Source organism: Candidatus Amarolinea dominans (genome assembly GCA_016719785.1).
GTDB lineage: Bacteria > Chloroflexota > Anaerolineae > SSC4 > Amarolineaceae > Amarolinea > Amarolinea dominans.
Genome location: JADJYJ010000001.1, coordinates 57,672 through 115,342 on the forward strand (window position 1 = coordinate 57,672; position 57,671 = coordinate 115,342).

At 61.9% G+C, this 57,671-nt stretch carries 50 protein-coding genes and 3 pseudogenes (2 of these 53 cut by a window edge); 24 read left to right on the forward strand and 29 right to left on the reverse strand.

The genetic code is table 11. The annotated features are described in order from the left end of the window. The 10 genes from IPM84_00275 to IPM84_00320 form a co-directional block, all read left to right on the forward strand. Positions 1-1,290, forward strand: the 3' portion of a protein-coding gene (locus IPM84_00275; protein ID MBK9091233.1) for a CehA/McbA family metallohydrolase. The gene continues 732 nt to the left of window position 1, outside the view; only the last 1,290 of its 2,022 coding nucleotides appear in the window; the start codon falls outside the window, past its left edge; it ends in the stop codon at positions 1,288-1,290. 100 nt (positions 1,291-1,390) lie between these two features. Next, entirely contained in the window at positions 1,391-2,521 is a 1,131-nt protein-coding gene (locus IPM84_00280; protein ID MBK9091234.1) for a glycosyltransferase, read from the forward strand. A 48-nt stretch (positions 2,522-2,569) separates the two neighbouring features. After that, entirely contained in the window at positions 2,570-3,985 is a 1,416-nt protein-coding gene (locus IPM84_00285; protein MBK9091235.1) for a sugar transferase, read from the forward strand. A gap of 128 nt (positions 3,986-4,113) precedes the next feature. Beyond that, the gene (locus IPM84_00290) at positions 4,114-5,592 is read left to right on the forward strand and encodes a hypothetical protein (protein ID MBK9091236.1); all 1,479 of its coding nucleotides are present in this window, start codon (positions 4,114-4,116) and stop codon (positions 5,590-5,592) included. 187 nt (positions 5,593-5,779) lie between these two features. After that, positions 5,780-6,115, forward strand: coding sequence for an STAS domain-containing protein (locus tag IPM84_00295; protein MBK9091237.1), 336 nt, complete (start codon positions 5,780-5,782; stop codon positions 6,113-6,115). A gap of 78 nt (positions 6,116-6,193) precedes the next feature. After that, positions 6,194-6,637: an ATP-binding protein gene (locus IPM84_00300; protein ID MBK9091238.1), complete on the forward strand. Its 444-nt coding sequence runs from the start codon at positions 6,194-6,196 to the stop codon at positions 6,635-6,637. 3 nt (positions 6,638-6,640) lie between these two features. Continuing rightward, the gene (locus IPM84_00305; GenBank protein MBK9091239.1) at positions 6,641-8,986 is read left to right on the forward strand and encodes a SpoIIE family protein phosphatase; all 2,346 of its coding nucleotides are present in this window, start codon (positions 6,641-6,643) and stop codon (positions 8,984-8,986) included. Positions 8,987-9,015: 29 nt separating this feature from the next. Then, complete coding sequence (locus IPM84_00310) at positions 9,016-9,465, forward strand: DUF2231 domain-containing protein (protein ID MBK9091240.1); 450 nt, start codon at positions 9,016-9,018, stop codon at positions 9,463-9,465. Positions 9,466-9,487: 22 nt separating this feature from the next. Next, positions 9,488-10,069: a cob(I)yrinic acid a,c-diamide adenosyltransferase gene (locus IPM84_00315; protein ID MBK9091241.1), complete on the forward strand. Its 582-nt coding sequence runs from the start codon at positions 9,488-9,490 to the stop codon at positions 10,067-10,069. A gap of 56 nt (positions 10,070-10,125) precedes the next feature. After that, positions 10,126-10,980, forward strand: coding sequence for a deoxyribonuclease IV (locus tag IPM84_00320; protein ID MBK9091242.1), 855 nt, complete (start codon positions 10,126-10,128; stop codon positions 10,978-10,980). 21 nt (positions 10,981-11,001) lie between these two features. On the opposite strand, the gene IPM84_00325 is transcribed toward IPM84_00320, so the two are convergent. Together IPM84_00325 and IPM84_00330 are read right to left on the reverse strand one after the other, a co-directional pair. Next, the gene (locus IPM84_00325; GenBank protein MBK9091243.1) at positions 11,002-11,790 is read right to left on the reverse strand and encodes a hypothetical protein; all 789 of its coding nucleotides are present in this window, start codon (positions 11,788-11,790) and stop codon (positions 11,002-11,004) included. Positions 11,791-11,895: 105 nt separating this feature from the next. Further along, positions 11,896-12,921, reverse strand: coding sequence for a DUF2270 domain-containing protein (locus tag IPM84_00330; GenBank protein ID MBK9091244.1), 1,026 nt, complete (start codon positions 12,919-12,921; stop codon positions 11,896-11,898). Between the two features lie 264 nt (positions 12,922-13,185). Here IPM84_00330 and IPM84_00335 point away from each other — a divergent pair, with 264 nt between their 5' ends. From IPM84_00335 to IPM84_00350, 4 genes are read left to right on the forward strand one after another with little or no spacing between them, the layout of a single operon-like run. Further along, positions 13,186-13,794: a plasmid pRiA4b ORF-3 family protein gene (locus IPM84_00335; GenBank protein MBK9091245.1), complete on the forward strand. Its 609-nt coding sequence runs from the start codon at positions 13,186-13,188 to the stop codon at positions 13,792-13,794. A gap of 23 nt (positions 13,795-13,817) precedes the next feature. Then, positions 13,818-15,566 (forward strand): DUF3459 domain-containing protein, encoded by a 1,749-nt coding sequence (locus IPM84_00340; GenBank protein MBK9091246.1) that lies wholly within the window; start codon positions 13,818-13,820, stop codon positions 15,564-15,566. A 4-nt stretch (positions 15,567-15,570) separates the two neighbouring features. Then, positions 15,571-18,663, forward strand: a complete 3,093-nt coding sequence (locus tag IPM84_00345; GenBank protein ID MBK9091247.1) for an MBL fold metallo-hydrolase — start codon at positions 15,571-15,573, stop codon at positions 18,661-18,663. 41 nt (positions 18,664-18,704) lie between these two features. Then, complete coding sequence (locus tag IPM84_00350) at positions 18,705-20,093, forward strand: glycerate kinase (protein ID MBK9091248.1); 1,389 nt, start codon at positions 18,705-18,707, stop codon at positions 20,091-20,093. Positions 20,094-20,134: 41 nt separating this feature from the next. Here IPM84_00350 and IPM84_00355 read toward each other — a convergent pair whose 3' ends face one another. Further along, positions 20,135-20,722, reverse strand: coding sequence for a nitroreductase family deazaflavin-dependent oxidoreductase (locus IPM84_00355; protein ID MBK9091249.1), 588 nt, complete (start codon positions 20,720-20,722; stop codon positions 20,135-20,137). Then, positions 20,719-22,497 (reverse strand): glycerol-3-phosphate dehydrogenase/oxidase, encoded by a 1,779-nt coding sequence (locus tag IPM84_00360; GenBank protein MBK9091250.1) that lies wholly within the window; start codon positions 22,495-22,497, stop codon positions 20,719-20,721. The genes IPM84_00355 and IPM84_00360 overlap by 4 nt, the downstream gene beginning before the upstream one ends. A 315-nt stretch (positions 22,498-22,812) precedes the next feature. Between IPM84_00360 and IPM84_00365 the strand changes: the two genes are divergently transcribed. Next, positions 22,813-23,343 (forward strand): dihydrofolate reductase, encoded by a 531-nt coding sequence (locus IPM84_00365; protein ID MBK9091251.1) that lies wholly within the window; start codon positions 22,813-22,815, stop codon positions 23,341-23,343. A gap of 236 nt (positions 23,344-23,579) precedes the next feature. Here IPM84_00365 and IPM84_00370 read toward each other — a convergent pair whose 3' ends face one another. Next, positions 23,580-24,602 carry a hypothetical protein gene (locus tag IPM84_00370; protein ID MBK9091252.1) on the reverse strand — a complete coding sequence of 341 codons (1,023 nt, stop codon included), beginning with the start codon at positions 24,600-24,602 and terminating at the stop codon, positions 23,580-23,582. A gap of 101 nt (positions 24,603-24,703) precedes the next feature. Between IPM84_00370 and IPM84_00375 the strand changes: the two genes are divergently transcribed. After that, on the forward strand, positions 24,704-25,288 hold the full coding sequence (locus tag IPM84_00375; protein MBK9091253.1) for a cytochrome c oxidase subunit 3: 585 nt from the start codon (positions 24,704-24,706) through the stop codon (positions 25,286-25,288). On the opposite strand, the gene IPM84_00380 is transcribed toward IPM84_00375, so the two are convergent. The 10 genes and pseudogenes from IPM84_00380 to IPM84_00425 form a co-directional block, all read right to left on the reverse strand. Then, the gene (locus tag IPM84_00380) at positions 25,276-26,160 is read right to left on the reverse strand and encodes an NAD(P)-dependent oxidoreductase (protein ID MBK9091254.1); all 885 of its coding nucleotides are present in this window, start codon (positions 26,158-26,160) and stop codon (positions 25,276-25,278) included. The two genes, IPM84_00375 and IPM84_00380, sit on opposite strands and share 13 nt — an antisense overlap. A gap of 54 nt (positions 26,161-26,214) precedes the next feature. Continuing rightward, positions 26,215-26,946 (reverse strand): ribonuclease III, encoded by a 732-nt coding sequence (rnc, locus tag IPM84_00385; GenBank protein MBK9091255.1) that lies wholly within the window; start codon positions 26,944-26,946, stop codon positions 26,215-26,217. 211 nt (positions 26,947-27,157) lie between these two features. After that, a pseudogene (locus IPM84_00390) lies at positions 27,158-28,430 on the reverse strand (AAA family ATPase). A 188-nt stretch (positions 28,431-28,618) separates the two neighbouring features. Then, positions 28,619-28,846, reverse strand: coding sequence for a hypothetical protein (locus tag IPM84_00395; protein MBK9091256.1), 228 nt, complete (start codon positions 28,844-28,846; stop codon positions 28,619-28,621). A gap of 40 nt (positions 28,847-28,886) precedes the next feature. After that, complete coding sequence (locus IPM84_00400; protein MBK9091257.1) at positions 28,887-29,138, reverse strand: hypothetical protein; 252 nt, start codon at positions 29,136-29,138, stop codon at positions 28,887-28,889. Then, positions 29,128-29,469: a nucleotidyltransferase domain-containing protein gene (locus IPM84_00405; protein ID MBK9091258.1), complete on the reverse strand. Its 342-nt coding sequence runs from the start codon at positions 29,467-29,469 to the stop codon at positions 29,128-29,130. The genes IPM84_00400 and IPM84_00405 overlap by 11 nt, the downstream gene beginning before the upstream one ends. A gap of 166 nt (positions 29,470-29,635) precedes the next feature. After that, positions 29,636-29,809: a hypothetical protein gene (locus tag IPM84_00410; protein MBK9091259.1), complete on the reverse strand. Its 174-nt coding sequence runs from the start codon at positions 29,807-29,809 to the stop codon at positions 29,636-29,638. A 183-nt stretch (positions 29,810-29,992) separates the two neighbouring features. Beyond that, a complete protein-coding gene (locus tag IPM84_00415) occupies positions 29,993-30,706 on the reverse strand; it encodes an HNH endonuclease (GenBank protein ID MBK9091260.1) in 714 nt (237 codons plus the stop codon). Next, entirely contained in the window at positions 30,693-32,093 is a 1,401-nt protein-coding gene (locus IPM84_00420) for an AAA family ATPase (GenBank protein ID MBK9091261.1), read from the reverse strand. The genes IPM84_00415 and IPM84_00420 overlap by 14 nt, the downstream gene beginning before the upstream one ends. A gap of 58 nt (positions 32,094-32,151) precedes the next feature. Next, complete coding sequence (locus tag IPM84_00425) at positions 32,152-32,454, reverse strand: hypothetical protein (GenBank protein ID MBK9091262.1); 303 nt, start codon at positions 32,452-32,454, stop codon at positions 32,152-32,154. A gap of 244 nt (positions 32,455-32,698) precedes the next feature. On the opposite strand from IPM84_00425, the gene IPM84_00430 reads away from it, so the two are divergent. From IPM84_00430 to IPM84_00440, 3 genes are read left to right on the forward strand one after another with little or no spacing between them, the layout of a single operon-like run. Further along, entirely contained in the window at positions 32,699-33,442 is a 744-nt protein-coding gene (locus IPM84_00430; protein ID MBK9091263.1) for a TIGR04255 family protein, read from the forward strand. 60 nt (positions 33,443-33,502) lie between these two features. Beyond that, a complete protein-coding gene (locus tag IPM84_00435) occupies positions 33,503-34,012 on the forward strand; it encodes a hypothetical protein (GenBank protein ID MBK9091264.1) in 510 nt (169 codons plus the stop codon). Further along, entirely contained in the window at positions 34,009-34,389 is a 381-nt protein-coding gene (locus IPM84_00440) for a hypothetical protein (GenBank protein ID MBK9091265.1), read from the forward strand. Before IPM84_00435 ends, IPM84_00440 begins: the two co-directional genes overlap by 4 nt. A gap of 568 nt (positions 34,390-34,957) precedes the next feature. On the opposite strand, the gene IPM84_00445 is transcribed toward IPM84_00440, so the two are convergent. The 12 genes and pseudogenes from IPM84_00445 to IPM84_00500 form a co-directional block, all read right to left on the reverse strand. After that, positions 34,958-35,776 (reverse strand): HIT domain-containing protein, encoded by an 819-nt coding sequence (locus IPM84_00445; GenBank protein MBK9091266.1) that lies wholly within the window; start codon positions 35,774-35,776, stop codon positions 34,958-34,960. Further along, positions 35,773-36,897, reverse strand: coding sequence for an HNH endonuclease (locus IPM84_00450; GenBank protein MBK9091267.1), 1,125 nt, complete (start codon positions 36,895-36,897; stop codon positions 35,773-35,775). The genes IPM84_00445 and IPM84_00450 overlap by 4 nt, the downstream gene beginning before the upstream one ends. 324 nt (positions 36,898-37,221) lie before the next feature. After that, complete coding sequence (locus IPM84_00455; GenBank protein ID MBK9091268.1) at positions 37,222-40,194, reverse strand: DEAD/DEAH box helicase family protein; 2,973 nt, start codon at positions 40,192-40,194, stop codon at positions 37,222-37,224. 85 nt (positions 40,195-40,279) lie between these two features. After that, positions 40,280-41,029 (reverse strand): hypothetical protein, encoded by a 750-nt coding sequence (locus IPM84_00460; protein MBK9091269.1) that lies wholly within the window; start codon positions 41,027-41,029, stop codon positions 40,280-40,282. Between the two features lie 93 nt (positions 41,030-41,122). Next, entirely contained in the window at positions 41,123-43,000 is a 1,878-nt protein-coding gene (locus IPM84_00465) for a site-specific DNA-methyltransferase (protein MBK9091270.1), read from the reverse strand. A gap of 11 nt (positions 43,001-43,011) precedes the next feature. Then, positions 43,012-45,594, reverse strand: coding sequence for an ATP-binding protein (locus tag IPM84_00470; GenBank protein MBK9091271.1), 2,583 nt, complete (start codon positions 45,592-45,594; stop codon positions 43,012-43,014). Further along, positions 45,591-46,670, reverse strand: a complete 1,080-nt coding sequence (locus IPM84_00475) for an ATP-binding protein (protein MBK9091272.1) — start codon at positions 46,668-46,670, stop codon at positions 45,591-45,593. The genes IPM84_00470 and IPM84_00475 overlap by 4 nt, the downstream gene beginning before the upstream one ends. A gap of 11 nt (positions 46,671-46,681) precedes the next feature. Beyond that, entirely contained in the window at positions 46,682-47,494 is an 813-nt protein-coding gene (locus IPM84_00480; GenBank protein MBK9091273.1) for a PD-(D/E)XK nuclease family protein, read from the reverse strand. After that, positions 47,491-49,590 carry an ATP-dependent helicase gene (locus IPM84_00485; protein MBK9091274.1) on the reverse strand — a complete coding sequence of 700 codons (2,100 nt, stop codon included), beginning with the start codon at positions 49,588-49,590 and terminating at the stop codon, positions 47,491-47,493. Before IPM84_00485 ends, IPM84_00480 begins: the two co-directional genes overlap by 4 nt. Further along, the gene (locus IPM84_00490; protein MBK9091275.1) at positions 49,565-50,104 is read right to left on the reverse strand and encodes a UvrD-helicase domain-containing protein; all 540 of its coding nucleotides are present in this window, start codon (positions 50,102-50,104) and stop codon (positions 49,565-49,567) included. Before IPM84_00490 ends, IPM84_00485 begins: the two co-directional genes overlap by 26 nt. 613 nt (positions 50,105-50,717) lie before the next feature. After that, entirely contained in the window at positions 50,718-51,032 is a 315-nt protein-coding gene (locus tag IPM84_00495; GenBank protein ID MBK9091276.1) for a hypothetical protein, read from the reverse strand. 27 nt (positions 51,033-51,059) lie between these two features. Next, positions 51,060-51,230, reverse strand: a pseudogene (locus tag IPM84_00500) (ATP-binding protein). A 216-nt stretch (positions 51,231-51,446) separates the two neighbouring features. Between IPM84_00500 and ftsY the strand changes: the two are divergent. From ftsY to IPM84_00525, 5 genes and pseudogenes are all read left to right on the forward strand, one after another. Next, positions 51,447-52,395, forward strand: a pseudogene (gene ftsY / locus IPM84_00505) (signal recognition particle-docking protein FtsY). Positions 52,396-52,441: 46 nt separating this feature from the next. Next, a protein-coding gene (gene prfB, locus IPM84_00510) for a peptide chain release factor 2 (GenBank protein MBK9091277.1) occupies positions 52,442-53,546 on the forward strand; the annotation gives its coding sequence in 2 pieces (ribosomal slippage) (positions 52,442-52,507 and positions 52,509-53,546; 1,104 coding nt in all). 3 nt (positions 53,547-53,549) lie between these two features. Next, a complete protein-coding gene (locus tag IPM84_00515) occupies positions 53,550-54,911 on the forward strand; it encodes a bifunctional riboflavin kinase/FAD synthetase (GenBank protein ID MBK9091278.1) in 1,362 nt (453 codons plus the stop codon). Between the two features lie 25 nt (positions 54,912-54,936). Beyond that, a complete protein-coding gene (locus IPM84_00520; GenBank protein MBK9091279.1) occupies positions 54,937-56,346 on the forward strand; it encodes an AAA family ATPase in 1,410 nt (469 codons plus the stop codon). Beyond that, complete coding sequence (locus IPM84_00525) at positions 56,343-57,008, forward strand: DUF4276 family protein (protein ID MBK9091280.1); 666 nt, start codon at positions 56,343-56,345, stop codon at positions 57,006-57,008. Before IPM84_00520 ends, IPM84_00525 begins: the two co-directional genes overlap by 4 nt. Positions 57,009-57,089: 81 nt before the next feature. Here the strand turns inward: IPM84_00525 and thyX are convergent, their stop codons facing one another. Continuing rightward, the gene (gene thyX, locus IPM84_00530) at positions 57,090-57,641 is read right to left on the reverse strand and encodes an FAD-dependent thymidylate synthase (protein MBK9091281.1); all 552 of its coding nucleotides are present in this window, start codon (positions 57,639-57,641) and stop codon (positions 57,090-57,092) included. Then, a protein-coding gene (locus IPM84_00535; protein ID MBK9091282.1) for an FAD-dependent thymidylate synthase crosses the window boundary here: on the reverse strand, positions 57,638-57,671 show its 3' portion. Its footprint extends 431 nt past the window's final position; 34 of the gene's 465 nt are visible here — the last part of the coding sequence; its start codon lies beyond the right edge, outside the window — the gene reads right to left on this strand; it ends in the stop codon at positions 57,638-57,640. Before IPM84_00535 ends, thyX begins: the two co-directional genes overlap by 4 nt.

Sequence of the window (57,671 nt, forward strand, 5' to 3'; positions counted from 1 at the left end):
GTGCGCGTGGCCGTGCTCGATTTCTACAGGAACGCGGTCAGCGATTTTCAGGGCGCCATCAGGCTGCGCAGCCGCGGCCCGCAGGTTACGGCGCCGGCAACCATCACGCTGACGCCGGCGGATGGCGGCAGCAAGACCTTCAGCGTGACGCCGCGTCAGGCCGGCGTGCTTTCGTTCGACGCGCAAACGGCCGCGGCGCTCGCCGGCGCAGGCAATCCGACCCTGATACATGATGAGAAGCCGGCCTTCACCTTACTCTGGGGCGACATTCACGGCCACACCGCCCGCTCGGATGGCGGCGGCGTGCCGGCCGCTTATTATCGCTATGCGCGTGACGTAGCGGGCCTGGACTTCGCCGCCTTGACCGATCATGACGACATGCTGGACGATGCCGAATGGGCTGAGTCCAAGCGCGTGACCAACAGCTTCGATGAACCTGGGCGCTTTTCGACCTTGCTGGCCTACGAGTGGACGCACTGGGTTCATGGGCATCGCTGTGTCTACTTCGCGGGCGACGACGCGCCCATTTTTCGGCGCACCACACCACCAACGGACACCCCGGCCGGCCTGTGGGCGGCGCTGCGGCGCAGCGGCGCGGCCGTGATGACCATCGCCCATCATACGCGCGGCCTGCGCGGCGCCTTCAATGGCGGCCAGGCTGAGATTGACTGGCACGCGTTCCCGCCGCCGCCTGACCTGGAACGCCTGGTGGAGACCTATTCGATTCATGGGCACTGCGAAAATGAAGAACTGGCTGGCCCGGATTTCAACGGGCGCAAGGGTTTTGTCCAGGATGCCCTGCGCCAGGGCTTGCATCTCGGCCTGATGGCCTCTGGTGACGATCACAGCGGGCATCCGGGCTTTGGGCCTGGAGCGCATGGCGAGCCGGCCGGTCTGCTGGGCGTCCTGGCGCGGGCCAATACGCGCGCGGCGATCTGGGAAGCCTTGCAGTCGCGGCGGGTCATCGGCACGACCGGGCCGCGCATCGTGCTCGATTTTCAGGCCGACGGGCATGGGGTGGGCGAGGAATTCGACATCCTGGCTACAGCCCCGTCGCCGCGTTTCGTGGCCCGCGCCTGGGGTACGGCCCCATTGGCGCGTTTCGAACTGCTGCGCGACGCCGTCACCATCCATGAAGCCGCCGTGGAAGGCGCGCTGAGCGCCGTGCTGGAAGCAGCGCACGATGAACCGACGGGGAGCGCCCACTCCTATTATGTCCGGTTGACACAAATAGATGGTCATATGGCTTGGGCGGGGCCGATTTGGGTCAGGCGAGGTATCAGACTTTGACGAAGTGTCAAGCTAATGGCAAAATAGCGACGTCTGTGTTTTCACCCGTCCAACCGATTACCCGGCATCTGCTGCCGGACGAGAAAAAGGTGTTGTTGGCATGAAAATTGCTATGCTGGGCACGCGCGGCGTGCCGGCAAGCTACAGTGGCTTCGAGACGTGCGTCGAGCAACTTGGCAGTCGCCTGGTAGAACGGGGCCATGAGGTCACGGTCTACTGCCGCAGCCATCATGTGGCCTATGACCAGCCGACCTACAAGGGCATGCGTCTCGTCAAGTTGCCGACCGTCAAAAACAAATACCTGGACACGATCGTCCACTCCTTTCTTTCCAGCCTGCATGCGCTCGGACAGGGGTATGACATCGTGCTCTACTTCATTGCCGGCAACAGCCTGGTCTCCTGGATTCCACGCCTGGCCGGGCAGACCAGCATTCTCAACGTGGACGGCCTGGATTGGAAGCGCGCCAAATGGCCGCCGCTGGCCAAGCGCTATATCCAGTTTGCTGAGCGCATGGCCACCGTGCTGCCCAACGCCTTTCTGACCGATAGCCGGGTGGTGCAGCAGTTCTATCGCGACACCTATCACGCCGACTCGCCCTACATTGCTTATGGCGCAGAGCTGCCCATCCGGCCGGCCGGGGCGCAGTTGGCCCAGTGGGGTCTGGAGGCGCGGCGTTATGTGCTGTTCGTCGGCCGTCTGGTGCCAGAAAACTGCGCCGATCACCTGGTGCAGGCCTTCCAGGCCCTGAACACCGACATGAAGTGCGTCATCGTGGGCGATGCACCGTACGCCGCAGAGTACATTACGCGCCTCAAGGCGGTGCGTGACCCACGCATCATTTTCACCGGCTACTGCTTTGGTGAAGGCTACTGGGAACTGACGTCCAACGCCTACCTCTTTGTCGAGACCTCCGGCGTCGGCGGCACCCATCCGGCGTTGGTGGAGGCCATGGCCTTTGGCAACTGCGTCGTGGCCCACGACACCGCGGAAAACCAGGAGACGATAGACGAAGCCGGCTTCGTCTACGATGGAGCCAGCGGCGCGTCAGCGTTGGCGCCGCGCCTGCAACAACTGTTGGATGATCCGGCGTTGGTCGCAGTCTATCGGCAGAAAGCCGCCGCGCGGGCTGCGGCTTATTACAGTTGGGAAAAGGTGACAGACGACTACGAAGCCTTATTCAAGAGACTCCGGCCTGTGGTTGCGACCTCGGTCGCCGGTCGTCCTGAATAGCAATCGCTAAAAGGCTTTTCACAAATCCGTTTGTTACATGGAGACACTATGCGTAGATACTATCAATCGAACTATGTCCTGTTCCTCGCCGCTGCGGACCTGATTTTGACCTGCATTTCGTTGTTTCTTGCCAGCCAGGCTCGCCTGATTCTACCCTACGGGGTGCTCCTGACCGAAAAAATGGTCATGCTGCCTCTGTTGGTCTACGCGGCTGCCGTAATCATCTGGGGAATCAATTTTGTGCTGTTCTCTGTCTACGACCGGCGGCGTTTGCTGCGCTTCTTGGACGAGGCCCAGATGGTGACCGCGGCTGTCGCCATGTCGAACCTGGTGCTGGCCGGTCTGCTCTACCTCACCTATCGCGATGTGCCACGCCTGCTGTTTGTCTACTTTGTCGTACTCGACGTCTTCTTCCTGCTCATGTTGCGCATCACCTTACGCGTCGGTTTTCGCCTGGCCGGGGCGCGGCGCATGCAGGAAGTGCGCGTGCTGATCGTGGGCGCCGGCAAGGTGGGCTGCCAGGTGGCGCAAGAAATACAGGCTCAAAGCTGGACCGGCCTGACCCTCATCGGCTATCTCGATGACGACCCGGCCAAGCAGGTCAGCATGCGTGAGGGCGCGCCGGTGCTGGGGCCATTGACGGCCGCTAACCGCCTGGTGCAGAGTCAGCGCATTGATGAGGTCATCCTCGCGCTGCCGTTGCGCGCCCACGGCCCGTTGGAGGACCTGGTCCTGGCCCTGCAAACGCTGCCGGTGCGGGTGCGCGTGGTGCCCGATTTCTTCGACCTGGCGATTTTCCGCGCCACTATCGAGGACTTCGGCGGCATCCCGCTGATCGGTCTGCGCGACCCTGCCATTGACGGCTACAACCGCACGATCAAGCGTTTCTTCGACCTGCTGATCGCCACACTCGGCCTCCTGGTCATCTGGCCGTTCATGCTGCTGCTGGCGGTGGCTGTCAAGCTCGATTCACCTGGTCCGGTCTTCTTCAAGCAGTCGCGTGTCGGCGAAAATGCGCGTCTGTTCACCATGATTAAATTCCGCTCGATGGTCGTGGACGCTGAGAAACGCCAGGCCGAAGTGCTCAAAACCACGGACGCCGGAGCCGTCTTACACAAGACCGCCGATGATCCACGCATTACGCGTGTGGGCCACTTCATTCGCCGCACCAGCCTGGACGAGCTGCCCCAGTTGTTCAACGTGCTCAAGGGCGACATGAGCCTGGTAGGCCCGCGCCCCGAACTGCCCTTCCTGGTGGAGCGCTATGAACGTTGGCAGCGCCAGCGCTTCGCCGTCCCGCCGGGGATGACCGGCTGGTGGCAGATCAACGGCCGCAGCGACAAGCTGATGCACCTGCACACGGAGGACGACCTGTACTACATCCGCAACTACTCGCCATTGCTTGATTTGCAGATTCTCTGGCGTACCATTGGGGTTATTTTGCGCGGTCACGGCGCCTACTGAGGGGCTTGTGCCGCAGGACTACCCAAACGAAGTATTGCTATCCCCGACCGATTGTGTTATTTTGGACACTGTAAGCGCAAGACCTTTCACCATGTTGCGCACATAGTTGTCCTGGAGGAAAATAATCAATGAAACGCTCTCGATTGCTCATGTTCTTTAGCCTGATTCTGACCCTGGCCCTGGTGGCGACGCCAGCCTTTGCGGCCGATCCCAACCCCGGTTCGGGCAGCGCCGACGTCACCGTCATGAACGCCGACACTGCGGGCGGCGGTGCAGCCACCGTTCTGGCGCAGTATTACAGCCAGGCCGGCACCCTTTCCAACACGCGGCAGCAAAATGTCAATGCGCTCGGTTCCTATCAGTTCCGCGCCGCTGACTCTGGCTTGCCGGACAATTGGGTGGGCGCCATGGTTCTTTCGGCCAGCACCGAACTGGCCGCGACGGCCACCATTCAGTGGAGCGGTGGCTCCGCAGGTGACGGCGTCGAAGCCGATTCGTACTCCGGTTTTGCCAGCGGCTCCAACCGCATGAACGTGCCCTTTGCCGTCTATGCGCCGAACGCCCAATACACCGTCATCTCCGTGCAGAATACCGAAAGCGCGACGACGGCCAACATCACCATGAAGTACTACAACCGCGCCGGCAATCTCGATGCCACCATCACCGATTCGATTCCGCCCAACGGCCAGAAGATGTACGACCTGCACGTGCCCGGCGCCAAGGTTCCGGTGTGGGGCAATATCCCCTACTTCCAGACCAATGGCAACTGGACCGGCGCGCTCGTGATCGAAACAGCCAGCGCTGACCAGAAAATTGCAGCCGTGGCCAATAACTTCTGGCCCCGCTACAACGTGGCCTTCAATGCGGCCAGCCGCGGCGCCCGCAAGTTGTTCGTGCCCTCGGTCGAGCGCCGCTATACCAACCCGAACACTGATGCTGGTTGGCTGGGCTTCAGCGTGACCATCGTGCAGAACCTGGGATCCAGCAACACACAGGTCACACTCAAGTACATCAACAAAGATACCCAGAACATTGACCTGACCCTCGGCCCCATCACGCTCGGCCCTGGCGTTGCCGTTGGTTGTAACACCCGCTCCGGTGGCGCTGGTTGTACCGCAGCCGCCACTTACAACACCCTGGGCGCTGCCTGGGTCGGTTCGGTCATCGTCGAATCCACCACGCAGGACGTGGCGGCCATCTCCTACTCCATCCGCCCACGTGACAACGAAGCGGGCGCCTACACCGGCGCCGATGCGTCCAACGCCGGCAGCAACACCTTCCTGCCCGAAGTGTACCAGATTGGCGGCAGCGGCGATGCCCGCACCCTCTGGTCCCTGCTGCGTCTGCAGAACGTTTCTGGCAACAGCGCAACCGTGCAGGTTCGTTTCATCAACCGTGACGGCACCGTCGTCAACGCGGCTACGCAGAACATCAGCATCGCCGGTGAGAAGTCCTACAACTTCAACCTGCGCACCGACGCTCCCATCAACCTCGGTGGCAACTGGTCCGGCGGTGTGCATATCAGCTCCAACCAGCCGCTGGCCGTCGTGGTGGAAAACCTGTGGGGCCTGAGCAAGCTCGCTGCCTACAACGGCTACAGCCGCTAAGCCTGGATCCGAAGCCCCTGTTCCGTTGATTGAAAAAGAGCTGCCGATTGATCGGCAGCTCTTTCTTTTTTGCCTGCACGCCAAACAGATGTGACGCTCTCCGAACTGGTACTTTTGCGAACCCTGACCCTGTGGTATAATTTCCGCGTTCGATCCGTACTCATTTGCCACAGGAGGATGCGTATCCATGGAAATCACGTCATCAGAATTAAAGCGTTGTGTCCTTGTCAACATCAACGGCCGGATTGATGGTAGTTCGGCGCCTGAAATGGAACAGGCGTTGAAAGCGCTCATGGACTCAGGCCACTATCGTCTTGTGCTGGACATCGGCGGCGTCACCTTCTTGAGCAGCGCCGGCATCCGCGTCCTGGTCAGCACCTGGAAAACCGTGCGCCGTTTCAACCGCGGCGACCTGCGCCTGGCCAATGTGCCGCCCCGCATCAGCGAGGTGCTCGACCTGACTGGCCTGAACGATCACTTCGCCCAGTTCAGCAGCAACGTCGAAGCGGTTGGCAGCTTCTAATATGCCCACAGCCTGCTGTGCTGTGCGCCGCGCGCCATCGCGTTCGGCGCACGGACCTTTGCCGCAACGCTGATGCCCATGAACAATGACTGGCAATTGACGATTGCAAGCGACCTGCATAACCTGCCGCTGATCGCCCAGTTTGTGCGTAACGCTGGCCGCGCTGCCGGCCTGAACGATGACGCCCTCTTCGCCATCGAGTTGGCCTGCGACGAAGCGTGCAACAACGTGATCGAACATGCCTATCGCGACGCGGCCGGTCCTCTGCACATCGCCTGTTCCGTACGCCAGGCAGACTTCATCATCCAGATTCAAGACCAGGGACGCCCGTTCGAGCCTCCCATTGCGCGCCCCCTCCATCATCTACGCCGGCGGGCTAACACACCTGTCGGTGGCCTGGGTATCCACCTCATGCGCAAGCTCATGGATGTCGTCGAATACCGCTTCGATACGCAGTTTGGCAACCACCTGACGATGATCAAACGCCAGGTGGTACCGATTTCTGCGCCCGAGGACACCTAGCACATGGCCGACATGCCATCGGTCAACCGCGATGCTTTGCCGCCTGTGGGACGGGCGCCGCTCCATCTCGACGAATTGCGCGCCCTGGCCGAGGCCGGTCAAGCCATCGTGCAGGCGCGCATGGACGAAGACCAACTGTGTGAGTTGATCTTCCAACATGCAACCCGCCTGATGGACGCCTCCAGCTTTCACCTGGGCCTGTTCGATAGGGACGACTTTGTCATCAAGGTCTGGATGCGCCACGGTCAACGCCTGCCCGGCGCCCGCTTTGTCGGCGGCGCCAACGATGGCATCGTGGGTTGGCTGCGTCGCAACCGTCAGCCCCTGCTCGTCCACGATTTCGAGACTGAGATGCAAGACCTCCCCGCGCGCCCGCGCTACGACGATGAACACCCCCCGCGCTCGGCCGTCTTTGTCCCCATCCTTGCCGGTGAACAGGCCATTGGCAGTTTGGCCGTGCAGAGCGATGAACCGGGCGCCTTCAGCGAAGAAGGCCTGCGCATCCTCTTCATCATCGCCAATCAGGCCGGCGTGGCCCTGGTCAATGCCCGGCTCTACCAGGTGGTCGAACGCCGGGCGCGCCAACTGCAAACCGTGGCGCAAGTCAGCCGCAAGGTGGCCGCCATCCTCGACCTGGACCAGCTCCTCAACCAGGTCGTGGAGCTGATTCGTGACCGCTTCGGCTACTATCACGTCCAGATTTTCGTGGTGGCCCAGGGCACCGGACGCGCCTATTTCCGCGCCAGCAGCGGTCACAACCTCAACAAGATGTGGCTGCGCCATGGCCGTTTCGTGCGCATCGGCAGCGAAGGCATCATCGGCTGGGTGGCGCAGCATGGACAACCCTTGCTGGCCAACGATGTCTCGCTGGAGTCGCGCTACTTTCCAGACGACCCGCGCCTCCTGCCTGATACGCAGGCCGAATTAGGGGTGCCGTTGATGGTCGAGGATCGAGTGCTCGGTGTGCTCGACGTGCAGGCGCGTGAACTGAACGCGTTCACCTCCGAAGACTTGTTCATCTTGACGGCGCTGGCCGATCAAATCGCCGTGGCGATTGAGGATACACGCCTTTACCAGGCGGCCAAAGATGAAGCGGCCATTTCCAGCGCCCTGCTCGATGTGGCCAACGCGATGGCGCGACCGTACCGTGTGCCGGAGATGGCCAATACCGTGGCCCGCCTGACGCCATCGCTGGCCGGGGTTGATCGCTGCACGGTGATGATTTTGGACCATGAACAGGCAACCTATGAAGTGCTTGCCAGCCAATGCCAGCCATCGGCCCGGCATGTCAAGCCGGTGCAAACGGGGCTGCGGGTGGCGGCGCGCGATTTTCCGCTGCTCGATCAAGTCTGTCGCGAGCGCCGGCCCTTGTGGGTGGAAGATGTCAGCGCGGACGACCTGGTGCCGCCGGAGATCGTGCGTCGCTACGGCATGCAGGCCATCCTGGGCGTTCCGCTCATCGTACAGAATGAAGTCCTGGGCGTCCTGCTGGTGGATGAGGTGGATGCGCCGCACATTTTCAGCAGCCGTCAGGTAGAAATGGTGCGCGGCGTCGCCAGCCAGTTGGCCGTGGCCATCGAGAGCGCCCGCCTGGCCCTGCAAGAGACCGAGCGTGCGCGCATGGGTGAGGAGTTGCGCGTCGCGCACGAAATTCAGGCCAGTTTCCTGCCGGAGGCCAGCCCGTCACTGCCAGGCTATGACATTGCGCATGTGTGGCTGGCCGCACGCGAAGTGGCCGGCGATTTCTTTGACTTCATTCCCCTGACCGCGCGGCGTTTGGGGCTAGTCATTGCCGATGTGTCAGACAAAGGCGTGCCGGCCGCGCTCTTCATGGCCCTGGCCCGCATCCTGATGCGCGTCATCGCGGCCGACCGGCGCTCACCGGCGCGCGTGCTGCGGCGAGTCAACGAGCTGCTGCTGGAAAACAGCCGCTCGGACATGTTCATCACCCTTTGGTACGGTGTGCTGGACCCCGTGCAGCACGATTTGCTCTTTGCCAATGCCGGCCACAACCCGCCCCTGCTGCTCAGCGCGGCCACCGGCAAGATTCGCCTGCTGCGCAAGCACGGCCTGATCCTGGGAATTCTCCCCATCGTGGCCCTGGAAGATGACCGTGTGGCCCTGGCGCCCGGTGATATCCTGATTTTGTATACCGACGGCGTCACCGACGCCATCAACCTGGGCGAGGAGTCGTTCGAGATGACCCGTCTGCAAGACGTGGTGCTGGCCCACCAGACGCAGAGCGCGGCCGCCATCGCCGAGGCCATCAAGGCTGCCGTGCGTGAGTTCGTCGGTTCGGCGCCACAGTTTGACGATTTGACGTTGATTGTGGTCAAGCGGCTGATTTGACAACAGACTACAGATGACGCGGATGATCCATGAACTTTGCTTTACCCCTACATCCCCGTTTGGTGCATTTTCCGGTGGCGCTCTTGGTGCTGGGCGTGGCGCTGCACCTGCTGCATGGCTGGCGGCCGCAGGGCTGGCAAGGGATGCGCTGGGAACGCCTCAGCCTGGCCTGTCTTCTGCTCGGCTGGCTGACCATCCTGCCGGCGGTCGTCAGCGGTTTGGCCGACCAGAACGCCATTGCCCTCGATGCGCCCGCGCGGGCGCTGTCCAACAGTCACATCAGCGCAGTTTTCGTGACCGCGATGGCGTTTGCTGCAGCCATCTACCTGCGGCTGCGCCCGCGCAGCCCATGGGAACAGGCGCCGACGCGCTGGGTTCTCCTGGCCCTGCTCCTGATCGGGCTGGCAGCCCTGGTGATCGCCGGTGAATTGGGCGGCCGCCTGGTGTACGAGTTCGGCGTGGGCGCCACTGGCGGTTGAAACCGCTCACAAAGGAATCACGATGCAAAAAGAAACGGCCGCGGGCAAACCGCGCACTAAACTGTACACCGGCGTCGGCGACGCAGGTTATACCGGCCTGTTGGGGAGAGATCGAGTGCCCAAATATGACATTCGGCCTGAAGCCTATGGCACCGTAGATGAGGCCTCCGCCGCGCTGGGACTGGCCCGTGCCACCGTCGGAGACCCGCACACCGCCGAGGTGATTCTGGGTATTCAACGCGACCTGTACGCCATGATGGCCGACCTGGCAACCCTGCCGGAAGCCACCACGCGCCCTCCCTGGCTGCACGCGCAGAGCACCGAATGCCTGGAAGCCTTGATCGCCCGCCTGGAATCCACAGTTGACCTGCCGCCGGCGTTCATCGTTTCCGGCGACAGCGTGGCCGGCGCCCACCTCGATCTGGCGCGCACGATCACCCGCCGGGCAGAGCGCATCGTGGCACGCCTGCTGCACGAAGGCAAGCTGCGCACCGATGAGCCGCTGCGCTACCTCAACCGGCTGAGCAGCCTGCTCTTTCTGTTGGCGCGCCTGGAGGACAAGGCAGCCGGTGTGGAGACCTTCACCCTGGCCCGACTCAGTTGAGTTTGGCAGCAAGCGCCCGCGTGGGCAGCAAAAAGGAGCTTGAGATGGAGCTTGAGATGGTAAATCTTGGCGCGCATATGTCTGTGGCCGGCGGCGTGAGCCGGGCGTTCGAACGCGGCCAATCCATCGGCTGCACGTCCATGCAGATTTTCACGCGCAATCAAAACCAGTGGAAATGTAAGCCATTGGAGGCGGCGGAGATCGCACGCTATCAGGAACTGGCGCGTACCACGGGCATCAAGCCGGTGGTGGCGCACGCGTCCTATCTCATCAACCTCGGCACGTCCGCCGATGACCTGTGGGAAAAATCGGTCGAGGCCTTTGGGATCGAAATCGAACGCGCCGATCAGTTGGACATCGAGGGCGTCGTTCTGCACCCAGGCTCGCACATGGGCGCCGGTGAGGAGACTGGTATGCGCCGCATCGCGCAGGGGCTGGATCGCGTCCACGCGGCCACGCCCGCGGCGCGCACGCTGACCCTGCTGGAAATCACGGCCGGTCAGGGCAATCACCTGGGCTACCGCTTCGAGCAGTTAGCCACCATCATCGCCGCGCTCGACGCGCCGGGCCGCGTGGGCATCTGTTTCGACACCTGTCACGCCCTGGCCGCCGGCTATGAGTTCCGCCAGGCCGACGATTATCAACGCATGTGGGATGCGTTCGACAAGACCCTGGGGCTGGCGCGGCTCAAGGTCTTTCACCTCAATGATTCTAAGAAGGACCTGGGTAGTCACGTGGATCGCCACACTCACATCGGCGAAGGCTTCCTCGGATTGACGCCGTTTCGCCTGCTGGTGAATGATGCGCGTTTTCAGGCGCTGCCGATGATCCTGGAAACGCCCAAGGAAGAAGACATGGCCGATGACGTCATCAACCTGGCGCGGCTGCGCGAGTTGATTGAGAGGGAATAAGCGAAAATCGAAAATCGGCAATTACCAGGCGCGGTCCAGGTTGACATGATCCTTACGGAAGAGACGGCGCGCGCGCTGTAGTTCGGCGGGGGCGGGTTGGCGCAGGGCAAGCAGATTACGCAGACCCTCCACGCGCTGCTGTTCCAGGCTGAGCAGGCGCTCGATCAGGTGCAGCTTGGTGGAATGATCTGGCACCGACCCAGCAGCCTCTTTCAGCGCATCCCAGCGCCCGTCGAAATCGCGCAGGCAGACCAGGGTGAGCCAGTAATCGTTGTAGGTGTAGATGATCTCCTGGCCGCGATTGATGGTCGCGGAAAAGGTTTCGCCGCCCACCGGCTCCGGCCGTTCGATGCGCGTGATCTGCCCTGGCGTGGCGGTCATGACCCGGAGGGCCTCGATCAGCAGGGCGCCCTGTGCAGCGCTCAGGCCGCCGACTTGGGTTAGGTAGGCAAAGAAATCATGCACCGTCGTAGCCATCGCCACCCGTTCGGTGATGCCGATCCTGCCCAGCACCTTGCGATCGGTAAAATCGGTGACCAGTTCGCTCAAATGATAGGCGCGCAGCGTCTCCAGCCCGCTGATCTCCGGGCCAAGATGATCGAGATACCACACCAGGAACCGAATCGTTTCCCAATGAGCTTCGAACGCCTCAGCATCGGCGCCGTGGTTGGCCAGCATCTGCAGAAAGCCTTCGATATAGCGACGCTCGATGTGGGTTTCCCAGTCAACCTCTGCTTCGTAGAAATGCGCCACCTGGCGCAGGACGCGCTGGAGAGTCACCGCATTCGTCTTGTGTCCCGTCGTATCCATGTCTTTGTGTCCCACCTCAGCGCCTTGCCTGCCGATCTTATTGGCCGCTATCGTCCTGCATTATACTCGATAGACGCGCTGCTGACGAATTGCACGATCCATGGTCTATTTTCTAGTGAATGACTCAAAACCCTTGCCCAGGATCTCATGGACTTGATTGATGATGATGAAGGCAGAGGGATCAATGTGGCGCACCAGGCGTTGCAGTTCGTTGGTCTGGCGTGGGGTGAGGGCGCACAGGAGCACCTGGCGCGCCTCGCCGGTGAACATGCCGGTACCCGTCAGGCTGGTGACGCCGCGGTGCAGATCGCCCATCAAGCCACGTGCCACCGCATCGCCCTGACTGGTGATGATGATGGCCAGGCGTTCACGCCGGTGCAGGCGCAGAGGCACATTGTCCAGGCCCAACAGGGGAACGCCGTGCGGCAGCACTTCGCTGGTGGTCTGGCGCAGTCCCAGCGTGAGCCAGCCCACCAGGAAAATCAGTACAAAGGCCAGTCCACTGCTCAGCATGACGAGGCTGCCGTCCACGCTGCCGATGCTTGCCCGTGCCACCAGGGTGGCAGCATCGGTTGCGGCCACGGGAAACAGGGCCAGATTGGCCAGCCAGGCCAGGCCCAGCAGGATGAAAATCCACTGGTAGTTGCGCCGAAAGCGACGCCCCAACGCCTCCAGGATCGTGATGGGAAACTCAGGCGTGAGCAGACTGCTGGCTAACTTGTCGGCCCAATGGGGACCAGGCGCAAAAGGCGGAATGAGCATCGCCGCGAAGAAGTCGGTCTCCATCAGGCGCACCCGCGACGCCCACAGCTCATAATAGCGGTAGCGGCGGGCTTCCATCCACCAAAATAGCCCGACCAGGATCATGTCCAGTAGAATGACGGCATGGGGCAGCCCGCTTCCCCCAAACGCCAGGCTCAGGGTCGCGCCCGTGGTGACCACTGCCCAGTTGGTGGTTGTGTCCAGGCGTAAGCGCCAGGTGTTGGAACGGCCCAACTCGCCGCGATAGAAGTGAGACATGGCGGCCGTAAATTCACCGGCGCGCATGTGGTAGCCTCGAAAACTCCAGGCGTCGTGCTCGCCAGCCGTACTCGACGCCGGTGCTTCCCGCGGAACATCCTCTGTGCTCATGGTAAACCTCCCTGTTGTGACGCCTGGCGTGTAGGATCAGATCACATCATAGCACGATCATGCGGCGTAAGCCAAAGGGCAAGGCCGCGGCATCACCTCAACCGCGGCTATTTTCAGGTCAGGCTGTCTTGTGGCATAATGGGAGCAGAAATTCCCCTTCCTGTTTTCCCGTGGCGACGATCAAATGTTGCGAGAGGTATTCACATGGTCAAGCCTCAACACGCAGGTTTCGATTTTGCGACCCTGCAAGCCCACCTGGACGACATGGCGCAGATCTATGCGCCCCATGCGCTGCAGCGCGGCCGGCCGCGTGCGCAGCCTGAGCCGGCCCCCATCTATCAACTCAAGATCACGCTGCGCCACATCAAGCCCCCCATCTGGCGCCGCGTGCAGGTGTCCGGCCACATCACCCTGGCCAAGCTGCATACCCTGATTCAGGTTGTCATGGGCTGGACCGATTCTCATCTGCACTGCTTCGAGGTGGACGGCATCAGCTACAGTCTGCCAAATGAAAATGATGATCTCGACATGCAAGATTCGCGTGGCGTCATCCTGACTGAGGTGGCGCCGAATGAGAAAGACAAGATCAGATACGAGTACGATTTTGGCGATAGCTGGGAGCACGACATTGTGGTGGAGAAAGTGCTGCCGCCCGACGCCGAATTCAGGCACCCGGTCTGCATCACCGGCCGGCGCGCCTGCCCGCCGGAGGATATTGGCGGCCCGTGGGGATATGTCAGATTCCTGGAAATCATGGCTAATCCTGAAGATCCAGAATATGAAGAGATGTTGGAATGGTATGGGGATGATTTCGACGCCGACACCTTCGATCGCGTCGAAATCAACCGTCAACTGCGGGTCATGAATTGGTGAGTCGCACTGAGAAAGAAGTTGGCATGAAAAGCAAGAACAGACTGTGTTGTCATCCCGGCGCTGCGAGGCTGATCCTGTTCAGCGCCCTGCTGCTGGCGGTCGTTGGGCTGAGCGCCTGTCAGACGCAGACGCCGGCGCCGGCGCCAACCATGACCCCGCTAACGGAGACCCCCGTCGCACCGACGCCCACCCCGGAGCCTCCCGGCGGGGCGGTGGCGCCCATCAGCGGGCTGCCGCAGGCCAGTGACGGCCTGGGCTGGTGGAACAATACGGTGTTCTACGAACTGTTCGTGCGCTCCTTCTATGACGCCAACGGCGACGGCATTGGCGACCTGAACGGCCTCATCGCCAAGTTGGACTATCTCAACGATGGCAATCCTGCCACCACCAGTGACCTGGGCGTGACGGGCCTGTGGTTGATGCCGATCATGGCTTCGCCCAGCTACCACGGCTATGACGTAACCGACTACTACCAGGTCAACCCGGCTTACGGCAGCAACGACGACTTCAAACGCCTGTTGGCCGAGGCCCATCGGCGGGGCATCCGCATCGTGATTGACATGGTCCTCAACCACACGTCCAACGAGCACCCCTGGTTCCTGGAGGCGCAGAAGCCCGCTTCACCGCGTGAAAACTGGTACATCTGGGCGAGCGAACGGCCAAATTATGCGGGACCGTGGAGCCAGACGGTGTGGCACCGGCTCGGTGATCGCTACTACTACGGCATCTTTTGGGAGGGCATGCCGGATCTCAACTACCGCAACCCTGAGGTGGTTGCGGAGATGGACAAGATCGGCGCCTTCTGGCTGCAGGAGATGGGCGTGGACGGCTTCCGGCTGGACGCGGCGCGCTACCTCCTGGAAAATGAACAGGAACAGGCCAGTACCCCGGAGACCCACCAGTGGTGGAAGCGCTACGACGCGGCGATGAAAGCGATCAAGCCGGAAGCGCTGCTGGTGGGTGAGGTGTGGACCGGCACCAAAGAGGTGGCCGAGTATGTCAAGAACGGCGAACTCGATATGAATTTCGAGTTCGATCTGGCCAGCACGCTGGTGGATACGGCTCGCACCGGCTTTGGCATGTCGGTGGGCACGATACAGAACTTTGTCTGGAAATCGTACCCACCCAACCAGTTTGCCACCTTCCTGACCAATCACGACCAAAATCGGGTGATGAGCGTCCTGGGCGACGACGTGGCGAAGGCGCGCGTGGCCGCCGCGCTGTTGTTGACCGCGCCGGGCGTACCCTTCCTGTACTACGGCGAAGAGATTGGCATGATCGGCGCCAAACCCGATGAGCAGATTCGCACTCCCATGCAGTGGGCGGACGCAGAAAACGCCGGTTTCAGCACGGGCAAGCCGTGGATCGAGGTCAAACCCAACTACACAACCAGCAATGTGGCAACCGAGAGCGCCGCGCCCGCGTCGCTGCTGACCTACTATCGCACGTTGATCCACCTGCGCAACGAGCACGAGGCGCTGCGCGTGGGCGATTACACCAAACTCGACGCGGGTAACAACAAGCTCTACGCGTTCTGGCGTCGCAGCGCCCAAGAAACTGTGCTCGTGCTCATCGTCCTGGGCGATACCCCCATCACCGATTACCGGCTGATGCTGGAACAGAGTGATCTGCTTGGCGCGCGCGCTCCGGTGGAACTGCTCACGCAGGCGCTGCTGCCCCCACTCCCCTTGCCGCAGTCGGCCGGCGGCGTCAGCGAATACCGTCCGTTGGCTGAACTGGCGGCGCAAACCGCATACATCATTAGGTGGTAGGGCCATGAAAATATCATTTCTCGGTGGCGCCGATGAAGTGGGCGCCAGCAGTATCCTGATCGAGATCGGCGGCCGGCGGCTGCTGGTTGATGCCGGTATCCGCCCGTCACCCAAGACGCATTGGGAGCTGGCGGGCGATCAGTTGCCGGACCTGAGCCTGATTGACGATGCGGGCGGCATTGACGCCATTCTGGTCACCCATGCGCACACCGATCACACGGGCGCGCTGGAGCTGGTCTGTGAGCGCTATCCACACGCGCCGATCTACGCGACGGGCGTGACTATCGCGCTGACGCGGGTGCTGCATGAGGATGCCCGGCGCATCATGCTGGCAAAGCGGGATGCAGAGGGCGAGCTGCCGCTGTTCGACGAGGTGGCGGTCGGCCGCTTGCTGGCGTCCTTCGTACCGGTCACGTTTCGCCAGCGCGTGAGCCTGGCGCCAGGTCTGGCCGCAACGTTCTTCCCGGCCGGCCACATCGCGGGCGCGGCGATGATCGGCCTGGAGAGCGACGAGGGCCGGGTGCTGATTACCGGCGACATTTCCATCTCGGCGCAGCGCACGGTGGACGGCGCGCGGCCACCCGCCTTCAAGCCGGATGTGGTCATCATGGAAAGCACTTATGGCGGTCGGCTGCATGCGAACCGGGCGGCAGAAGAACGTCGCCTGGTCACGACCATCACGGAGGTGACAGGGGCCGGGGGCAAGGTGCTGATTCCGGCCTTTGCGCTCGGTCGCGCGCAGGAGATTCTGCTGACGCTGGCTGAATTTCAACGCCGCGGGGAGCTGGCGCCCATCCCCATCTGGGCCGACGGCATGGTGCGCGCGGTCTGTCAGGCCTATAGCAGCTTCCCTGAAACGCTGCCGGTGGCGCTGCAGGCGCGCGACGCGCAGTTCTTCAACGACACCATTCGCCCCATCGAACGCGCGGCCCAACGCAACGATTTGCTGTGGCAGCCGGACCCGCTGGTCATTGTGGCGAGTTCCGGCATGTTGGCCGGGGGGCCTGCGCTGCACTATGCGCGCGGCCTGATGACTCATGCGCAGCATGCGATCCTGCTCACCGGCTACCAGGATGAGGAGTCGCCGGGGCGCCGCTTACAGGAAGTTGCGGCACGTGGACACGGCTCGCTGCAATTGGATCAGGATCGTGCGGTTGTTCATTGCCGCCTGGGAACTTATGCGCTTTCGGCCCATGCCGACGAAGGGCAGTTGGTGAGCCTGGTGGAAGCCCTTGACCCCGCGCAGATTTTCCTGGTGCATGGCAGCGCAGGCGCACGCCTGAGCCTGGCCAATGCGCTGCGCAGCCGCGGCCGTCTGGTGCATCAACCGCGGGCCGGCCAATCGTACGAGTTGCGTTTTGCCGCGGCTTCGACTGCGGCGGCTCTGCGAGGCGTCGGCGCGAAGCGCCCGCTGCACCTGCGGCGGCTGTGGGAAGCCATCACGCAGGCCGCTGACGCTGAGACGCTTCATGCGCCATTTTACCTGACGCGGGACGAGCTGGCGCAGGCCTGGTGGGGTGAAAATCCGGCGCCACAGCATCTGCAGACGCTGACGATGGCCCTGACGCAGGACAGTTTGTATTTCGTAGCTGACGCGCAACGTGAGCAGGTCTACCGGGTGCGCCCGGCCGGCCAGGTAGAGCTGCAAGAGCGGCGACGTGAGCAGATGACGACCTACGCGGACGCAGTCAATCAGTGGTTGCTGATCAAGGCGCCGGATGGGCAGGCCGCGGTGGTACGTTGCCTGGCCTGTGCGGCGGACCATCTGCAGGTGGCCGCGCTGGCGGAGGACCAGGCGCGCTGGAACGATGACAGCGAGCTGCACACGACCTGGCCCGAGGATGTGCTGGGCCTGCTGGGGCCTGGTGATGGAGATAGGGAGCCTGTGCCGCCGGCGGGCGTGGTTGCGCAGTTGTTGAATAAGCTGCCCCGCACAGCGCAGGAGGTGACGATGGAATCGAACCAAGCCTTGATCTTTGCCCGGCAGCAGTTCCCGGCCGCGGCGCGTTTGCGCAAGACGGGCTATCGCCTGGTGGAGCGGGTGCTGGTGTTGACGTTCGATTTTCCTGAGGTGGCGCGCGTGGCCTTCGCCAGCATCATAACGGACATCGAGAACAAGTCCGGCTGGGTGGTTGAAGTGGCGGCGGAAGCCAACCAGGGAGCGCTGAGCACGATGGTGAGTGAGGTGTTGCCGGCCGGCTGGAAGGTGAGCAAGGGGCCTTCGATTCATCGCGAGCAGCGCCGCGTAACGGCGACGGTGACGTCTGATGCTGAGACAGACGCAGACGCCACGGCCGCGCTGTGCGCCCGTTATGCTGAGACAACCGGGTATACGTTGGAGATAACGCTGATGGCGCCGGCTGCCAGTGTCCCCGCGCTCCAGGTCAGTCAGCCCGGGGAGAAGGCATCAGAGCCGCTGGAGATCAATGCTACCTACGCGGCCATCCGCTCTGCGCTGGCCGACAGCACCCTGTATCGGGTGGGTTTGCGCGACAAGACAGTCAATGGGATCATGCTCTCCTTCATTTCGGCGGCGGTGGGTGAACGGTACCGGGCGCAGATCAGCGAACTGGAGCAACGCTGCGGCTGGCAGCTCGTCATCAACCCGCAAGCGAACCAGGACGCCATCCTGGAGATCGCGCGGCGGCTGCTGACGCATGAAGGGGCGACGATGCTAAAAGGGCCGAGCATTCACCCCCGGCACAACGATGTCCGCGTGACGCTGGCGGCCGCGTTGGACGACGAGAACCGTCAGCGCCTGCTGAGTACCTTCGAGCGAGAAACCGGCTTCCACCTGTGGCTGCAGATGCCGCGACCTGAGCCTCGGCCGGCGCCAGAGGTTCGGCCGGCCGCCAACGTGCTGCAACTGGCGCCCGGACTGATTCACCTGAACGCCATCCAACAGGGAGTGATACTGAACCCTGAGAAGCTGAACCGGATCATCGAACGTATCCGCCGCCAGGGTGTGCAACCACCGCTGCAAGTGCGGCGCACGCGCTTCGGCTATGCACTGGTGGACGGTCTCTACCGCCTGCGCGCGGCGCAAAGCCTGGGGTTGACACGGGTGCCGGTAGAAATTGTCGAAGGCCCTCTGTAACTCAAGCCTCCGGCTTGAGCGCGGCCGAGAGCGAGGATGCGATGCCAACCAGGTGGAAAACAGCCCGTGTGATCGCCGCTGAACTACAGCAGGCCGCGCTGCAGGCGGCCGATCCCGGACGTGCGGTGGCGCGGCATGTGCGGCGCGACGGGCCGCTGCTGACGGTAGGCGACCAGGGCTACGACCTCAGCACCACAGGACGACTTTTCCTGCTCAGCGTCGGCAAGGCCAGCCTGGGCATGGCCGCGGCGCTGCTGACCTGCCTGGGGCCGTGGGCGCAGCGCAAACTCGGCGGCGGCTTGATCGTGCTGCCGGAGGCGCTGGTCGGGGCGGCGCTCGCCTGGCGCGGGGCAGTAGCCAGCGACTTGCGCATCATCGGCGCCGGGCATCCGCTGCCCTCGGCGGGCAGTGTGGTGGCCGGCCAGGCAGCCCTGGAACTGCTGCAACAGGCGACCCCGGCCGATCTGGTCATCTGTCTGCTCAGCGGCGGCGGCTCGGCCTTGTTGACTGCGCCGGCGCCTGGCCTCAGCCTGGCCGATCTGCAGGCCACGACTCAACTTCTGCTGCGCGGCGGCGCCACCATCCACGAACTCAACGCGGTGCGCAAGCATCTCGACCAGGTGAAGGGCGGAGGGCTGGCGCTGGCGGCTGGTGACGCCAGGCTCTGCAGCCTGATTCTGTCGGATGTGCCGGGCGACCGGTTGGATGTGATCGCCTCCGGCCCGACCGCGCCCGATCCCAGCACCTTTGCTGACGCCTGGGCGGTTATCGAAAGAGTGCAGGGGGAGGCGCAGGTTCCGGCGGCGGTGCGTCAGCGTCTGCAAGCCGGCCGGCGCGGCGAGCTGCCGGAGACGCTGAAGCCGGAAGCCGCGCGTGCGCTGCCCTTACAGCACCAGGTGATTGGCTCCAACCGTCTGGCCGTGGAGGCGGTGGCGCAAGCGGCGGCTGACCGCGGCCTGGCGCCGTTGATCCTTGCCACCCAGTTGGCAGGCGAGGCGCGTGAGGTGGGGCGCGTGCTGGCGGCCATCGCGGGCGAGGTGGCCCGGCATGGGCGGCCGCAGCGCCAACCCGCGTGCCTGGTGGCCGGCGGCGAGACCACCGTCACCGTGCGCGGCCGCGGCCGCGGCGGGCGCAGCCAGGAACTGGCGCTGGCCGCCGCGCTTTCAATTGGGGACGCCGGCCGGCCGGTGGGTCTGCTCAGCTTTGGCACTGACGGCATTGACGGCCCGACGGATGCAGCGGGGGCCTGGGTGGACGACACCACAGTGGCCCGCGCCCAAGCCCTGGGGCTTGATCCGCTGGCGGCCCTGGCCAACAATGACGCCTACCCCTTCTTTGCCGCCCTGGGCGACCTGATTATCACCGGGCCGACCGGCACCAATGTCAACGACGTGGTGCTCATCCTGGTCGGGGACATGCCGAACGTGTAAAAAGAACCCGTTTTCCTGGAGAAAACGGGTTCCTGGTTATCTCAGCGCTTGCGGCGTAACAGCAGTGGAAGCAGCAGCAGGGTGGTCAGCGGCCAGACCCAGGCAAGCTCGCCAGGGCCGCCAGGGCCGGTGCGCGCTTCGGTGCGTTTGATGTGCAGCAGGCGGTAGGGGGCCGTCACCTGGGCCAACTCCGCATCGCTCAGCTTCCTGGGGTCCACCCCTGCCAGCGGAGCCGCGGCGCCGCTGGCGATGAGCACGCTGCGCAGCAGGGGCAGCGCGGTCGGCGCACCGGTGATGTCTTCAGCAACGCCGGCCCACCAGCCGTCCGGCAGCCAAACCTCCACCGCCGGGTTGGCGATGATGTTCTTGTACCAATCGGAGCCGGCGCCAAAGCCGGCCGTACAATAGACCTCGCCATCCACCTGCGCATAGTTGACCGGCGTGAAGCGCCGCCGGCCGCTCTTGCGCCCGGTGTGGACCAGCACCATGATGCGTCCGCTCATCGTCGGCCAGGCGTTGAGCCACTGCCCCAGGCCCAGCCGCCACAGCGGGACCATCAAGCGCCGATTCAGGACCTTGAACGCCTGACGCAGCGCTTCTTCGGTTGTTGACACACTTGTCGTTGTCATGTTGTTCTACTCCTGTTTGCAGACGAAAGCCGCACCTTCTTGCGGCGCAGCAGCCAGGGCAAGCCAACTGCGGTCACGCTCAACGCCATGCTGACGAGGAGGCCTATCAGGCGCCGGCGTTCCTGGCGTGCAGCCATCCTCTGCAGGCGTTGGGCATGAGCCGCCTGCAGCCGTGGCCGCCAATCGGGGATCGTGGCCGGCGCGGGGATGCTGTAACAGCGTTGCCAGAGCGCCCGGTAGGCCCGCTCTTCCGCCTGCCAGCGTTCATCGTCCCAGCCCAATTCAGGCTGGCAGATGGCGCGCACCCGGGGCAGAAGGGCCGCGCCGCCCTGCGGCAGCAGCAGGCCCACGCGCACGCGACGCAGCAGCAGATCGTCCAGGTGGATGACCCCTTCGCTGGCCGCGGCAAAGCGCAGCTCCGCCCACACGGTCAGCGTGCCGGGCAACGGTTCCAATTCGCCGGGCTGTGCGGCCTTGACAACGGCCACGGCATCGGCGCCGTAGCGACCCAACAGGCGCCGGCGCAGGGTTTCGCTCAGCGCCGCCGGCAGGTCCATGTCAACCGGGTTCAACACCGGCTGCTGCTCGTCCAGCACGGGCAGGGCGGGCAGGCGATGGCGCACCGCACGCAGCGCATCCAGGGCAATCAGGCGAAAAGTGGTCAACTTGCCCCCGGTGACGGTCAGCAAGCCGCTTTCTTCCCACACCACATGGTCGCGTGCTTCTTTGGAAGGATCGGCCTGACCGGTGCCGATGACCGGCCGCACCCCGGCATAGGTGGCGATGACATCCGCCAGCGTCAGGCGCAGCGAGGGAAATTGCGCAGCGGCCGCCGCCATCAGATAAGTCACCTCGTGCGCGGAGATGGCCGGTTCAACGAGGGGGTGCGTGAGCGCCTCGTCATGATCCACGTCGGTCGTGCCCACCAGGGTGACGCCTTCCCAGGGGAAGATGAAGACAGGGCGGCGGTCGAACGGGTGCAAGAAACTGACGGCCTGTCCCAGGGGAAAGCGTTGGGCGGAGAAGATCAGGTGGCTGCCGCGCAGCGGGCGAATGCGCGGAACGCCGCCGACCTGGCCGCGCAGGACGTCGGCCCAGACGCCGGTGGCGTTGATGACAACGCGCGCGGTCACGGTGGCAGTGGCGCCGGTCACCTCATCGCGCACCTGCACGCCACAGACCTGGCGGTCGTTGCGCAGCAGGGACTCGACGGTCGCATAGTTGAGCGCGCTGCCGCCGGCCGCGACGGCCTCGCGAATGACGCGCAGCACCAGGCGGGCATCATCGGTCTGGGCATCGCCGTAGCGGAAACCGCCCTTCAGCCCCTCCTGCAAGATGTTCGGCGCCAGCTTTTGGAAATCGGCTGCACTGTAGCGCCGGTGGCTCCACTGCAAAGCCAGCAGGTCGTAGACAGTTAGCCCGGCCTGGTACATCCAGCGGCCGGGGTGATCGCCGCGGTAGGTGGCGAGCAAGAAGCCCAGGGGGTCAATCAGGCCAGGGCCTTCATCCAGCAGGCGCTCACGCTCATGCACCGATGCCCGCGTCAGGCCGATTTTGCCCTCTTTGAGATAGCGCAGACCGCCATGCACCAGCTTGGACGAGCGGCTGGAGGTGCCCCAGGCGAAGTCGCGCTGTTCCAGCAGTAACACCCGCAGCCCCAGGCGCGTGGCCTCGCGCAGGATGCCCGCGCCGGTGATGCCGCCGCCGACGACGATGATATCCCACGCCTGATCGAGGTGCGCCCAGGTTTCTTCACGCCAGTTGCTTGTCCACATACCCGTATTTTAGCACAGCAAGAGACTCTCACACAAAGACGCCAAGACCAGGAATTCCAAATGTACCCGGAGTCGAGGCTTCAGCCGGTCTAATTCCAAATGTACCCGGAGTCGAGGCTTCAGCCGGTCTGCCACAGGGTTCTCAAGTGCGCAATAACCGGCTAAAGCCTCCATTCCAGGTGTCTTCAGCAACCACATTGTGAGGCATTTGATTCTGGCTTGTATGGTTTGGGCAAACGGGGTATGATGTTGTCAGTGCGGCGTCTGAGTGAGCGCCGCAGACTGAATTGCGCTGATGTGAGGGAAAGAACACGGATGGGAAAAATCATCTTGTACATCGCCATCAGTCTCGATGGCTTCATTGCACGCCGCGATGACGACATCTCCTGGCTGACCGCCTTCGACGATAAGGATGAGGACTATGGTTATGCTGCGTTCTACGCGTCGTTGGGCGCCGTCATCCTGGGCGGCAAGACCTACCGGCAGGTGCTGGGCTTTGGGACATGGCCGTATCCCGGCAAGACCACCTATGTGGTTACGACCCAGCCCTTGCAGAATCCACCCGACGCCAACATCAAGACCTTTGCCGGCGACGCGGCCGACCTGGTCGCGCAGATTCGACAAACGACGGACCAGGACATCTGGCTGGTGGGCGGCGGCCAGTTGGTAACAGCGTTTGCCGATCAACACCTGATTGACGAATACATCATCACCATCATCCCGCTCATCCTGGGCGACGGCATCCCCTTGTTCCAGGGCGCCGTGAGCGAAGAGCGCCTGCAACTGACCGGCAGCCAGTCCTACGCCAACGGCCTGATGCAGCTCCGCTATCGCCGCCCCGCGTAGCCTTCTCCCCTTCTCCCCTTCTCCCCTTCTCCCCTTCTCCCCTTCTCCGGTCTCCGCTCTCCCCTTCTCCCCTTCTCCCCTTCTCCCCTTCTCCCTTCTCCCCTTCTCCCCTTCTCCCCTTCTCCCCTTCTCCCCTTCTCCCCCTTCTCCCTTCTCCCCTTCTCCCCTTCTCCCCTTCTCCCCTTCTCCCCTTCTCCCCTTCTCCCCTTCTCCCCTTCTCCCCTTCTCCGCCCCCCTCACCCCGCGTCCATCCACTCCCGGATGACCGTTACCGCGGAGCCCAGGTCGCTGCCGACGGCCAGGGCCGCGACGCGGCCGGCGAGCAGGCGATCGGTGGCCGCGTGCATGGCGGTCAGGGAGTCGGCGCCCATCTGATCGCCGAAGCCGATGAGGGAATTGCGCAGCGCGGCCGGATCAACGGCCTGCCACGCGCTGGCAACGCCTGGCGCGCGCGCCAGCGCAATCACGCCCATCACCGGCGCGAGGGGCACGGCCGCGCCAGGCCACTGCTGATTGACCTCGACGCGACGCTTGGTCTCCCCATTCAACTGTGTCACCAGCGGCCAGGCGGCCAGTTCGGGGAAGAAGCGCTCGCCGTCGGGCAGGAGGTGCAGGCGCCAGGGTGCGCCCCAGGCTTGCAGCGGACTGCTCGTCTCATCCAGGTAGATCACGTCTTCGGCCAGCAGTTGAAACCCGGCGCGCAGGCAGGCAAAGGCCAGGGTGGACTTGCCCGCGCCGCTGTGACCGGTCAGCAGCACCGCGCGCCCGTTGTGAATCAGGCCGGCCGCGTGCAGCACGGCGCGGCGGTGACGGGTGGTGAGGAACAGGCCCAGGCATTCCAGGAAGCCTTCCTGCACGAAGAGGCGGTCGGCCAGCAGGTCTGGGGTGATGAAGGCCATGCCAAAGCCACGGGCGCGGTCGGCCAGGCCCAGGCTGCTGCCCACGCTGAGCATGAAGTAGTCGTCCTGCGCCCGAAAGACGGGTGTTGGGCGCCCGGGGGCGTCAGGCGCGGCCGGCGCGGTATGCAGGAAGAAATTGAGGCGCAGGGCCGGCGCGTGCGGGGCGGGCGTGCCCCACGGCCCAAAGGAGTCGGCGGCCATCTCGGCCAGCACAGAAGCATTGGTGGCGAACTCCAGCGGCACCCCCAACGGCTGATAACGCGCGACGAAGGGTGTGGGCGTCTGCCGCCAGAGTTGATCGGTGGCCGGCGCAAAAGTCAGCCCGGCCACTTCTTGCCAGTTGACACGGTGATCGGTCATGTGTGATGACCCTTTCGAGAAGAAGAGGCTGTTATTGGAAAAAATGCCATACCTGTTGTATCATCAAGGTTAGACTCATTGCGTCAGGAGAACAAATGGCTATGCAAAATCGTGTGATACGCAGTTCGAACGGGCGGGAACCAGGGGGAACCGGCAACAGCCGCTTTGCCCTGTTCATCTTTCTTGGCTCCTATGCGCTCGTCTTTGTCACCCTCGCGATCGTCGTCATCAACCTGCGCCGCGTCAGCTTTGACTGGCCGCCGGCCGGGGTGCCGCCGCTGGCGCTCTGGAAAGGCGCGCTGGTCACGTTGATCCTGCTGGTCAGCAGCTTGACGCTGCACGTGACGCTGCACGCAGCCCGCCAGGGCAACCAGCCACGCGCCCAGCGTCTGTTACTCGTCACCGTGTTGCTCGGCCTACTCTTTCTGGTCGGTCAAATCTACCAGTTCGCCACCGCCGGCATGACGATTCAGAGCGGCGCCTACGGCGCAGTCTTCTTCACGATGGCCGGTTTCCACGCTGTGCATATCATCATTGGCCTCGCGCTGCTGGTGCGCCTGCTGAATGACCTGCGCCGTGCGCCGGACAGCGCCGCTGCGCTTTCCGCCACGCCCGCGGCGGCCACCGTCTGGCATTTCCTCGATCTGATGTGGCTGCCCTTTTTTATCGTCCTCTATCTGCTCTGAGCAGATAGCAATCCCTCATCCACGCTGCGCAGACGCGTGCGCAGCGTGGCCTGCGCCAGGCGAATGTCCAGCGTGCAGTCGCGTGGGCGCAGCAGGCCGCTGGCCGCGACCACATCCGCGGTGATGGCCGCGGGGTCAAGACCGGCAAAGGTGCAGAGCTTGACGCCGAACTCGTGGCGGCTGAGGCGTTGCGGCCCGGCAACGTGCAGCACGCTCCCCCTGAAATCAGAATCGAGCGACGCCAGTTCCAGCAGCGCGCCGGCCAGGTCATCCACCCACACCGGGCAGCGGTATTCATCGGTGAAGAGCGTGATCGGCCGGCCCTGGCGCACGCTGTCCCACACCCAGCGCGTGCGCGGGTCAACCGGGGCCAGGCCGGTGACCAGTGAGGTGCGCACGATGACGAAATCTGCCAGCCCTGAGGCGCGCACGATCACTTCCGCCTGCGCTTTGGCATGAGCGTAAGGCGTGAGCGGCGCGGGCGGCGCGTCTTCGGCATAGGGTGGGTGTTCGCCATCGAAAATGACGTCAGACGAGAGGTGTATCAAGCGCGCATGGTGTTGTGCCGTGGCGGTCACCACGTGCTGCGTGCCGGCCACGATACTGGCAGCCAGGTGGGCCGGCTGCGCAAAGTTGGCCGCGGTGTGGATAACGACAGCGGGGTGCAGATCATCCCAGAGGTCGCGCACCGCCTGCGCATCGGTTATGTCCAGGCGGCAGGTTGGCAGGCCGGGGAATGATACCGGCTGGTTGAGATAGGTGCCGACCACGCGGCCCCCCCAAGTTGCCAGGGCCGGATGGCGCGCCAGTCCTTGCCCCACGTAGCCCGACAGCCCGGTGATGAGAAGGGTAGGTCGTGCCATTCTGGTCATGCGCAGCGCATTCTGGTGGCTGCCAGGCGGCATTGGCCCTGGCGCCGCGCCGCGTCAACCGGTCTGCCCACGCAGCTCATCGAGTTCCTCTTGCTCCAACCGTGCGAGCGCCATGAATGCGGCAATCTGTTCAGCCTGGCGCTTGTTGGTGCCGCTGCCCACGCCGTACACCGTGTCTGCCAGAATGACCTGTACCGTGAATTTCTTCATATGGTCAGGGCCTTCGGTGTTGACCGTTTGGTAACGCGGCGTGATTTGCCGGGTGCTCTGTACACGCTCCTGCAAGAGGCTCTTGGCGTCCTTGTAATTGGCCTCTTGTTGCAATTGGTTGAGGAAGGGGGCGATCAGCGGCAGCAAGAGATGATCCACGCCCGCGAGGCCGGCATCGAGGTAGACGGCGCCGATAAGGGCTTCGAACGCAGCGCACAAGGTGGCCGAGCGTTCGCGTCCGCCCGATTCAGCCTCACCATGCCCCATGAAGAGAAACGGCCCCAAGTTCAACTGGCGTGCGAAAGCGGCCAGGGTATCGCGACGCACCAGCGCGGCACGGATATTGGTCAGATACCCCTCAGCCTGTTCGGGAAAGCGGTGATAGAGCAGGGCGCCGACGACGAAGCCGAGAACGGCATCTCCCAGGAACTCCAGGCGTTCGTTGTCAGAGAGAGGAAAGTCGGGGAACTCGTTCAGGTAGGAACGATGGGTCAAGGCGCGATGCAATAAAGTTTTGTCCTGGAACACCAGGCCGATCTGTGCTTCGAAGGCGGTAATCAAATCCATCATTGTCATAGGCATCTCGTGGTAACCGGCGGCGGTGCGGGGGCTGCAAAGGTTGACGTGAGCGGGTGCTGGCATGGCACCAACCGAAATCATCACGCCGGGCATTATACCAACGGCTGGCCCTTTGTGCAACCGGGTGGAGGCCGTTAGGGGCCAAATTCCATGTTCTTGTCCGCAACCAGAACCACGAGGTCTTTGCGCAAAGGTTCGGGCGTTGCGTTCATCCCAGCACCCCGCTGGCAAAGAGCGTGCCCAGATCGGTCTCGCCGCGCCATTGGCGCAGTCGCGGATGATCCGAGCCGAGCACAATGTCAGTGGCGCCCTGGGATGTCCTGCTGAAACACAACACCAGTTCTGGCTGAACCAGGCTCAAGATGACGGGTGAGTGCGTCGCCAGCAGGACTTGCGCACTGTAAACAGAAGACAGCGATTGCAGCACCGTCTCCACGGCGCGCGGGTGGATGCCGTTCTCCGGTTCTTCGATCAGATAGACGCCCTCCAGGCTCGGGATGTAGGCCAGGATGGTAAGCGCCAGCATACGCAGCGTGCCATCAGACACCAGCCAGGAAGGCGCCTGCAATCCGGATTCGTAGTCCAACACGATGTAGCGGTGACGGTCTTCCGACCGCTCGACCGTCCGGATGTCTCGCAGGTCGGGCAGGGCAGTGCGCACATGGGCGACCCATTCCTTGAGGCGATCGGGCGCGCGTTCGTGCAGATCGTTGACGACCCACGGCAGGTTGGAGCCGTCGGGCTGGAAGTGCCGGGGGCTGCCGAGGCGGCTGGGCCGGCGCAATGACTCGCTGTTGAGCGCTAGCCGTTGGACACCTTCCAGGAGCGAACGCCGAAACCAAATGGAAACCGGGAACTTCTCTTCGTCTTCCGGCAGGTTCGCCAGGGCCGAGCGCCGGGGGCCCAGGCGAAACAGGTTGTTCCATTCGGAAGTCTCAGAGCGAAAATAGTCGTTGCCTGATTCAGTTACTTTGTTGAGCACGCGACGCCAACCCGCTGGCGCGTGTTTGCGAGTGGGGGTTACCACGGAGTCCGGGGGCGTCACATCCTCGGGAAAGAGGGTTCGCTGCCTAAGGTGACCGTTTTCCTCGGCGGCGGCCTCTGATTTGAGCCACAAAGCTTCGGCCAGGAGGCTGACTTCATGCGTTTCTGGGTGTGATCCGACGCGTACTTCATAGCGGACATGGGAGTAGTTGCCGTTCTTGCGCGCGCGCAGCGCCTCTGGAATGGCGGACTCGATGGCAAGTTCGGAACACGTCGTTGCGACGCATCCAGCACAGGTCACGCAGGTCGGGTGCGCGGCTGGCGATGGCAGCCGCCAGCCCCTCCTTTTCTCGAACCACGTCAGCCAGGAAGGCGATCACATCCAGGAACGTGGACTTGCCACTGGCGTTGGGGCCGATCAGCACCTGAAATGGGCCGAGATGCTGTCGCACATAGCGTAAGCATCGATAAGAGAGGGCTTCGACACGCGCAATCATAGCTACGTCCTTTCACCGAGCGCCACTTAAGGATGGCCAGTTTAAGTGGCATTGTACCACACTTCGCCGCACCAGTTCAACCATGTGTAAAGATCGTTATTCAACGCAAAGTCGCAAGGACGCGAAACTTTCCTCGCTTCTCTGGCGAACGGCGAGTGCCGCCAACGACGAATGCCCAGCAGTTTGCGCTAATAATTGAAGGTCACACGTGAGAGCATGCGCTCACCCCGCACGCGCACGAAGGTTCGAACGTGATCAGCGCCATAGCTGACAACCAGCCAGCGGATTTCGTCCCAGGCGCCGTATTCGAGCGCGCGTTGGATGATGAGATCAGCGTCCCGGTCCAGGTCGAGGTTCTGCAAATCGTATTCCTGGAAGTGTAGACGCAGTCCGCTTGGGATGCTGGTCATCGTCATGGGTGGTTGACTCCTTTGCGCGTGCCGAGTGATTTTTGGATCAGCTCACTTGCGCTCTGGCCGCATCGCGTTTTTGGCCGTGCTGAATCTCGCCTAAACGGATCACCAGGCGCAGCGCCTCATTCACCGCGGCTTCGTCTGGAAAAGCCCTGGCGACATCGGGATCGAGCAACACCAGGTTGGCGCCTGCGCGATAACGCGCCACATACTTGCCCCGCACGCCGCCCTTCAGAAGCGCACGCAAATCGTACTCGGGCCGCAACTCATCGTTCAGTTCACTTTCATTGTTCATAAAGGACAACCCCTTCGCTCAAGGCTGCGGTGATAAATGCATTGGGCACCTCGCGCCACTCAGCCACCTCCTCTGGCGTCCACACCAGGATGTCCTTGGCCGGCGCCAGACCTACTAACGCGCGACGGTCGCGCGCCGCGCGACGGTCGCGCGATTGGTCCGATGGCTCAATCAACAGTAGATCATAATCACTGTCGGGCCGTGCATCGCCACGTGCGCGCGAGCCAAACAGGATGATCTTCTGAGGGTGACCGGTGACTAGAATCCGGCGAACCATCTCCTTGAGCGAAGCATTCAGTCTTGCACGATCAGGCACGCTCGACTTTGTCATATATCCCTCCCAATGCGCTGAAGCGCACACGACGAACATGGTTAGTGGTCGGCGTTTCAGCGCCAAGTCTGACGCGCTAAAGCGCGGGTTACCAACAGATTATCGCAGCGCTCAGCCCTGCGGCCGCGCCGAGCCGAATCAGCGCCCACCACGACGGCGCCAGGGGTTAGCCCAGCGGGCTCGCCGCCGGTCGCCGCGCAGATCGCGACCAGCAGCCCGCCCACGCCCCCAGCCGCGCCATGATGCGGCCGCTGAAGAAGCTCGAGGTGAGATAGCTGGTGGTGGACGCCACGAGCAGCATGCCCAGTGCATCCAGCGGCAGTACGAAGACCGCGCGCATCGAGGGTCATGCCATCCCCGGCAGCCCGTCAGGCAGACCGAGGGAGAAAAACGCGAGGTAGATCAACAGGACCTGACTGACAGCGCGGGGATGTAGAAGTTAGCCAGCGGATCGTCCGCCGGGCCGTAGTAGATGCGGAAAGGGTAGTCGCGCAAGAGCGATACAGACACGGCTCGTTCTCCGCTAGTCGAGAGGCAGGCACCAATAGGCGATCAAGGCATCGAAGTCGGGTCGTGCCTCCCGCAAGGTTTCCAGGAGCGGTGTGTACCGGTTGGGTTTCAAGACAAACTGGCGAATCATGCCCAGATAAGGCGCTTCCGCCTTCAGATGATCCACCAACTGATCCCATGCAATCGCGGCATCTTGTGGCGACTGCGGCTGCACGATGCGGAGGATGCAACCGATGACTTCCAAGAATCTACGACGCCGTTCATCTTGCAGTGCAGCACGTTGATCAAAGCCGAGCAACTGGGTGGTGATCCTACCGCGCGCCAGCGTTTCCTCAGAAGTGGGCATGGGCGTGACTGCGCCGGTTTCAAAGTCGAAATAGAGGAAATGGAGCGGCTCGTCGTGGCGAGGATTAACCATCTGTCGTCCCTGGACGTCCTGAGGTTGACGCCCCAGCTTTTTCGATTGGCACACATCACAGGCCAGGACGAAGTTCTCCCAGTCCCAGCGTGCCTGCAGATCCGTCTGCGGGACGAAATGATCCACCGTTTGTGCCTCGATCCGCTCGCAGTAGCCGCACTTGTGGTGAAAAACTTCCACCAATGCGTGCTTGACTTCCCGCGCTGGTTTTGAACCGGCAAGGCTTTTCCACGGGTTCGCGCGGGCCTGCTGGCGATCAAGGTAGGCCCGCAGATTGGTCGGCAACGGAGGACATTCAACCTTGAGCATAATTCTTTGGCTTTTTCTTGGTACGGAGGAATGTATCTACCTGGTTCTTGATGGCCGCATACCTGCTCATTTCGTCGGCGCTATCTCCTGGCGGTGAGAGGTGTTGATCCAACCATCGGCTGAGGTCATCCAATTCAGGTCGCTCTTTGAGGTCAAGTTGGTCAGTGCTGGCTCGTGCCTGGAGCTGCGCATGCCGTCTGATTTTGTCTTCGGTTTCAGGATCGCGCAGGTCAGAGACGCTGAACAGCACGTGAAGAATCTGGTCCGCGCGCCAGCCCTTGACCGAAGGCGGGTCTTGATGAGCGCTCACGCGGTCTGGTGTCATGGCATCCGGGCGGAGGACGAATACTGCATTTTCGTCGGCCGCCTGTGGAATGAAAGGGCTGTGTGTCGCAACGATGAACTGAAGCCCTGGGAACTGTGTGGGCAACCAGAAGCCGATCTGCCGTTGCCAAACAGGATGTAGATGCGCATCCAGCTCGTCTATCAGGACGACACCTTCCACCGTGATCTTCCCGTCCTCGCTGATCCAATCCTCGATCCTGTCGTATGTTTCATCCAGACGTCGGAGCAGGTCGGCGGCCAGAGCAAGCATGCTCCGATAGCCGTCGCTGAGATCCGACATCGCGGTATCGGTGCGATAGGGAGTATCGAAGAAGGCGCCGTCAGGGCCAATCCGGGAAAGTGTGACGCCAGCAGGCAGCAAATGGTCTACCACATCTTTGACGACGGCCTTGATACGCTGGGCCCGCCGCCCGGCTTCGGTATCCTCACGGCTGCGATGATCCAGTCGTGTGAGCCAGTCGGTCAGGTCTTCCAGGGCTGCATCCTCCCTGAACAGCGTAATAAACCGGGCTTCCTTCTGTCCGGGGTACATGAGCCGGATGGTGTCCGGCGCGCCGCCGAGCAGGCGCCGAAAAGGCCCGTATCCCGCCGCAAACCAGCCGGCCGACTTCTCAGACAGCAGGCCGCGTTTCAGGGCGTTGAGTTGATCCTTCGTGCCCTCGAAGACCAGCGTAGGACGGTCGTAAAGCACGCCGCTAATGCTCACTTCGGCGTCACCAGTGACGGCGTAGGAGGCGGTATACGGCTCCCGGCGTGGCCTACCTCTTTCGGTCAACTGATCATTTTGTCCAGCAATGACTTCGGCAACAAGTCTGCCCTTGGTTTGACCGAAACGGACCCAGCCGTCGAGCCGGGCCAGGCGATTGGAGGGATCAGGTCCCATCAGCGCCATCGCGATTGCCTGAAGCAGCGTGCTCTTGCCGGTGCCGTTCTCGCCCAGGATAACGCTCCAGCGCTTGACTTGTCCATCGTCGCGCACCAGATTCAGTTCGGCACGGCCGAAGCACTTGATATTCTCGATGACCACTCTTTTCAGATACATGCAAGTCGCCTCCTGGGAAGTTCCGTATTGGCAGCCGATGACAACGCGGCCTATTATATCATCCATCTGTTGCTTCGGCGAAGTGATCGCCTTCGTCCGCTGTCTCATCATCGCAGCGTCTCACTCCAAATGACATTTGCATGTAGCCGGGCACGGCTGGATCTTCCTCCGCGGGCGCCGCCAACTCATCGAAGAACGCCAGCCGCATGTGCTGCAACGCCTCCGCCTCGGGCCAGGCGAACTTGTGCGTGACCCGCGCTCGTGGCGGGGCGTTGAGCAGCGCCCGTATTGGCAGGCGACCGCGCCGAGCGCGATCAGCGCCCACCACGACGGCGCCAGGGGTTAGCCCGAAGACAACCACGCCGATGGAGATCCATATCAGAGCAACCCGGAAGGCGCCAGGTCACCGGTTGACGACGGGATGTTGACGACCAGGCCGGTTGTGTCCATTGTAACCCGTCAACGGCTGTTTCGGCAAAGCGGACCATCATCACAGGCCGGCTGCTTTAGTTGACGTATGTCGCGATCCGTATACAATGAAGTTCGGATACGTCAGAAGTTACCTGCTGCACCACTTGCGCATACCCGGCATCACTGGGAGAAACATGGATCCCTATCGCGAGATCAAATATGGCAACCCACCGATTGTCGAGGTGGTCGCCGAGTTCCGCTTCGTGCCCGCTGAGCCATGGGACTTGACGGTTCCCGGCCTCGTCTACGATCGTCTTCGGGGGCAATTCCCCCGCAAGCGGTTGCTCAAGGTCTTGGAAGGTGAAGCCGCGGTGGAAGCAACCGGGATTCGCCAGGAGTTTCGACTGGCCGACCGGATGCAGTTCCTGCGCGAGGACGAGAAGGCTTATGTCCAGGTGGGGCCTGATCTTCTGGCCGTGAACCACCTTGCGCCGTATCCGACATGGGAAGGCTTCCTACCGCTCGTCCAGGACGCGTTGGGGGCTTACGCTGCGGTGGCCCAACCCAGGGGCTTGCATCGCATCGGGCTGCGCTACATCAACCAGCTCGAGATCCCTGGCGAGTCAGTTGACCTCGACCAGTATCTGAACTTTCGCCCTTTCGTAGGGTCAGGTCTGCCGCAACTCTTCCATGGATTCATCTTGGGCATTCAGACGCCTTACGATGAGGAGCGAGACATGCTGCGCCTGCAACTTACGACCATCGAGGCGAAGGCAGCGGGCGCTTCCACATTGCTCCTCGATATGGATTACTATCTCGCTCAGCCCGAAGGTGTCGCGCTCGAAACGACCTTCGACTGGCTGGAACGTGCCCACACAAGAGTCCAAAGCGTGTTCGAAAACTGTCTGACGGACGGTCTGCGCAGCCTGTTCAGTTAGCAGCGGGGGTGAGCCATGTCGCGCCTGTCTTCATACTCATACGCTCCGAGGGATGTTCGTGTGCTGCTGGCCGGCCAGACGGGTGGGATGCCTGCGCCGCCGCGTCATGGACGAGATTACACAACAACAGCGCCGACGCCGGCGGATACGTCCATCTTTCTGACCACACTGGCATCACAGCGGTTGTTTGGCTGGCGGACAGGCACCAACTGGTTGCCTATCGAGGAGAACGAAGCCAGGCTGCGCTTGCTTCAGAGGTTCTACACCCTGGTAAATGCTGATGAGGTGCGTCGTTTCCTGCGGGTGTATCCCGACGCCGCGGATGTCCTGATCGAGGCACGTCCGCACATCGAGAGGATTTTCGGATCAAACACACGTGCCGCACTGGAAGTTACTTTCGATCCCGACTCCGAAAGCCTACGGGATTCGGAGGAGTTGTTCGGCAACATTCGGACCTCCTTACCTGTCGAGGAGGCGCTCGATCAACTCCGCCAGTTCGATGACGAATGGTTTCTTGCTCAACTCACTCGGGCTGGCGGCCGTCTGAACTTCAACCTGGAATTCGTATGAGCTTCGATTGGGCCGATTACTTGAAGCTGGCCGAAGCCCTCACGCGTGACCCAAGTTCTCCAGGGCCAGAAGAAGCGTCATTGCGGACCGCGATCAGCCGCGCATACTACGCCGCCTACCGGAGCGCCTCGAACCTGGCCGCCAGCCGCGGGGAGCTCGTCCCGTCCGGATTGGCGAGCGATCATGGACTGGTGATCAACCATTTCCGGTATGCGGCCGATCCGGCGCGGCAGAAGATCGGCGCCGGTCTGAGCCGCTTGCGCGGCAACCGGAACAAGGCTGACTACGATGATGTCCTCAGTGGTCGGCCAGCCGCCACAGCTCAATCTTCAGTGACTCTCGCCCGTAACGTCCTCACCGCCCTCGGTTCCCTGTAACCGGGTTCACCTTCCGCTTACTCCACCCCCATCCGCATCATCGCGTTATCGTAGTACATCAGCAGGTCGGCGTCCTCCTGCAGCACGCATTCCGGCAGGCGACCGCGCCGAGCAGAGCGATCACCCACCACGACGGCGCCAGGGGTTAGCCCGAAGAGAGCTACGCCGCATAGTTCGCGACCAGCGGCCCGCCGTCACCCAGTCACCCCATGATGCGAATGCTGGAGAAGCTCATAGTGAGATACCCTCTGGCGGACGCCACGAGCAGCATGCCCAGCGCGATCAGCGGCAGCGCGATGTCCGCACGCATAGGAGGGCCAGGCCACTCCTAGCTGCTCGTCAGGCAGACCGTGGGTGACATACGCGATCTGAGCCAACGGCACCAGGCCAACTAGAGCTGTCATTTCTGTGTGACAGATGCCAACGTCATACGTGATTTGCTTTGCCGTACAGTAACGTGGTACGAATACCTAAATCGTTTAGACCTCCTGGCCGCCGGAACTGCTGGCAGCGTTGCCGCCTCGTCCCATAGTTCATCGCGATCCTATTCGACCAGTGCGCCTCCGGCTCAATTGGCCGCGTTGCCCACAAAGCGCGAAATCAGGTGAATGTGAGCATGCGGCACGGTCTGACCCGCGGCCGCGTTGATGTTGACGCCAATGTTGAAACCATCAGGCTGCCATCGCTGAGTCAGCAACTTCTGCACTCGATCTACCACCAGCCAACAGGCCTGTTTGCTGCGCTCTGCCAGTTCAAAGTAGTCGGCGACGTGTTGTTTGGGCACAACCATGACCTGGCCAGGATAGCCGGCCGATGAATCTAACATCGCATAGATCGTGGCCGATTCAGTAACTAGCTCACCAGCGGGATCAGGCGCGCACAAGGGACAGGCGGATGCATGGTTCATCTGGTTGAAGTGGCGATACTCATACACTTCGCAATGTTCGGCTTTGATAATGCTCCGATAGGGCAGAATCACGTTGCACTGATAGACCTGGCAACCGTGTTTCAGGTGGGTGCGAAACCCATTCTGCATGATGTCGCGCCGCACGCTGAAAAAGGCTCTTCCGGTTGGCCGCAGCAGTTCAGAGACTGCCATCAATACATACGGCTGTTCCTCCGGAAGCAAGATATTCAAGACATAATTGCAGAGGATCGTGTCGAATCGCTGGGTAGGGTAAGCCGGGGCGTAATAGGGGTCATAATCGGTGACATCCAGGCCCTTGCTGCGGAGGAATTTGCCGTCAACCCCGAGGCCAGCGCCAAAATCGAGCACCTTGCCGGTAATCAAACGGCGCGCCAACAGTTGCTTGGTCGGGAAAGAGGGCCACTGGCGCTCCTTGACCGTGAGATGGCTATTGGGGTTCTTGGGAGATTGAAAAATCATGATGCACGATAACTCCAGTTGGCTGCAAAGCCCATGTTGAGGGCAATTTGGACCTGCGGGGTGATGGTGTCGAACAGAATTTGGCGGAAGTGCGCAAAGGGTAGACTTCGCAAAGCGGCTACAGAATCCTGCTTGTAGAGCAGCGCGTAGTCTTCCAGCAGTCTGCCGTGGTTTGAGCGGGCAACGGCCTGCACCGCCTCGTATTGCAGCTGGGCGAATGTGCCGAAATAAAGTGAAATATCGGGTAGTTGATCACCCTTGCGCGCGTTGACCGCTTTGGGCGTCGGCACAAGGTTCCAGAGCAAATCATGGGCAACGAAGCTCCACGGCAGGAAATGATCCAGCGAAAAATCGTCTGAGGAGATCAGTTGCTGTGAGTAGATGCACTGGAACGGGCCGATTTCGTCAATGACAAGCTTCCAGAATGCGTGGCCCTGTTTCAAGTCTCGTTGTTCGGGGCGAAACAGTTTGCCGGTGACGTTCGGAGCGTTGGGATTGTTTTTCTGGATGTAGTTGACCAAATGCCAGAGGCAAAAACCCGTCAGGATATACAAGTGTTGCTGCAGGTATTCCAACCAGGCCGGTTGAATTTCAATGCCGCGCCCAGGCAGGGTGACAAAACGATACAGGCAAGGCGCTACCTGTGCGTGGAAGGCGCTCTCGGCCAGGCTTTCAATCGTTGCGTTGACTCTCCAATCCTCGATCCCGCTCAGTTCGCGCTGAAAGAACGGACGCAAGAAACGCTGCGGGACATAATTGCCGATCGTGCGAATTTCCTGAGCCAGTGGGGATTGGGTGGAAAGGTGCGTGACCACCGCGTCTACCACATCGGCCTGGCTGGCATTGGCCTGCAGCCGGCTGTCATAGACCTTGATCTGCCTCGCCACTGCCTCCAGCCGATCCTGTTTGCCCAAGGAAAGGTGAAAATAGTGCAGGGGATACCAAACCGCGGCGATCATACGCGCCAACAAGACGTCAACAGGAATAACCGCACCTGGCAATAGCTTCACGCTTTCCAAAATGGCGAGCAGCCAGTAGAACTTGTAGGAATTGGTGACATGGCTGAAACTGGCCGCCAGCGGTGCAATGTTCAGGTTACTCGAACCAGGTAAGTTGACCATGTTAGCCCTTGCGTGAAGATGGAAATTCGCAACGCGGGTTATGGAACATGTCTCATAGTTCTCTCACCCATTGCAGGCGCAGCCAGGGCCGACATGGCATGTTTTCCAGTCAATCCGGTCATACGTCTCGCACTGATTCGATACGTTGGCAAGACTGGAAGTATCAATCTGCACAGGTCGTCGCTCAAGGCCGTGAGCAACAGCTCACGCAATGCTGCGGAATTGAATGATGTGGTCATAACACCTCACAAATACGGAGTTGGCCATAATCAGTATGCGCATCGCGCATCGTCCTGACCATCCGTGACCGGGACGCGGCCCCCATCATTCGATCTGTGACTGCTCGGTCACCGGCTCCCACCACCCGCTCACCTTCTTCGGATCAATCGTCAGGTAAGTCACCCCGATCACCGCGAAGAACTTCTGCGCGCACAGGATCTTGCGGCGTTCGTTCGGGAACTGGAGCTTGCTCAGTTCGGTGGTGCCCTTCGTCTCATGCACGAACGTCCGCACTTCTGTCCGGCCCGCGCGGTCAACGCGGGCAACACCCCAGTCTGGATTATAGTTACCGATGATGGCCGGCAGATGCACCTTGAAGCCAGGTGGGAACTTGAAGTAGAAGACGATCGCGTCGCCTTCTTGCCGGATCGCGTCGACGTAGTGCTTCTCGACGTCGGAGTCCTTCTGCACCAGGTTGTAGAGGCCGCGCGGGCCAGCCTCCAGCAGTTCTTTCTGCGGGAAGCTGCGTTTCGGCGGGAAGATTTCGCCCAGATCGTACGGCGGCGCGCCCTCGTCGGGCAGAAACTCGAGGCGAGCGGTGACGTGATCGGCCAGGGCGCTGCGCACCTCGCCAATAAAGACGGTCGCGAAGCCTTCCGGGTTTTCGAGCAGACGCTGCTTCTGGTCGTCGCGCATCCTTCGGAAGATGGCATTGATCGTCGGCCGGGTCAGGCCGGTTTGCTTCACGGCGCGGTCCATCAGGTTGAAGACCGGGTAACGGTCGGCGCGTACCTGTACCTCGCGCACCGCGACGCGACCGCCGAATCCCACGGGCGTGTACTCCACCTCCTCACCTTCGGCCAGCCGCCACGATACGTTCGTGAAGATCACGCGGTACGCACTCCCGTCCGGCTCGATCGCCAACGTGCCCAGGTTGCGCAGGTGCTCGTTGTGGGTCTCCCTGGCGATATCGGCGCCTGGCTTGAAGGTGCGGGTGATCGTCTCTGGCTCGCCCTCGGCGTCGAAGAGACTGAGCGTCACCTCGGCCTTGTTCGCGGTGACGCGCTTGACGTTGATCCTGAACGCGCCCAGCGTCACCTTTCCTCTCTCCACCACAAGCACATGACCGGGGAAAGTCTGGCGGTTCAGGCGCATCACGCACGCCTCGATCAGGGCCGGCGTCTCGATATGCATTCGGTAGCGCAGGCGCTGGTTCAGCTTTCCCCAGAACGCCTCGAAGTGCTCATTCTGGAAGAAGATCCGGTCGTTGCGGATCGCATCCCGTTTCAGATGGGCGTTCGTGGGCGCCGGCGGCGGCGCGTCGCCGTCCGCGACATACTCGCTCTGCAAGCGACCGACGTAGTTCTGATAGCTCTCGTTCGCTACCACCGTCAGGACATTCACTTCCTCGTCGTGGACGCGCTCGCCCACTTGATTCACGGCCAGGCGCAGCCCACGCCCGATCTCCTGCCGCTTCTTGATCTCGGAAACGGTCTGGTTCAGGGTGCATATCTGGAAGACGTTCGGGTTATCCCAGCCCTCCTTCAGCGCCGAGTGTGCAAAGATGAAGCTCACCGGCTCGTCGAACGAGAGCAGGCGCTCTTTGTCGCGCATGATCAGCGCGAACGCCTGCTTCTCCATTTCACGCTCGCCGGCGTTGCGGCTTTCAGTGTCCACTTCTTCTTCGCGGCCATCCTTCTGCTTCTTCTTCGCAAAGTAGGCCTGGCGCACCTGCGCGGCCGTCAAGTGCTTGAACGCGCCATAGTCGTCCTTCAGGCGTTCGAACTCTTCGTCGAAGAGGCGGCGGATCAGGCCATCGCTCGCCGTATAGTTCGCGACGCGGTCAATGAAGAAGAGCGAAAGCACCTTCACGTCGTGGGAGGCCACCTCCGCCTGCCAGCGCATGTGACGCAGGATCGTCTGCCGAATCTGCTCGCGAAAGACGGCCGGACGTGACGGCGCCATGCCCGCGAGCAGATATAGGCGCTCGCCGTTCCTGAACTCGACATAGCCCGCGCCCAAGTCAATATTCTCCACCACGAACCCGTCGTGCTCCGGCCGGCCCGTCTTCTGCTTCAGATCGTCGCCCTGATGCAGCACCACCTCGGCCTCCCGCGTGCCGCCGCGGTCGCTCACGCGTGTGCGCACTTTGGCCGTGATGCGCGGCGGCGGTGTGATCTCCGTCAGGGCCAGGAACGCGATATTCGCGTTGTCGCGCTCGGTCACGCCGTACACTTCGATGCGTTTCACCAGGCTGCGCGCGTACGCGTCGAAGGGGGTGAGGCGGTAGACCAGGTTCGGGCTTGTGCGGTGCGTCGCGCTGAAGCGCAGGGCCAGGATCGGCTTCAGTGTGCGCAGCGCCTGCTTCGCCTTCTCGCTCTCCATATTCTGCGGCTCGTCCAGGATCAGGATCGGGCGGGTCTCCTGGATGAACTGGAAAGGCCGGCGCTCGCCCGGCAGCTTCTCCGACGCCTTGTAGAGATTATTGCTCGCCTTATTGAACGCGTCCAGGGTGATCAGCAGCACCGTCGTCGTATTGGCCGTCGCGAAATGACGCAAGCGGCTCAACTGGCTCCCGTCGTACGCGATCAGGTCGAACGGCTCATTCCCGTACAGCGCCCGGAAGTGGTTACGCGTCACCTGCACGTTCTTCATCACGCCTTCGTAGATCGCGATACCCGGCACCACGATCACGAACTTACTCCAGCCGAAGCGCCGGCGCAGCTCGAAGATCGTCCGCAGGTAGACGTAGGTCTTCCCCGTGCCGGTCTCCATCTCGATCGTGAAATGGGGGAAGCGGTGGCTCTCGTCGGCGATCCCTTCGAGGCCGATGCCGGTATCCCAGTCGAGCAGCATGGACTGGGGCAAGCCGTTCTTCTCCTGCACCGCGTGCAGATTGTCACGCAGCCACGTCTCCGCCAGATCCTCATACCGCGGCAGGTTCGCAACGATCTCATCACCGAGTTGGAAGCCCGCATCGTACCGCGTCATCCCCTCGAAGAGGCGCACGATGCTCTCCACAGCCTGGAGCTGGTGCTCCTGGTTCGCGTCGAATTTCAATTGCAGTTTTGCAGGCACAGGTTACCTCAACCTTCGCGACGGCTAAAACGGTGAATCGTCGAGCATCTGATAGCAGGTTTGCTTTGCCAGACCATGAATTCATTCATGGGGTTCTCGCCAGACCACTCACCGAGCCATCGAATGAATTCGACGTCTGATGCGCCAAACCCGTTGAAACGGTTTGATTTCGCGAACCCAACCTGCGCAGGACACGGTGCATGAGGCTGGGTGCAGGCGCCATCATTTCCACGATCAGCGGGTCATGATCGGACACGTTGCCATTCTGTCTGTCATGGTCATAGCGGGCGTCGGTCAGGTACGGGGCGATGCGGCGTGAAAGAAACACATAGTCCACGCGGGTGCGCGTGCCGTTGTGATTGGTCCACGAGTACTCTCGCCCAGACGGGTTGAGCCTGCGCCAGGCATCGCTGTAACCCAGATCCCGCAGCCATTCGACCCATCCAGGGCTTTCATTCCCGCCGTCGCCAACCTCCAGCCAATTCAGATCGCCCGCCAGGATGAAGCTCCGCCGGCGGTTCCGCAACATCACACCTTCCAGCCACTGCGCGAACGCCGCATTTCCTTCACCCCATAGACCATTGTAGATGGCACCCAGGTCGAAATGCGCGAATCGCACCTGGAGCCAGTGCCGCGGGCTTGGCGAAGGGTGGCGTGCATCGGGGAACACCCTGAAGGGCAGGCGAGCCGCAACAAAGACCCCGTTCTTCGGCCGCTCCGGTTCGCTCGAAGCCTGGTGAACCAGCCCGCCCGCTGCCAATTGGGCGCCCAGTGCGGGACCGGGCGTCGCGCGGTACTCGGTCAACACGGCAATGTCAGGGCGATGACCGAGCACCGTCCGGACGACCCCTCGATGCGGCTCCTGCCACCCTGGCGCAGGTTGAGGGTAAGCAGGCGAATCGTTCTTGGGCCTCGCTCGTTCTCCATCTCAAATCACCTTCACCCGCCGGCCGTCTTCGAGCCGCACCTTCGCCTCATCTGTCAGCGCGGCGTCGAGGCAGATGAAGACATCGTCCTCGCCCATCGCCAGCGCGCCGATCGTCTCCTCGTTCACCGCCGCGTCCAGGCAGACGAAGAGCCGGTGGGCCACCAGGTCGGAGCTCACCACCTGCACGTGGTTGCGCGTGAACGCCGGCAGCGGCTCAGTCGTGCTGTCGAGCGGGAAGCCCTCCATCAGCATCACCTCCACCAGGACATCTTCCGCCTTCCACCCCTCCACCAGCGGCGACTCGAAGCGGTCGAACAGCGTCTGCAGCCCGGCCGCATCGCCGCCCTCGAAGTCGCGCCACGCCTTGTAGTTCGAGCGGTCGAGCCTGAAGACGCGGAAGCCGAGGTCTTCGGGCAAATCCCAATCATTCAGGTCAGGTTGGTCGGCACGTTCTGACTTTAGGCGAGCGATGGCTCGACGAATGCGTTCTTTGCCAATCTCAGCGATTGTACGGCCCGATTGCTGTCTCGTAGGTTCTGGTAGCTGTACCATTATGAAGCGCCGGCTACTATTGTCTTGATGGTTTAGTTCCAAGACAGCCTGAGCAGTCGTGCAAGAACCAGCAAAAAAATCTAAACATATTTCATCGGCACTGTTTGCCATTCGAAGAATGTCCGCAAGCAGTTTTGTTGGCTTCGGATTGTCGAAGTCCACCTCTGAACCCATCAGGGCAGTGAACTCGGCCTTTGCCTGCCGATTTTGATCCACGTCTGTCCATATTGTTGGCCAGGGAATGCTTGGATTGCTGGGCGCAACCTCTATGTAGTACGGCATCCAACCCGAGTCCCGTTTGATCCATGCGGTCAGTCCCGCCCGTGTACGGTCGACCCATGTTTCTTCTGACAAAACCCAACGCCCTTCCCAACCTTCAGGAGCAATTGGATAGACAACGGTCCCGTCTGGGGCAGTGAGTGGATACCACATGGTGGGACGATCTGCGCGGCGCGCCCCTTTGCCGTTCTTTCGAAGCTGACGCCGTCGCGCGAGCCTGCCATCTGGCAATGTCATAGGATATGCCGCAAGAATCTCGGGCTTGGTTTTCTGAGCCAATCGTAAGCTCTCTCTGTCTTTGGCATAGACCAGTATGTAGTCGTGGTATGCCGACACAGCACGTCCCGCATCGTTACGGCTTGGACTGTCCATCTTCTGCCAAATAAGCGAGGCAACGAAGTTCTCTTCTCCGAACACCTCACCGAGCAGGAGTCGTAGAGTCTGAACCTCATTATCGTCAATACTCACAAAAATCACGCCGTCCGTACGCAGCAGATTTCGTGCCAGCCGCAGCCGTGGATACATCATGTTCAGCCAGTTCGAGTGATAGCGTCCACCCGCCTGCGTGTTCGTCACCAACACGCGCCCCGCATCGTCAGCTTGACCGGTCGCCCGCAGGTACTCGTCCAGTGGCTGGGTGAAGTTGTCGCTGTAGATGAAGTCGTTGCCGGTGTTGTACGGCGGATCAATATAGATCATCTTCACGCGGCCGGCGTAGCTCTTCTGCAGCAGCTTCAGCACCTCCAGGTTATCGCCCTCGATGAAGAGGTGCCGCGTCGTCGCCTCGTTCACGCCTTCCCCGGGCGCCGGCTTCAGCGTCCCCGCGCTCGGCGTACTCGCCAACCGCCGAGCCGCCCGCTTTCCCGGCCAGAACAGCCCGAAGTGCTCGGCGTCGCGACCGTCTTCTTCCACGTGGTCGCCCAGCGCCTCGCGCAGCGCGTCCCAGTTAATCTTCCCGTCGGCGAAGGCTTCAGGTGCAATGGCAGCCAGCGCATCCAGGCGTTCCTCGTCGAAGGTGAAGGTAGGGCGCAGTTTGGTGATCGTCATTTTCACTTGCCTCAAAGAGTTTTTCCGGACCGGGTGTCCTCGTCGCGCAGTTCTGCGGGGAATGGCGAGCGTTCGCGTACCCAACGGGCGATCAGCGGTACCTGGAAGCGGGGAACGCCGTTGACCACTTCCAGCAGCTCGCGGCGGATTAGGGCGGTGAGGACTGCCGCATCGCCAGCCTGGAACGTCCCGGTGGCGACCTTCCTCAACACGTCACGTTGCGCCGGTGCAGCGTTTCCCCACAATTCGTCGAAGTACTCTCCCCCATGCTCCAGCGCCAGCGGAATGATCGTTTCGACGTTCTTCGCACGCACCAGATGGCGGTGCTCGCGGTTCAGCAGGTCCACCAATTCGGCGCAGACAAGCTGCACCAGGTAGGGCTGACCGCGCGTCAGTTCTACGATCGCCTCGCGCGCGGTCCCGTCGTATCGCATCTGTTGCTCGAAGCCGGGAACGGGGTGCTCGATCAGCTCCCGGGCTTCTTCCGGCTTCAAGTAGCTGATCTGCAGACGACGGGCATTGATCAGGGTGTCGCTCCAGTACGGCGCCATCTCCTCGGCGGAGAGCGATCCGGCCAAGAGCAGGCGCCAGCGTGGGCGGTGCTCGAGCAGATCGCGCAGAAAGTTGAGCGCGGCGCGGCTGCGAGTGGCTGCAACCACCTCATCCAGGCGCTGGAACTCGTCCAGGCAGAGGAGAAAGTCGCGTCCCTTGGCCGTCCGTTCTGCCAGGCCGAGCCAGTCACTCAGGGCGACGAAAGGGTCGAGACGGAAGTCGGCCAGGGCGGGGGCCGGCAGGATCAGGTTGCGCCCGCTGCGCGCGCTGTCCACGATCTCCTGGGCCAGGCTGTAGGCCAGGCCGGCATTGGTGGCCGCCGCGGCGGCTCGCTGCACATTGACGCGCACCGGCACCACGTCGGCCAGCAGGCGTTGGGGCAGGTAAGCGATCAGCGAGGTCTTCCCCGTGCGGCGCTGACCGACCAACAGCAACACCGGTGCCTGGGGCGCCAACAGTGCGCTCTCGATCTCCCGAAACAGATCGTCGCGGCCTTTGAAGAGGCGCTGGGCTTCATCGGGCCGCAGATGAGGGCCGGCGATGTATGCCGGGGCGATCTCGGTATCGTCGCTCTGCGCTTCCTCCAGCACCCGCACGGCTGCGGCCAGCGTCTTCTGCCAGCGATCAATGATGGCGCCAAATTGCGAGGCGTGCGCCGTCGAGCCGGTCACCAGGCTCTCGCGCAGCACGCGCAACTGGTCGAGTTGGCGCCGCACGGCCTCTTGCTGGCGGTAGCGGCTCGTGGCTTGCTGGGCCGCACGCACGCCCTGGCTCACGTCCAGCAAGGCCGGCAGGGTGGCGCCCAACTCGGGTGGAGGCGGCTGGGCGATCCAGCGCAACTCGTCACCCGCGGCCGCGATCTCGTCGGTATTCGCGCAGCGCGCCAGCCGATCCAACGCAATCAGCACCTGGGCCTGGCGCGCAGCAGCTTGCTGCCGCGAGTGGGTCGTCAGGTAGTCAATCGCCTGCCGCGCGCCCGCCTGGTTGCTGCGGTAAGCCTGGGCGAGGAAGGAACCCAGTAGGGGCAAGGGCAGCACGATGAACTCGTCGTAGTAGATCGGCAGATAGCGCAGCCCCTGTCCCGCGCGTTCTTCCGAAGCCCACAGCCGCAGCACGAGCATCCAGAACGCCTCGAAGGGCCAGAAGATAAGGCGCAGAGAGCCGGCAATCATCGCCACGCCTAACGCCACGCCGCCCGCCACGCCGAACGCCACGCCTAACGCCACGCCGACCGCCACGCCGAACGCCACGCCGACCGCCACGCCGAACGCCACGCCGCCCGCCACGCCTAACGCCACGCCTAACGCCACGCCTAACGCCACGCCTAACGCCACGCCGACCGCCACGCCGAACGCCACGCCTAACGCCACGCCGACCGCCACGCCGCCCGCCACGCCTAACGCCACGCCTAACGCCACGCCTAACGCCACGCCTAACGCCACGCCGACCGCCACGCCGAACGCCACGCCGACCGCCACGCCGAACGCCACGCCGCCCGCCACGCCGAACGCCACCAAAAAGAAAACGGGCAGCCAAATGGTCAGATCAATGGACAGCCTTGCGGCCATGGCAGTCACCGGTCCGAACAGGTTCGCGGCCACGCCAGGTGCAAAACGCTGCAGAATAGCAAAAAGGAAAGTAATCCCGAAGATGAGGTAGATTAGTCGCAACCCCCAACGTTGGACTTCTCCGCTGCCGGGTCGCGTCGCTAAGCGCACGCCGAAGACAAAGGGGAGAACGAATGTGAAGGCACTTCCCCAGTCGAAGGGGTAGCCAGCGAGCGAGAGAAGTGTGCCCACAAGGAGCACCGCCAGGATGGGGGCAACCTGGGCCAGGTGACTCGCCTGGCGGGCGTAGCGAGCCAGTTCAGGATAGGCATCGAAGTCCCGCCACAGCCGGAACGGATTGCCATTCGGTTCCAGATCAGGATGGATGCGCCGCAGGTGGTCGGCCAGCGTAAAGGGCTTGAAGTAGGCCCAGTAGAGGAGGCGGGCGCAGTCGGACCAATAGTCTCTCCAGCGCTCGCGCGGCGTGTCGCTCATGGCTGCCCTCCGCCCAGTCCCAACACCGCCATCAGCCAGCGCAAGAACTCCCGCACCGGCAAGGCGCCGGTTATTGCCAGGATCACCAAGAGCACGATCACCATCCCCACGGCCCAGTTCCTGGCTTCGTCCTGCCGCGCGCCGAGCCAGCCGGCCAGCCGCCCCACCGCCGCGGGCGTCGTCCACAGGGAGTGCGCAAGCCACTGCCGCACCCGCACCCGCACGCCACGGTAGCCCGCGGCCTCACGCTCAAACTGCGTCCGCACCCATGTTTCATCCTGGCCGCTCACCTGCGCCTCGAAAACGGTATACGCGGCCATCTGCAGCAGGTACGGGTGGCGCCCACCGAGGCGGAGCGCAAGCGCCTGGTCGCCCACACCCAGGGCGGGCACGGAACCGCCCACATCAATGGGGAGTCGTACCAGCTCGCGCGCTTCGTTTTCGGACAGTTCTTCCAGGTAACGGGTGTTGCCCAGGTTGAAGAAGCGTGAAACCGAGCGCACCCGGCTGCCGTAAAAGCTGAGGGGACGGGCCGAGGCAATGATCAGCATCAGCACCTGGTCATCCATCGCCGCGCGCAACGCGTCGAAGAAGTGGTCGTCGAACTCGGTCGGTGCATCCAGGAGCGCCTCGAACTCGTCCAAACACAGAACGCAGCGCAGCCCCGCCTCGGCCATCGTCTGCAGGCCCTGGCGAAACGTCGGCAGGTCGCGGCACGGGGTCGGCCAGGCTGGGAGCAGGGATCCTTTAGGGTGCCATCTGCGGGCCGTCGCGAGTGCGTTTCCCACCGTCTGCAAGAATCCGGCCAGGTTGCGCACCCGTGCATCCTGCAGACTCACGTAGCTCACCAGGAACCACTGCGATGCCTGCACCCGCTCTGGGTAAGTCTGGTAGAGGTGGTAGAGCAGCGAGCTCTTCCCGATGCGCGGCGGCCCCACCACGCCCACGCTCGTCATCTGCGCGCCGGACATCCGCTGGATGATGAAACGGATCTCTTGGGTACGGCCAACGAACCGCGGCGGGTCCACGATGCGGCCGCCGTAGAAGAAGGGATTGGTCGGTGCGGTGTTCGCCATTCGGGCGCTCCCTATTCCGTCAGTCCGGTCACCAGGCGGTCGGCCTGGGTCGTCTCGTCGCCAAAATCATCGAAGTACTGCCGGAAGCGTGCTTCGACCCCGCGGCTCGCCGCGTGCGCGTACTGCCGGTACGACGCGCACGAGAAGCGCGCGTCGCAATAGCGACAGATATCGGTCGCAAAGGTGCGCGTTGTCCCCGGCAGCCGAGCTTGCAGCGTCGTCAGGTCCGGCGGCGCAAAGCAGCCGTCCTCGATCTCATCCACCGTCTCCCCGAACTCGCGCACCGTCTCCGCCACGTGCCCCGGCTCGAACGGAATCGGGATCACCGGCTCCCAGCGGCCCAACTCATACGCCATCCGGCGCTCATCCCGCACGTTGGCCGCCTGCTTCAGCGCCTCCGGCAGTTGCGTGCAGATCACGGCCGTCTCGTCCAGCCGCTGCCCCCGCAGGTTCTGCCAGATATACGCGTACACGTTCAACTGCCGTTCGTAGTCCTCGATATTCGCCCGGATCGCCTCCGTCTCGTGCGTCTTGATGTCGTACATCACCACGCGCTCGTCCTCCCGCACAATATCCACGATCCCCTCGATCGCGAACGTCCGGCCGTCCGGGCTGCGGTTTTGCGGCAAGCTCAGGCCCACCTCCGTGTCGGTCACCCGCTCGGCAATCGCCCGCAGCTTCCGCCAGTACACGAGGACTTGCTGCCGCGCCGTCTCCCTGGCTTGGGGCGACAACGAGTGGCCGCTTTCCAGCGCCAGGGTCGCCATATTCTCCTCGAAGAACTCCTCGATCCGTTCTTCGATCTCGTCGCTCTCGATCGTCATTCTTCCTGGCTCCGGCGGTAAATCAAGAGCTGGTGCAGATCATCCAGCGTCCGGTGCACCAGCGAGCCGAACATCATCGTCTGCGACCGCGACGGCACAAAGCCGTACTTGCGGAAGATCATATACTGTCTCGGGCAGCGGCGATAGAACAGGTAGTCGCCCGTGTACGAGTAGGAGTGCGGCGTCTCATCTTCTACCAGGCGCGCGACGGGCAGGCTCGCCACATCGAGCTGCGGAATGCGCGGGACTTCACCGTCCAGCAGGTCCCGGAACGGCCTACTGATTTGCTGACCGCGGCCTTTCGGATGCGCAATCACGAGCAAGTTCTTGGCCCGCGACAGGGCCACGTAGAACAGCCGCATCGCGTCGAACTCGGCCATTCGCTCCAACGGCTCCCCTTCCCGGTCGAGCAGTGGGTGAACGAGGCTTTCCACCGGCTGCGGCCCCCGGTTCGTATCCTTGCGCGCATTTCCCAACACCACCACCGGGAACTCCAGCCCCTTCGCTTGGTGGATCGTCAGGAACGGGATACGCCCCTTCGGGAATGGGTCCTCGGCATCCTCGTACTCGCTCTCCCCGCGACGGAAGAGGGCAAACAGGTACGCGCTAAACAAGATGCGCGCCATTCCGTCGTCCTGCAGCCGCGGCGCGGTGATGATCGCGCCGTACTCATCCATGAAACGCGACAGGTACTGCGAGATCAAACCCAGGTTACAGATCGGCCCTTCATCCTCGCCGCACTCGGCCAGGTCGAACATCGCCCGGAAGTGGTCGAAGCCGCACAGTCGGTAGAAGAGGTCCAGGACGCCCCAGTCGAGGGCCGTCGTGCTCGACAGGATGTAGCTCAGAGAGAAGGGCCGGCCGTCGCTGATACGGCGCTCAATCACCTTCTCGAAATACGGACTCCCGAGCTTGCGGCGAGCCGTCTCAGAAAGCCGCGACGCGTTATACAGTGCCCGTGTCATCCGCCGAGGCTCGTAGGGCGCATCCAACCGCCAGTTCTCTCGCTCGGCGACCTGCACGAGCGCCTGGTAGTCGCTCACGGCCTGGGCGATCTCTCCCTCGCGGTCCCGCACGAATACGTCCAGCCGGCGATCAGCCTGGCACAGGCGTTCCCCGGTCGCCTCAGCCTCATCCAGCCAGCGATGGTAGTTCTCATAGTCCTCACCGCGAAAGTCGCCGCGGGCCGGCCGGCCGAAGACTCGCAGGAACACGCCGAACAGCGCAACCGACTCATCCACCTCCAGGAAGGTGCCAGCGCGTGGCGCGTAGACCCGCAGTCCGCGGTCTTCCAACGCTTTCTGCATCCGCTTCACCATCGCCGACTTCAGCGACGGGAACAGGAACGCGATCTGATTGGCGTTTTCCACCCGACCGCCATCCAGCAGCTGCTTCACCAGGCCAGCGATCTCGGCCGCCACAGCGACCGGCTCAGCCGCTGTACTGGCCACCATCGCCACGCCGGCATCGGAGCTCGCGGCCCGAATCTGCTTACTCGTCACGCGGAAGTGCCCACCGCGCGGGTTTCTCCAGTCGCATTGGCTCACGAAACGCGTGTAGAAATCCACGATCTGGCGTCGAGAGCGGTAGTTCGTATCGAGGGGGATCGTCGTCGGCGCCACGCCGAACGCAGTCATGCAGCGCTGCGGGAATTGCACAAAGTTCTCTACCGTCGCGCCGCGGAAGCGGTAGAGTGCCTGGTCGTCGTCGCCCACCACGCAGAGGTTGCGACTGCCACCGGCGAGGCGGAAGAAGAGCCGCTCCTGGACAGTATTCGTGTCCTGGTACTCGTCCACGATCACGTGCTGAAAGGCCGGGGTGGCGCCGTCCTGCCCATCCAGCACCCGCAGCGCCTCCTGTTGCAGCAGCGCGAAATCGGTGCTCGCCGGCTTCCCCGGAGGCCGCAGCGAGTCGAGGTACGCTGCATACATCTGAGCCAGCCGGCTCAAGGTCGCGTCGGTCACCGACGCCGTGATCTTCGCTGGCGTCAAGCACTCCTCAGAAAAGCGGTTGAAGAGCGCCAGGGTATGTGTCACCGCATAGTGTCGCGACCCGGGATGCTGGCGCTCATCAAACAAGGCATTGATCTTCTGCACGGCGTCCCCATCGAAGCCTGCTGCCTGGATGAATGCTTCCCAATGGACGAGCCTGATACAAGCGAAAATACTGGCCGAGGTCATCCACCAGGACTGGCGGTCGTCCACGGTGCCGCTCCGTGTAGAAATGGCGGTCCAGGATCAAGCGCTGGCACAGCGAATGCACCGTGCCGACATACATCTGCGAGATATCGTACGGCCGGCCGGTCGCGTTACTCGCCAGCCCCAGCATCCCGCGCAGTCCCTCCTTGAGCTGCCGCGCCGCTTTTTCCGTGAAGGTCGAGAGGTAGATTGCGTTCGGCGATACCCCGTGGAAAACGATCAGGTTGAGGGTGCGCCAAAGCAGCACACGCGTCTTCCCTGACCCAGGGCCGGCGGGCAGGTAAAGTGGGCCATTAACGTGCAAGATCGCGTCGCGCTGAGCGGGGTTGGGAGTGAAGCTCGCTTCGGCCCACAAACGCTCGATCGTCCCGAGTTGTTGTGAAGCGGCTTCTTGTAGGTTTTGATTGGTCATGGAACCATCCGGAAAATTTAGGGCTGATGGCGACCGTTGGTAGTCAGGCCAACAACGGCTGGAAACTCAAGCACGGTTTACTGCGTGGTGGGCGGTAGCTTCCCGACGGCGTGCGACCAAGTCTCGGCTAGGTTTCGTTGACTATTCAGATTATACCAGTAATACTTCGGGTAGTAAATTTGCCCTTCAGCGATTCGGCGATGGGCGCATTTAAGGGCGGCAGCCGTCGGCCAAATGTATCCTTGACTTGGCGCCATCGAACACAAGCAGCACCCCTGCCCATCTCCGCCCATTGCCACGGCCATCGGGCACCGTGTGCGACTCCCATACGCACGTTCGCCGCTATCATCTTCGACCGGCCGCTTCCACCCTACTCATCCAAAGCCGCGATGCGGTCAGATGAACCCACGGCTGCCCAGACAGACCTGGTCAAAGATGAAGGTGGGGCGAGGTTTGGTGAAAAGGAAAAAAGGAAAAAGGGAAATTCACTCTTGACAAATCTTAACACATCCGGTAAGATAATAAGTGGAGGCTTTGATGGGACTCCGCAAGGGGAACCGTCTCTGCCTTTTTTATTACTCCTCGGCCCGTTCCTCGCGCGGTCGCAGGTCATCTATGTATAGGCGACTTGTTCGCCCTTGGCTTCGTCTTGACCCTTCGCCAGGAATTGGGATACCATGTCCCGACGTTGCTCCGCGGGAAACGACGCCCCCTGCTCTGCCAGGCGGAACACCTTGCTTTTGAGCAGCTTCTTTCCCTTGAGTTCGACGCCAACGTTACTGAGCGGCATACCGAAATGATCACGCTCGGCCGCGCGCACGGCCTGGATCAGCGGCCACAAGTTCTGCTCGCGGATCGCCACACCCGCCAGCACTTCGTAGGGCGCCTCGCGGCAATCGCTACCACTTTCATCCAGAAACAAGAGCATATGACCTCCTATTACGTTGACTTCTGATCAGTCATCGGCACCTGAAGCCAGATCGCCCAGGAAGGGGATGGCGCCGTAGCGACCGCGCACGTAGTCACGTCCGAAGGACGCATCGTTCCGCACTCTGAACTCGGCAAGCGAGTACAGGTGCGTCATGCCGTAGCGGTCCTTTTCGGTGAACCAGATTTGGTCGCAGCGGAGGAAGCGGTTGTCAAGCAGGGTTGAAAATCTTTCTCCTGCCGCCATCTCCTCTCCGCCGATCCGCACACCATGCTGCTGCGGCCTGCGCAACGCCTCCTGGCCTGTGCTTGGGTAAACTCACGGCTTGCGGTATAATCTTTCTCTTGGAAATCAGGGGCCGCCGGCGACGGGATTGGCCCTGTGGGTCAGGATGAGATCGCGAAGGAGCAAGCAGTGCTGTCACGTTTATTCAAGCGGCCGGAAGATCGCCAGGCCGAGCAGGAGAAGGTGCAGGAGAGCCTGACCAAGACCCGGCGCGGCCTCTTTAGCCAGATTGGGGGCCTGTTCCAGGCCAATGAGCTGACCGACGAAACCTGGGATGACCTGGAGACGCTGCTCATCCAGGCCGATGTGGGCGGTGAAACGTCGGCCAAGCTGGTGGAGCGTATGCGCAAGCGCGTGCAGGCGCTCGGCGTCAAACGCGCCTCTGACGCGCAGGCGATCTTTGAGCAGGAGTTGATTCGGTTACTCGATGAGCACCGCCCGCCCAAAGATGACATGGAACGCCTGCTGACCATCATCATGGTTGTGGGCGTCAACGGCTCCGGCAAGACGACCACTATCGGCAAGCTGGCCCGGCTGTACAAACAGGCTGGCTACAAGGTGGTGATCGCGGCCGCCGATACGTTCCGTGCGGCCGCGATCGAGCAACTGGTCATTTGGGGCGAACGCGCCGGCGTCGAAGTGATCAGCCAGGGGTCGGGTGCGGATCCAGGCGCGGTGGTGTATGACGCCATCCGCGCCTGCCAGGAGACGCGCGCGCGGATGTGCTGTTGATTGACACGGCCGGGCGTCTGCACACCAAGTATAACCTGATGAAGGAATTAGAAAGGTGCGCAATGTCTGCGCAACCCGCGTGCATAAGGCGCCGCACGAGGTGCTGCTGGTGCTGGACGCCAACACGGGCCAGAATGCAATTCCGCAGGCCAAGCACTTCAAGGAAGCCACGCAGTTGACCGGCGTCGTCCTGACCAAACTGGATGGCACGGCCAAGGGCGGCGTGGTCTTTGCCATCGGCGAGGAGCTGGCGCTGCCGGTGCGCTTCGTCGGCACCGGGGAAAAGATCACCGATCTGGCCGAGTTCAGCGCCGAGGCCTTTGTGGCCGGCCTGTTCGAGAAGTAAGACGATAGAAAAAAACTGAGCGCAAAGAAACGAGGAAAAACTTATGATGCAAGATCTCACACTACGCCTGGACAAACTCGACGCCCGCTTCGAGTCAATCTGGAGGCGTCTTTGACTTAGATGAGAAGTCCAAGAAGGTTGTAGAATTCGAACAACAATCGCAGGCGTCGGATTTCTGGAACGATGGCCTGGCCGCGCAAAAGCAGATGCGTGAACTGTCCGATCTGCGCCAGCAGGTTGAGAGTTGGACAGCCCTGCGCCATGAGGTGCGGGACGCGCGCATCATGCTGGAAATGGCGCAGGCTGAGGAGGATGAAGACACCGGCGCTGAGCTGGTGTCTGAGCTGGATCGGCTGCAAAAGGTGCTGGAGGAGCGCATCTTCCAACTGGCCTTGTCGGGCAAACATGATCGCAACGATGCCATTCTGGCGATCCACGCGGGCGAAGGCGGCACCGAGGCGCAGGATTGGGCCAGCATGATGCTGCGCATGTATCTGCGCTGGGCCGAGCGCCGCGGGTACAAGGCCACCATCACCGATCAGACGCAAGGCGACACCGCGGGCATCAAGAGCGTTTATGTGGAGGTGATGGGGGAGCATGCGTATGGCTACCTGAAGGCCGAAAAGGGCAATCATCGCCTGGTGCGCATCAGCCCGTTCGACGGCTCGGCCCGGCGCCACACGTCGTTTGCCAAAGTCGAAGTGATGCCCGTTCTGGACGACGACATCGAGATCAAGATCGCCCCGAGCGACATTCGCATGGACTTCTTCCTGTCCGGCGGCGCCGGCGGGCAGAATGTGCAGAAGAACTCGACGGCCGTGCGCATCACGCACCTGACCAGCGGCCTGGTGGTGACGTGCCAGAATGAACGCAGCCAATTGCAGAATCGTGAGTCCGCGATGCGCGTGCTGCGCGGCAAGCTGTATGAAATCGAACGGCAGAAGAACGAGGCCGAGCGCACCGAGATCAAAGGCGACCTGGTGCATGCCGGCTTCGGCAGCCGCATACGCTCCTACGTTCTTCATCCCTATCAAATGGTCAAGGACGAGCGCACTGGCCTTGAAACCAGCAATACCCAGGCCGTGCTGGATGGCGAAATTGACGCGTTCATTGACGCCTGGCTGCGCCAGCAGGTGGGCGACGAAGAATAGGCCATGCAACGCTACCGCGATCTCTATCAGACGCAACTAACTGCGCCCACCTACCTGAGTATCGGCAACTTCGACGGGGTTCATGCCGGTCATCAGGCCCTGCTGCAGCAGATGCTGGCCGCCGCGCACCTGACCGGCGCGCAGGCCGGCATCCTGACCTTCGATCCGCACCCGCGCGAGGTGCTGCGGCCTGACCAACCCTCGCCCAGCCTCTCCACGCTGGACGAGCGCCTGGCGCTGCTGGAGGCGCTGGGCCTGGACTTCGTCGTCGTGCAGCCATTCAGCCGCGCGACCGCGCAGGTGACGGCGACCGAATTTGCCACGCTGTTGGTCAATCGTCTGCACGTGCGCGAACTGTGGGTGGGACCGGACTTTGCCCTGGGACACAAGCGTCAGGGCACGGTATCGTTCTTGCAAGAGATCGGGGCACGCCTCGGATTCACGGTGCAGGTGGCAGCCACGTTCTGGCAGGATGGTTATGAGGTGCGCAGCGGGGCAATTCGCAGCCTGATCGAGAGCGGCGACGTGCGCACGGCCGCCCGCCTGTTGGGCCACCCCTACACCCTGACCGGAATGGTGGTCAAGGGCGATCAGCGCGGGGCCACGATTGGCTTCCCCACGGCCAACCTGGCGGTCGCGGCCAATCGCCTGCTGCCGGCCAACGGCGTCTATGCGACGTGGGTGGTGCTGCCCTGGGAACGCCGCGCCGCGGTGACCAACATCGGCGTGCGCCCCACCTTCAGCGGGCAGGGCCGTTCCATCGAAGCGCACATCCTGGATTTCAGCGGTGATCTGTACGGTCAGTCGTTAGCGTTGGAATTCGTGCAGCGCCTGCGGCCCGAACAGCGCTTCGACGGCATCGAGACCCTGATCGCCCAGATTCGCGTGGACGCGGCGCAGGCACGCGCGCTTCTGACCTTTGCGGCCGAAGATGCCGGGCATTCGCTCATTTACGAAGAACTGGAGCACACGGCCGATTGGGCGGTGCGCATCTTTGGCCGCGATCTGCTCACGCTCTTTGCCCACGCCGGCGAGACCCTTTTCCGCCTCATCCAGACGCCCTTCACCGCGCCACCGCAGGTCACGCGGCAGGTACAGGTCGAAGGCGCAGATCTGGAGATGCTGCTGGTGAGATGGCTGCAGGAATTGCTCTATTTGATGGAAACCGAGGGCGAACTGTACACGCAGTTCAGCATCGAGGCGCTCACCCCGCCGGCCGGCGCGGAGCCGGCGCGTCTGACCGCCACCGTGGCCGGCATCCGCGGCCGCAGCGATCGGTCACCCATCAAAGCCGTGACCTATCACGACCTCAGCGTCAGCCAGACGGACGATGGCTGGCAAGCGACGGTGTTGTTCGATACGTGAATTGGCAAAAAACGAGGTAACCAAGATGATAACCGGCATCAAAATAACTGGATTCAAATCATTCTACAATTTTGAGATGACTTTCACGTCGCTCACTGTAGTGGCAGGGGCAAATGCCTCAGGCAAGAGCAACTTATTTGATGCATTGCGCCTACTTTCTCGTTTGGCCGAAACGGACTTAAAGACAGCATTCAGTGAGCAACGCGGTGATCCTGACGAGCTTTTTACCCAATTCGGGGAAGGTCGGTATGCCACTGAAATGGATTTTACCGTGGACATGTTGGTGAACCGGAGAATCAGAGATAACTGGGGCGGTGAAACCGAGTTGAACCATACCCGTTTACGCTACAGGCTTATCATTGTGCGAAGACCCGGTGATTTGGGGATTGATGATTTAGCTGTCAAGCTTGAACATTTAGAGAAGATAAAAGCGGAAGATGACTATTGGATTCATGATATTTTACCCAAAGAAGCAAAGCCACTTTGGCAAACCAAGAAGGCCGGTGGTTCAACAGTTCCCTTCATTCAGACAGTAGAGCAAAACGGAGTCACAACAATCAAAACCCGACAGGATGGCCGGCAGGGCGGCAAAGCCACGCCGGCCAAGGCCGTCACCCAAACGGTTCTTGGAGGCATTAATTCAGTAGATTTCCCTCATGCCTTTGCCGTCAAAGAAGAGATGCGTAGTTGGAAGTTCCTGCAACTCAATCCGGAAGATCTGCGGGAACCTACCAGCCAGGATGTAGGCTTGCGCGATACGATGACATCGGGCGGGAAGAATCTGGCCGCGGCTCTGTACCGTATCAAACAGACTGATGAATATAGCCTTAAGGAGATTTCGCGCAAACTCAACAGCTTTTTGCCTAACTTTACGGAGGTGAACGTTTATGATGATAGAGTGAATCGTCAATTCATCATCAAAGTTCAAGGGGAAGATGGAAAGGAGTTCTCTACACGGGTTCTTTCTGAGGGTACATTGCGCCTTCTGGCGCTATGCGTCCTGGAGTATGACGACAAATATACCGGTTTGCTTTGTTTCGAGGAACCTGAAAACGGTATACATCCATTCGGTATGAAGGCCATGGCTCGACTGTTGAGAGATTTGAGTGTGGATTTTACGAATACCGGCATGCCCCTACGCCAAGTGATTGTCAATACGCACTCACCGGTATTGTTAATTGAACTAATTCAATGGCAGGCCGATCGTGACGTTAGCGTGTGGCTGTCAAGTCTCAACTCACTCATCACTGATACCGACGGTCAGAGAACAAAAACGAAAATCACAAGAATGAGATTCGTTTCTAAGGAAAATAGCGAGTATCGCCAGATGGCTTTCTTGCCTGTTTCTGAGGTAGAGCGCAAACTTACTGTGGCTGAGGCCATCAGATATTTACAGACCGCCGATCCCGAAAATGCAATCAAGGCGATTCAATGAGCAAGCAGATCATTCTTGGATTTACGACCGAAGGTACGACAGACTTTCAGTTTCTGGAGAGTGTTATTCAACGTTCTTTTGAAGATGTAGCATTTGAGTGTAGCGGAGAGTTGGAGATTTTGCCTGCTCAGTACATTGATAAACAAAGTGGCGCCTTCACCGAAGTCGTCATAAACTATGCTCAACAGGCCGGCAAACGGGGATTCATGGTGCTTTGTGTTCATACTGATGCAGATGCCCCACATGATACAGGTGCGTTTGACAACAAAATCCGTCCTGCATTCATGGCTGTGAACCATATGCATGGGAACCACGTATGTAAGAATCTGGTAGCGATTGTGCCTGTGCAAATGACCGAGGCATGGATGTTATCTGATAAAGATCTATTGAAAGCAGAAATTGGCACAAGCAAGAGCGACGTAGAGTTGGGTATTCACAGACCTCCGGAGGTTTACGCCAACCCCAAACAGGCTATAGAAGCTGCCATCAAGATAGCCCGACAAGATCTAACCAGACGCCATCGTCGCGAATTAACCATTGTGGAGTTGTATCGGCCCATAGGACAAAAACTTGTCTTGACCAGATTGGAGAATTTGCCCTCTTACCGAAAATTCAAGGAAGCGATCAGGGATGCTTTTAGAAAACTGAACTACTTGCAATAGAAAATCCGACATGGTTCAATGACACAGAAGGTGTTTGAACACACAATAGGGTATCATCCCCCCAGCGGCCCAACCGTGCATTTATCCATTGGTGGCGGGCATGTTCTCCCCCGGCAAGAAGTAGTCCACCAGGTCCTGAAACACGGCCGGCGCCAGCCGGTGGAGGGTGCGCAGGATTTCCTCGGCCACCTGCCGAATTTCCCACTGTGCGGCTTTGTCGCAGCGCAGCCAGCAGAAGTGACGCCAGGCGCTAAAATCCATCGTGACGACGATGCGTGTGACGGACGCGTTGGGCAGCAGGAAGCGGCTATCTTCCTTGCGAATGCCGAGGGCGCGCAATTCGCCGTAGGCGCGTTCCAGGTCGTGCATGGCCTGTTCGAAGCGGACGCGTGTCTCTGGATTCTGCGCAATGGCGGGCGGGGTCACGGTCAGTTCGATGCCCGGCTGCGCAATTTTGCTCAGGTCTACGTAGCGCTGGCTTTCCTGGCTGAAAGAGGCGAGCCGATGACGCACCAACTGGTGACTGGCCGCGCGCGAGATGCCATCGAGCAAGAAGGTGGCCGCGCCGTGCTGCTGTAGCTCCTCGGCCGAGAGGGAAGCAGGCGCCAGGCTGCCGAGCAACAGCACTCTCATGCTTTCTCTCCTGCCAGGTCGGCGTACAAC

What these genes read in the sequence shown, in the direction of transcription:
- IPM84_00280 (MBK9091234.1), top strand. Translation starts at nt 1,391, where the DNA reads ATGAAAATTGCTATGCTGGGCACGCGCGGCGTGCCGGCAAGCTACAGT.
- IPM84_00285 (MBK9091235.1), top strand. Translation starts at nt 2,570, where the DNA reads ATGCGTAGATACTATCAATCGAACTATGTCCTGTTCCTCGCCGCTGCG.
- IPM84_00290 (MBK9091236.1), top strand. Translation starts at nt 4,114, where the DNA reads ATGAAACGCTCTCGATTGCTCATGTTCTTTAGCCTGATTCTGACCCTG.
- IPM84_00295 (MBK9091237.1), top strand. Translation starts at nt 5,780, where the DNA reads ATGGAAATCACGTCATCAGAATTAAAGCGTTGTGTCCTTGTCAACATC.
- IPM84_00300 (MBK9091238.1), top strand. Translation starts at nt 6,194, where the DNA reads ATGAACAATGACTGGCAATTGACGATTGCAAGCGACCTGCATAACCTG.
- IPM84_00305 (MBK9091239.1), top strand. Translation starts at nt 6,641, where the DNA reads ATGGCCGACATGCCATCGGTCAACCGCGATGCTTTGCCGCCTGTGGGA.
- IPM84_00310 (MBK9091240.1), top strand. Translation starts at nt 9,016, where the DNA reads ATGAACTTTGCTTTACCCCTACATCCCCGTTTGGTGCATTTTCCGGTG.
- IPM84_00315 (MBK9091241.1), top strand. Translation starts at nt 9,488, where the DNA reads ATGCAAAAAGAAACGGCCGCGGGCAAACCGCGCACTAAACTGTACACC.
- IPM84_00320 (MBK9091242.1), top strand. Translation starts at nt 10,126, where the DNA reads ATGGTAAATCTTGGCGCGCATATGTCTGTGGCCGGCGGCGTGAGCCGG.
- IPM84_00325 (MBK9091243.1), bottom strand. Translation starts at nt 11,790, where the DNA reads ATGGATACGACGGGACACAAGACGAATGCGGTGACTCTCCAGCGCGTC.
- IPM84_00330 (MBK9091244.1), bottom strand. Translation starts at nt 12,921, where the DNA reads ATGAGCACAGAGGATGTTCCGCGGGAAGCACCGGCGTCGAGTACGGCT.
- IPM84_00335 (MBK9091245.1), top strand. Translation starts at nt 13,186, where the DNA reads ATGGCGCAGATCTATGCGCCCCATGCGCTGCAGCGCGGCCGGCCGCGT.
- IPM84_00340 (MBK9091246.1), top strand. Translation starts at nt 13,818, where the DNA reads ATGAAAAGCAAGAACAGACTGTGTTGTCATCCCGGCGCTGCGAGGCTG.
- IPM84_00345 (MBK9091247.1), top strand. Translation starts at nt 15,571, where the DNA reads ATGAAAATATCATTTCTCGGTGGCGCCGATGAAGTGGGCGCCAGCAGT.
- IPM84_00350 (MBK9091248.1), top strand. Translation starts at nt 18,705, where the DNA reads ATGCCAACCAGGTGGAAAACAGCCCGTGTGATCGCCGCTGAACTACAG.
- IPM84_00355 (MBK9091249.1), bottom strand. Translation starts at nt 20,722, where the DNA reads ATGACAACGACAAGTGTGTCAACAACCGAAGAAGCGCTGCGTCAGGCG.
- IPM84_00360 (MBK9091250.1), bottom strand. Translation starts at nt 22,497, where the DNA reads ATGTGGACAAGCAACTGGCGTGAAGAAACCTGGGCGCACCTCGATCAG.
- IPM84_00365 (MBK9091251.1), top strand. Translation starts at nt 22,813, where the DNA reads ATGGGAAAAATCATCTTGTACATCGCCATCAGTCTCGATGGCTTCATT.
- IPM84_00370 (MBK9091252.1), bottom strand. Translation starts at nt 24,602, where the DNA reads ATGACCGATCACCGTGTCAACTGGCAAGAAGTGGCCGGGCTGACTTTT.
- IPM84_00375 (MBK9091253.1), top strand. Translation starts at nt 24,704, where the DNA reads ATGCAAAATCGTGTGATACGCAGTTCGAACGGGCGGGAACCAGGGGGA.
- IPM84_00380 (MBK9091254.1), bottom strand. Translation starts at nt 26,160, where the DNA reads ATGACCAGAATGGCACGACCTACCCTTCTCATCACCGGGCTGTCGGGC.
- rnc (MBK9091255.1), bottom strand. Translation starts at nt 26,946, where the DNA reads ATGACAATGATGGATTTGATTACCGCCTTCGAAGCACAGATCGGCCTG.
- IPM84_00395 (MBK9091256.1), bottom strand. Translation starts at nt 28,846, where the DNA reads ATGACGATGACCAGCATCCCAAGCGGACTGCGTCTACACTTCCAGGAA.
- IPM84_00400 (MBK9091257.1), bottom strand. Translation starts at nt 29,138, where the DNA reads ATGAACAATGAAAGTGAACTGAACGATGAGTTGCGGCCCGAGTACGAT.
- IPM84_00405 (MBK9091258.1), bottom strand. Translation starts at nt 29,469, where the DNA reads ATGACAAAGTCGAGCGTGCCTGATCGTGCAAGACTGAATGCTTCGCTC.
- IPM84_00410 (MBK9091259.1), bottom strand. Translation starts at nt 29,809, where the DNA reads ATGCGCGCGGTCTTCGTACTGCCGCTGGATGCACTGGGCATGCTGCTC.
- IPM84_00415 (MBK9091260.1), bottom strand. Translation starts at nt 30,706, where the DNA reads ATGCTCAAGGTTGAATGTCCTCCGTTGCCGACCAATCTGCGGGCCTAC.
- IPM84_00420 (MBK9091261.1), bottom strand. Translation starts at nt 32,093, where the DNA reads ATGTATCTGAAAAGAGTGGTCATCGAGAATATCAAGTGCTTCGGCCGT.
- IPM84_00430 (MBK9091263.1), top strand. Translation starts at nt 32,699, where the DNA reads ATGGATCCCTATCGCGAGATCAAATATGGCAACCCACCGATTGTCGAG.
- IPM84_00440 (MBK9091265.1), top strand. Translation starts at nt 34,009, where the DNA reads ATGAGCTTCGATTGGGCCGATTACTTGAAGCTGGCCGAAGCCCTCACG.
- IPM84_00445 (MBK9091266.1), bottom strand. Translation starts at nt 35,776, where the DNA reads ATGATTTTTCAATCTCCCAAGAACCCCAATAGCCATCTCACGGTCAAG.
- IPM84_00450 (MBK9091267.1), bottom strand. Translation starts at nt 36,897, where the DNA reads ATGGTCAACTTACCTGGTTCGAGTAACCTGAACATTGCACCGCTGGCG.
- IPM84_00465 (MBK9091270.1), bottom strand. Translation starts at nt 43,000, where the DNA reads ATGACGATCACCAAACTGCGCCCTACCTTCACCTTCGACGAGGAACGC.
- IPM84_00470 (MBK9091271.1), bottom strand. Translation starts at nt 45,594, where the DNA reads ATGAGCGACACGCCGCGCGAGCGCTGGAGAGACTATTGGTCCGACTGC.
- IPM84_00475 (MBK9091272.1), bottom strand. Translation starts at nt 46,670, where the DNA reads ATGGCGAACACCGCACCGACCAATCCCTTCTTCTACGGCGGCCGCATC.
- IPM84_00480 (MBK9091273.1), bottom strand. Translation starts at nt 47,494, where the DNA reads ATGACGATCGAGAGCGACGAGATCGAAGAACGGATCGAGGAGTTCTTC.
- IPM84_00490 (MBK9091275.1), bottom strand. Translation starts at nt 50,104, where the DNA reads ATGACCAATCAAAACCTACAAGAAGCCGCTTCACAACAACTCGGGACG.
- IPM84_00495 (MBK9091276.1), bottom strand. Translation starts at nt 51,032, where the DNA reads ATGCTCTTGTTTCTGGATGAAAGTGGTAGCGATTGCCGCGAGGCGCCC.
- IPM84_00515 (MBK9091278.1), top strand. Translation starts at nt 53,550, where the DNA reads ATGCAACGCTACCGCGATCTCTATCAGACGCAACTAACTGCGCCCACC.
- IPM84_00520 (MBK9091279.1), top strand. Translation starts at nt 54,937, where the DNA reads ATGATAACCGGCATCAAAATAACTGGATTCAAATCATTCTACAATTTT.
- IPM84_00525 (MBK9091280.1), top strand. Translation starts at nt 56,343, where the DNA reads ATGAGCAAGCAGATCATTCTTGGATTTACGACCGAAGGTACGACAGAC.
- thyX (MBK9091281.1), bottom strand. Translation starts at nt 57,641, where the DNA reads ATGAGAGTGCTGTTGCTCGGCAGCCTGGCGCCTGCTTCCCTCTCGGCC.